The sequence below is a fragment of the Vibrio sp. 10N.261.54.E10 genome (genome assembly GCF_002877735.2).
GTDB lineage: Bacteria > Pseudomonadota > Gammaproteobacteria > Enterobacterales > Vibrionaceae > Vibrio > Vibrio crassostreae_C.
Map to the genome: position 1 here is coordinate 1,614,347 of NZ_MCXE02000002.1, position 57,671 is coordinate 1,672,017.

Consider the following 57,671-nt stretch of genomic DNA (forward strand, 5'->3'; position numbering starts at 1 on the left):
AATTTAAATCTTAAAAACGGTTTAACGGTAAAGAGGGAAGCGTTTGCAAAGCTCTTTAACTTGCTTGCGAACACGTTGCTCAACTTCAGCGTTGCCTTCAGGGCTTTCAACTAAGCCGTCAAGAACATCGCCGATCCATTCACCGATAAGTTTGAATTCTTCAGTGCCAAAACCACGACTGGTTCCAGCTGGCGTACCTAAACGAATGCCAGAGGTAATCATAGGCTTCTCTGAGTCGAATGGTATGCCATTTTTGTTACATGTGATCCCTGCACGCTCTAATGCTTCTTCAGTTACGTTACCTTTCAAGCCCTTAGGACGAAGGTCAACCAGCATTAGGTGCGTGTCTGTTCCGCCAGTCACAATGTCACAACCGCGAGTTTGCAACACTTCAGCAAGAACTTTTGCGTTGTCGATCACTGAATCAATATAAGTATTAAATTCTGGGCCAAGTGCCTCGCCAAACGCCACTGCTTTAGCCGCGATAACGTGCATTAATGGGCCACCTTGAAGGCCAGGGAACACTGCAGAGTTGATCTTTTTGTTGATGTCTTCGTAGTTAGTCAGAATCATGCCGCCGCGTGGGCCACGAAGTGTTTTGTGCGTTGTTGTAGTCACAACGTGTGCGTGTGGTAGTGGGCTAGGGTGAGCACCTGTCGCGATAAGACCCGCGATGTGTGCCATATCGACCATTAGGATAGCGCCAACTTCGTCAGCGATTTCTCGGAACTTAGCGAAATCAATAACGCGTGGGATAGCACTACCACCAGCAATAATCATTTTAGGTTGGCTTTCAATTGCTAAAGCGCGAACCGCTTCGTAATCGATTTCAAGTGTGTCGCGGTCTACGCCATATTGAACTGCGTTGAACCACTTACCAGACATTGCAGGGCGCGCACCGTGTGTAAGGTGACCACCAGCGTCTAGAGACATACCTAGGATAGTGTCGCCAGGTTGAAGTAGGGCAAGTTTAACTGCGCCGTTCGCTTGAGCGCCAGAGTGAGGCTGTACGTTTACGTATTCACATTTGAACAGCTGCTTAGCGCGTTCGATTGCGATAGCTTCTACTGTATCTACGTGCTCACAACCACCGTAGTAACGACGGCCTGGGTAGCCTTCTGCGTATTTGTTGGTTAGGCAAGTGCCTTGAGCTTGCATTACTGCTTTAGAAACGATGTTCTCAGAAGCAATAAGTTCGATTTGTTCGTTTTGACGAGTGTTCTCTGCTTGGATTCCAGCAAATACTGCGTCGTCAGTCGCAGATAGGTTCGTAGAGAAAAAACTGTCTAAGCTATGGTTTTGGTAAGCGTTCATTGTCGAGACCTTTCATTAAGCTAATGGTGATTGTTTTTATAGTCCATTAGGTCTTACGTTGATTTCTGCATCGGTATCGTTTGCGCTATATAGGTATAGTTAAACGTGAATTGCGTTATAAATATACTCTTACAGCGTCTAAGCGATCGTTGTAGGGGCAATGCAGCACGAATTGTTTCCCAAAAAGTTCGGGTAAAAAACAGCTCTTACAAATGTTAAATCTATCATTTGCTGCAAGCTGAAGTAGCATCTCTTCATCTAACAAGTCGATAACATAGCTCCGATAAAATCAATTTTCAACAAAAATTTCCAATAGGAAACAGATTTTCTCGTTTTGCTACAGGGAGCACGCTTTATTTCCCTGTGTGCTCTTTAATCAACAAAGCGCTTCATGCAACAATGAAATCAATAGACAGGAAGTAAGAAATGAATGAGGGACCTATGTCAGAAGACATTTATGATGAGTACCCATCTTTAACGTTGGCGAAAGAGACGTTAGATCAGAATATCGAACCACTTAGGCTCGGCCAGCGTATTAAAGATATCCGCAGCAAGCTGGGCATTACGTTAGAAGAGGCGAGCCAACGTACTGGTTTGGCGCGCTCTACGCTGAGTAAAATCGAGAACGAACAAATCTCACCGACGTTCCAAGCGATGCAGAAATTGGCTATGGGTTTGCAAATTGATATGCCGCAACTCTTTGAGCCACCAAGAAAAAAGGTTGCCACAGGACGTCGTGACTTAACTAAAGCAGGTCAGGGCAAACCTCACCCAACTCCGACTTACGAGCATGAACTGCTCGCGACAGAACTTTCGAATAAGAAGATGATGCCGTTCAAGAGCCGAGTGAGAGCACGCACCTTTGAAGAGTATAACGATTGGGTTCGCCACGATGGTGAGGAGTTCTTGATGGTGATCTCTGGTGATGTGATGTTCTACTCAGAATTCTATGAGCCGGTACCCATGAGCGAAGGTGACAGCATGTATTACGATGCCAATATGGGTCACATGCTTATCTCGACTAGCGCAGAAGACGCGCTCATTTTGTGGGTGACAGCAAAATAAATTAACAAAGGTCGAATTTCTTATAGTGGATGCAAACGTTTGCTTTTGTTTCTAACGTTTGCTAAATGACGCGATATTGATGTGAAAATCATCAATATCGCGTTTTTGTATGCGACTGAAAGTTGTTTTTAAATTGTTAAATATCACATTTTGAGCTGTTTTAATCTTGTTAAGGGTGTAAAACTGACTCAGGCTTGTTTACTATAGTGAACACGGTTTACTCATGTTGATTGAAGTTTACTGAAGTGAATTCTTAGAAAGTGAGTCGTATAGCTTTTATACAGAAGCCTCTTTTTATATCGCTAGTAATAAAAGCCTATATAGAAGACATCACTTTTTACTATCTACTGTTTCTAACGTTAACCCATATCGTTAGAGGCGACTCTAAATAGAGATATAAGCGGCAGATTCGATTTGGAAAGCCTGCAACGCTTCATGGAGAATAAAATGACTCAAGAACACGCTAATCAAGACCTACTAAAAACACCTCTGCATGCACTTCACGTTGAAGTCGACGCAAAAATGGTTCCTTTTGCTGGCTACGACATGCCAGTTCAGTATCCACTAGGTGTAAAGAAAGAGCACTTACACACTCGTGACGCTGCTGGTCTTTTTGATGTTTCTCACATGGGGCAACTGCGTCTACACGGTGAAAATGCAGCCGCTGTTTTAGAATCTCTGGTTCCAGTAGATATTATTGACCTGCCTTCTGGTAAGCAGCGCTACGCCTTCTTTACTAATGAACAGGGCGGCATCATGGATGATCTTATGGTTGCTAACCTTGGCGATCACCTATTTGTTGTTGTGAACGCGGCGTGTAAAACACAAGATATCGACCACCTAACGGCTCACCTTCCTGCAGACGTAAAAATGGAAGTGATTGATGACCGCGCTCTATTAGCACTTCAAGGTCCGAAAGCGTCTGAAGTTCTGGCTCGTTTCCAACCAAGCGTTGCAGACATGCTGTTCATGGATGTTCAAAAAGTCGATATCGACGGCGTAGAGTGCATCGTAAGCCGCAGTGGTTATACCGGTGAAGATGGCTACGAAATCTCAGTACCGAACGATCACGCTGAAGCACTTGCTCGTAAACTAACATCAGAAGCAGAAGTAGAGTGGATTGGCCTTGGTGCTCGTGACTCACTTCGTCTTGAGTGTGGTCTATGTCTGTACGGTCACGATCTAGATACAACAACAACGCCGGTAGAAGCTAGCCTTTTATGGGGTATCCAAAAAGTGCGTCGTACTGACGGTGAACGTGCAGGCGGTTTCCCTGGCGCTGATATCATCCTTGAGCAAATCGCGACTAAAGACGTTCAACGCAAGCGTGTTGGTCTTGTTGGTCAGACTAAAGCACCAGTACGTGAAGGCGCTGAGCTGTTCGATGCTGAAGACAACAAGATTGGCGTTGTAACAAGTGGTACTGCGGGTCCTAACGCGGGCAAGCCTGTTTCTATGGCTTACGTTCGTACTGACCTAGCGGTTATTGGCACTGAAGTATTCGCTGAAGTTCGTGGCAAGAAGCTACCAATGACAGTAGAAAAAATGCCATTCGTACCTCAGCGTTATTATCGTGGCTAATCTCTTTTAAGAGAAACCACTAAGCTAAATGAAAGCCTATTGTTTGCTTCTCTTTATTGGGAAGCCTAACGGTAGGCTTTTTTGATTTTGGTAGCGTATGTCTTTGGTAACGTATTGCTTTTAACGTTACCCACTAACAACGGTTACTTAAAATTCGTTTATAAAATGAGATATGTGGCGATATCGTTACAAATACTTACTATAATCACGATTGTGACGTGTTATGGTGACGATTCATCATTTTTGTAAATAAGTAGTAGGGGTTACAAGGAGTTAACTATGAACGTAAACCATACAATGAGTCCGGTTCGTAAAGCCGTTTTAGGGCTTTTAGCGCCATTAATTTACACATCAAGTGTTATGGCAACGGAAAACACGGACGAAAGTACTCCTGATTTGGGTGTAACACCCTATATTGTGAATGGTAGCGACGCTTCAGTCACGGAATTTCCTTCGATGGCAAGCTTGTTCATTGATCGTATTGATTATGACGGTGTTTACTCAACAGGCCCTTACTGTGGTGCGACAATTTTAGATAACTATCATGTACTGACTGCTGCACACTGTATTTATGGTGATGAGAATGCTCAGTTGTTTACTGTCGTCGTCCCTCAATTAGAAGACTCTTCCCAATTTCCAAATGGAAGCATTGAAAAGGTTCGAGTCTCTGAGGTGTTTTATCCTAGTAATTACTCAAATAGCTTGAACGATTTATTACGTAATGACGTAGCCATTTTAAAACTTGAAAGTGCGCTCAACATAGATTCCGTTAATGATATTGTGAAGCGACCAACTTCTGAGGGCTATCGTAGTTCTTTAGAGACGTTTACTGCTGTGGGTCACGGTGATACACGTTCTGAATTTGACGGCACTACCTTATTACAAAAAGCAGATCTTAATTATGTAGATAATGCGACTTGTGCAACGGCCGATTTTATTAATGAAGCAGCTTTAACTAACAACCAGATCTGCTTTAACGGCAACTACAGCTCATCTACCGGACTATTCAATGGCACATGCCAAGGTGATTCAGGTGGTCCAGTTTACTGGAGAGATGGTGTTGACTATAGGCAGGTTGGAATAACTAGCTTCGGTCCAGGTACATGTGGTGGCACCTCCACCATAACTTCTGTATTCACAGAAATCTATGACTATAAAGATTGGATCGACAGTGTTATGGCTGGAACTGAAACTGCTAAGTTTGTTTCAACAGACGCGAAACGTACTGCTTCTGCTGGTAGAAGCTCATCTGGCTCAGGAGGCAGTGTGTCATTTGGCTTACTAGGCGCGTTGATGTTACTCGGTAGGTTTAGAAGAGCGATGTCTTGTTAGATACCCACGTCTTCATGTTAGCTAAACAAACGGCCAGTCATTCAACTATGACTGGCCGTTTTTGTTTTGTTTGTTTAAGCCGTTCAGAGGATTAGGCACAGAATTCAGTAGACGCTTTTCTACTGTACCTTTCGACAATCACATCCATCTCTTTAACTGCGTCGTTGATGCTTTGAATACCGCCTTGAGCCACACCTTTTTCATTTTCGTTCAATGCAGAAAAAGCTTGCTTTAATTCCTTACCTTCCAACATGTTCCCGTGCAGCAACACCTCTTTGTACGTGAGTAGCTTATGTTGTATTGCAATAATTTCTGGGCGGGGATTGTCTGATTCTAATGCGTGACTAATGCAAGGAAATGCCAATGTATAGCGATTCGCAATTTCCAATTTGACGTCTTTCTTATTCGCAATATGCAATTTTTATTATTTCCCAACACTTGAATACTCAAGTTACCTAGCCTGTACGTTCACAACTGATATCAGTGTGAAGGTTTATGAAACGTAACGGTTTTATCAAGCGAATAATATGCCTTTGATGGCTTATGTAAACCATCACAAGTCAATATGGTCTGCTTCTTTCTGAATTTAGGACATAACTGTCTTTTGAGGATGAGCTTATGTCACAAGAACCCATAATATTGGCGCTGATTGAGCGTAGGAAACAAGCCAACTTGTCTCAAGAAAAGTTAGCCTCGAGTGCAGGAATGAGCTTAAAAACCTATCAAAGGATTGAACGCGGAGAGGCGGACATCAAGATGTCTCAGTATCGTTCAATCACTAGAACCTTAAAAGTGACGGATTTGGATGTGGTGCTTGATATTGTTGGCGCATCACAAGTAACAGCGGAAGATGTAGCTGCGGTCAGTCGTCTGCTGACCAGCGAAGAGCGCCTGTTGTTGATCAAGCTGATTTTGTCGGTCAAAAAGAAGCAGTAGTCTTTCTTTCAAATAAACAGCGTAATAGATCGATTCGTTAGTCAAATTGACAGATACTTCTAGGGTAATGTGTTCTCTGAGGGCATGAAGCCATCAGCTCACTCTTCCACGCAGCTGTTTGGTGGTGCTTCTTTGTTTTTTGCTTTCTAAACGTCTTTTCTGAGAGCCACGCGTCGGCTTAGTTGCTCGTCTTACTTTTTGAACCTTTGTCGCTTCCAAGATCAATTCTTTCAAGCGCACTAAAGCATCATCTCGGTTTTGTTCCTGAGTTCTATACTGTTGCGCTTTAATGATAATCACACCGTCTTTGGTGATGCGGCTATCTTTGTGTGCGAGGAGCTTTTCTTTATAGAAGTCAGGTAGGGTAGAGTGCTTGATATCAAAACGTAAATGTATCGCGCTCGATACTTTATTGACGTTCTGACCGCCGGCTCCTTGTGCTCTGATCGCTGTTAACTGGAGTTCCCAGTCTTGAATCGAAACAGAGTTAGATATTTGTAACATAAACATCCATTTTGAACGGTAATATGGCGCCATGATACTGAATATTGGTTATGGTATCAGTAACTTTATTTAAGAGTGGTAGTAGTGATGAAAATAGATTTAACGGCATATGAAGGATTAATCTTTGATATGGACGGTACGTTGATCGATACAATGCCTGCACATGTAAAGGCGTGGGAGCGAACGGCTGAAGAGTTTGGCTTTCATTTTGAAGCGTCTTGGCTGCATAGCTTAGGTGGCATGCCGAGTTATAAGATAGCCGGTGAGGTGAACAGCAAATACGGTTTATCGCTCGACCCACAAGCGGTTTCTACGTTTAAAATGGCGTCGTTTGCGGCTATCGAAGACAAAGGAGACGTTATCCCTTGTACTCACTCTCTGTTGTTAGAGCATCTGGGTAACAAGAAGATTGCAGTCGGAACGGGCAGTCAACGTAAAAGTGCCGAACAGTTACTGGATAAGACAGAGATCTTGAGTAAGCTCGATATTCTCGTGACAGCAACAGACGTTAAGAATCACAAACCAAATCCGGATACTTTCTTAGATGCGTGTTTTGGTATGGGTTTGCAGCCAAAGCAGTGTGTTGTGTTTGAAGATACGAACCTAGGTAAGCAGGCTGCTCATGCTGCGAACATGGATTGTATTCTAGTGGTAGAGGGGAACACACTAGAGTTCTATCCTGCACCAAGCTGATTGCAAGGATTGGGTTGTTAAACCGCCAAACTAATAGCCTAGCGGAACAATACTGATTTTCTGTTAGGCGATTTCGCTCATTTCGCTGTCTAGGAACAGGCACACACTGTTTCGACCTGCTGCTTTGGCTTCATAAAGTGCTAAATCGGCGCACTTGTAGCTAAGAGCAGGGTCGTTGGTCAGGTTGGTAATTCCACCACTGACCGTCACCACGTTATCGAGCTCAATACTGACTGCGATTCTCAATCTGTTAAGTACATACTCAGCTTCTTCTGTTGTGGTATGAGGCAGAATAACGCCAAACTCTTCGCCACCAATACGAGCCACAAAATCAGTTTCTCGGCACTCTCGTTGTAATACTTGAGCAACGGTTTGAATGACGCGGTCTCCATAATCGTGACCAAATCTGTCGTTGATGCGTTTGAAGTGGTCTATGTCCAAAATCGCTAAACAAGACTGTTCGCGAGTAGGGTAACGATTAACACGAGAGCACTCATCTCGCAGCTCAAGATCGAATTTACGGCGGTTCCAACACCCAGCTAAGGCATCTTTTTCACTCAGGTTTCTCAGTTTGTTTTCTAGCTCTTTGTGTTTACTTATATCCACAAATGAAGCGACATAAAACTGAATCACGTCTTTCGAGTCTTTAATGGTTTGGATTCGCAATATTTCCGTGATCAAAGACCCGTCTTTACGACGATTAACCACTTCGCCTTCCCACATGCCTTTCTCTTTGATGATGCTCCACATCTTGATGTAGAACTCTTCGTTGTAGCGACCAGAGGCGAACATGGACGGTTGGCGGCCTTTTACGTCTTCTAACTCGTAGCCACTCACACGGGTGAACTCTTGGTTTACTTTGATGATTCGGTTGTTTCTGTCGGTAATCACCAAGGCAGACATGCCATTCATTGCGGCCTTAGCAAGTTGGCTCTCGATACTGTTCTTCTTGTGGTTGCTGTTCCACAATACGAAGCCAGCGGAGATCATCGAAATCAAGAAAGACAAGGTGATGATCTGAACGACGATCGCTTGTTTTTCTTCTCGGTATTGACTGCTGAACTGCTGATTTTCAATGTGAAGAACCATGTAAATAGGGCCTTCAAACTGTTTGATTTTAGGGCTGATGTCGGAATGAAAATACCAGTTCTCACCATCGAAATAGCTCGAAGATGTCTTGTCTTGAATCGCAGTCCAAAGCTCAGGGTATAACTTTGCGTAAGTCTGCTCTGAACGTGATTCAATTACATGTCCGAAAGATTCCGTAGGATCCGGCCCCATGATTATGTGTCCGGTTTTGTTGAGAATAATAGGAACAGCAGAAGATGCACCAATTTGATAGTGAAGGCGCTTATAAATCTCAAGCATGTTCAGGTTTGCGATGAAGTAACCAATAATGCGGTTGTTTTCAGCGACTGGCGTCATAATGCGTAGTGCTGGAATCAAAGGGCGAACGATCTCTCCGTTTTCGACTTCAAGATCAATACCGCGAGAGCTAATCTCACCAATCTTTAATTGCTGTAGTACCTCATAGTAATCACGCGAAGACTTGTTCTGCAGTTCACTATCTGGAACCACGATTGCTTGATTGTCTTTATAATTAACGCGAAACACTTCGTTGCCAGCTAGATCGAGGTAACGAAGCTGGGAATAGTATTTTTGGCCACGAGCTAACATCACCCAAAGATCTTGCAGGGTTTCTTTATGGATAATAGAAGGTTCTCGAATCGCTCGGAGTAGTGTTTGAGAGTCGGCGATTGAAGGAACAGAGTTAGATATTTGCTCAACAATAACAGCGAGTTCATGAAAGCTGTATTCGATTTGATTTTGGCTAGACTGCTTAATATTTAGAGTGTGCTGAGCATCAATTCTGTCAAGTTCAGAATTGATGTAGAGGGCAGGGACTAGTCCTAGGGCAAAGATGGTACATAGAAATTGGCTGACTAGTTTTTTTATACTTGTATTCATCACTGTCCTCAAAGAATCAGCGCAATACTATATATTTTATAGGGTTTTTAATGTGATCTTGACCCAGAAGTTAAGACAAGATTCGCATATAACTACGATTTAAGTGCAACTTTTTGCAGTTAAGCTTGATTGTTGAGCAATCACTTCGTTAGTAAATGATTGCTCAATATAGAACACTGCTCCGAAACCTAAGCTAAATTAATCGCGATTAATTGCCGATTATCTAACTAAGGGCAGCTAGCTTAGGCCGACGATATTTCCATTACTATCAATATCTAACGACATGAACGCCGGTTTGTCAGGCAAGCCTGGCATGGTCATTACATTGCCGCACAACGCGTAAATAAAGCCAGCACCAGCACACAATTTTAGTTCTCTAACAGGCACGTCAAATTGGGTTGGTGCACCTTTTACGTGTGCTTCTGTCGAGATCGATAGTGGTGTTTTTGCCAAACAAACTGATAGGTCGCTATAGCCATGCAGTTTGAATTCAGCCAGTTGTTTTTTAGCCAGTGGAGATAGCGAAATACTTGCCGCGCCATAACCAACTTCAGCAACTGCCATCAGCTTTTCTTCTAGGCTTTGCTCTGAGTGATACAAAGGCTTAAATTCACTCTGTTTTTGGCAAGCTTTGACTACAGCGTGAGCCAGTTGAGTCGCGCCTTCGCCACCTTGACCAAATGCTTCGCTTACTTCAACGTTAACGCTTGAGTCGAAGTCGGTGATCATCTGTTTCAAAGCATCGAGCTCTTGAGCTGAGTCTTGTGGGAATCGGTTAATCGCAACAACTGTAGGCACTTGGTATTGCTTAACGTTGTTGATGTGCCATTTTAGGTTCTCAAAGCCTGCAATTAGCGCGTCTTGGTCATCATTAAAAATTGAATCTGGTAATGGAGTGCCGGGTCTCAAATCGTATAAACCAGAGTTGGCCTTTAATCCACGTAATGTTGCAACAACCACAGCGCAATCGGGCTTTTTGTTCGACGCTTTTGCTTTTATGTTGCACGCTTTTTCAAAGCCCATATCTGAGCCGAAACCACCTTCGGTCACGACAAAGTCACTCAGTTTTAACGCTATCTTATCGGCAATAATTGAAGAGTTACCATGTGCGATGTTCGCGAAAGGCCCGGCGTGAATTAGGGTAGGAACGCCTTCAAGGGTTTGCATCAATGTTGGTTCAATAGAATCCTTCATGGTTACGGTCATTGCGCCTGCAACGTTGAAGTCATCTGCGGTCAACGGCAAGCCTTGTTTGTTGTAGGCAAGTACCACTCGTCCGATGCGCTTTCTCAAATCTTGAAGGTCATTGGCTAGAGCAAGAATGGCCATTAGCTCTGAAGCAGCTGAGATATCAAATCCATCTTCTCGCTCAAAGCCGTTAATTGTTTTGTCTGCTTCGTTCTTGCCAACCGTGATCATGCGTAGTGCGCGATCATTGTGGTCAAGTACACGTCGCCAAACGATTCTGCTTGGGTCAATATCCAAGGCTTTTAAGCCAGAACGCGCTTCAAACGCCTCTAAGCCTTCCCGTTGTTCATGATACAAACGTGCATCAATGGCGGCAGAGGCGAGGTTGTGAGCGGCCGTAACAGCATGAATATCGCCCGTCAGGTGCAGGTTTAATTGTTCCATAGGGGCAACTTGAGAGTAACCACCACCCGCAGCGCCACCTTTTACACCAAATACCGGACCCATTGAAGGCTGGCGAATGCAGGCCATTGCAGATTGGTTAATCTCTGCGAGGCCTTGTGCTAATCCGATAGTAGTGACGGTTTTGCCTTCACCAAGAGGTGTCGGTGTGATCGCCGTGACTACGACTAATTTACCATCTTGTTGGTTGGCGAGGCGTTCAAGTGACGTGAGAGACACTTTAGATTTGAATTGCCCTAATGGCTGATGTTCGTTGTGGTGCAGGCCAGCTTGCTTGGCAACCTCACTGATGTTTTTAAGGGGAGTAGAGCGACAAATATCAATATCAGACAGCATATTTGATCCTTATATCAGAACCGAAAGGCGGTACGTAAACGTTTGCGTGGCGATAGTACTGTATAAATTTGCCAAGTAAAGGCAAACCACACGAATTATGTGCTGGAAGATAACAGATCTAAAGAGTCATTGCGCGAGATCAAATCTTAAACGAGCAAAATATTCGTTCTGATTACCTTCAGTTGCAATTATATTGGCGTTGAATACAAAAAGGGCTGCATATAGCAGCCCTTCAAGGAATGGGTAATCTCACTTGGCGTTAACCTCTAAGAGGTAACTACCTAATATGGTCGATTAACGATCCCAGTATGTTTCTTCTAAGCTATCTTCGCGTTCAGGCAGTGCACGAGAAAGGCGAGGAGAGTGCTGAGTCAACACTTCGTAGCTTACACGGTTTGCGTACTTACAAATTTGAGACAGTGAAGAGTACGTCAGACAAGCGTGCTCGTGTTTCTCTGAGTTTGGTACATTCACGTGGTGGTAGCTGTTTGCTGCCATGTCGTGAAGTAGTGCTGAAAGTGCACCATCGCCAGCGCCATTGGTATTCTTAATCTCAAGTGGGCCGCCTAGGTAAGGGCCAATGTGAGAGTACACTTTTACTGGGTCTTTACAGTCTTGCTTACGCATCGCACGGCTGAATTCGTATTTATTGAACTCAGGGATGTTACCCGGTAACAATGGCAGTGTGGTTTCGCGTTTCGCTGGTTCGTCAGTGTAACCTGCCATGTATAGACCAATAGGACCTGCAGTACATAGAACTAGGTCAACCCACTCAAGTGCCTTGTTAGCAGCCAATAGAGGATCTTTTTCACCCGTTAGCGCTTCACCTTCATCTTCGTTCATCGCGACAATGGTTACGTTTTCTTTCAGGTATTCTTGCCACCATTCAGCGTTGCCTTCGATCACATACTTAGTACCAAGTGTTAGTACAACAGGCACATTGTGCGCTTTCGCGTATTCAATCGCTTTTTGTACCGCTTTTGGCATCGGATCTTCAGGTTTGCCACGCATTAGGTATGACGACACAACCAATGCAGAAGCTTTCTCGAAGACTTTTTCAGGAATGCTTTCTGGAAGAAGTTGGTTCATGTGGCCTTCGTTGATTGCAAACGTACGTTCGCCATCTTCAGAAATCAGCGTGTAACAACGACCAATTGGACCATCAACAGTTTGAAGGTGGTTTAGATTCATACGAGAAGAAGTGCGGCAAAGGTAACGATAACCAAATGAGCCAACTTCAATCTTCTTAGACATTACGCCAAGCAGGACAGATTTGCTGTCCGCAAGTACGGAATAGTTGTGCAGTGTGTTGCCGATAGTATCGCCAGGATATTGATGCGTGATCAAACCGCGCTCAACTAACTCTTCATACAGCGCATCTGCTTTACTTTCTTCCAATACCAGTGAGTGACCTTTACTCAGCTCGTATTTTTCTAGGAACTCGTTGTCAACACGGGCTTCGATATCAACAATCGTTTGGCCAACACCCACAATCGTTGCGCGGTGAAGCTTAGGCGTTTGTTGAATTTGGTTGACCAACGGATCACGTGCGTGAGTTGGAAAGTAGTGCTTAGATTTACGCTGTCCAGGAAACTTCATATGAAAAATACAGTGAAAAAATTTTGCCGCATGATATCACATTTTGTTTCTGTTTCTTTCATTTTTATTACATTTTGAATCACCTGCACAATGTCTGTACAGGTGATTCAACTAACTATATGTTTGAAACTACTCGGTTGGCTGTACTAACGTCGCTGGATCAACGTAAGCCTCTGTACCCCATAGTGGAACAGTTGAAAGGCTGTGTTTGAAGCTACCTTCTGTTTCTTTGGTGGTGTAAGACAAGTAAAGCAGCGACTGATTCTCTGCATCGTAGATACGACGAACCTTCATTGTTTTAAAGAAGATACTTTTCGATTGCTTGAATACCACTTCGCCAGACTTACTCTTGTCTATTTGAGCAATCATTTCTGGTGTAATTTCACCTGTTTGACGACAAGATATAGAGCTATCACTTGGATCAGAAAGGCTAAGGTTTGCTTCGATTGATGCGATATGACAGGTAACACCCGCGATCTTATCGTCATCTAATGAAGACATCTTGATATCCTTCATTGTGAAGAAACCCAGTGAGACGTCGCCAACCTCGTTGTCCGAACAGCCAGCTAACATTGTCACGATACCTGCTGCTATTAAGGCTTTTTTCATAAGAAGTCCTTTTTATTTATATAGTTCTGTTTACTATAAGGATATTGAAAGCTTGGATACGAGTGTAGAGCTTTTCGTTAAGTTCTTAAAGGATGTTGTTGGATAATGAAAAATATGAAGCATTTAAAGTACTTGTTGGCCTTGGTCATGCTCTGTATGCTCTCTGCTTGTAGCTCGGCACCTCAGCCGACCGTATGTCTTCCAAATAACTGCGATATTTGGGGATACTAACCGTAGGTACTAAAAGAATGAATAACGAAATACCTGAAATTGCACACAAGAAAAACCAATGGCTATTTAGTCAGCTCGATATTGCTTACCCCGCAAAAGAGAGCCTCCTCGGCCGTGAACTTTATCAAAGCAAACTTCCATCCAAGACATACCAACTCCTAGCACAAGATCAAACTCCTTCCCAAATTGATGAACTGCATAAAGTCGATTTCCATAAATTGACCGTGCTATTTTCACTCAACCAAGCAAGCGTTTACCAAGATGAAATCGAAAGGGCACACATGCTTGAGTTCTTGAGCCAAATTATGCTTTCTGACGATCATGTATTATATATTGGTACTCAAAACGGTGAAGTTGTGGTGAGCGCTATCGTCACAGAAGCGGATGGTTCCCTATTGATCTCGGATGTCGTTGCTGAAAATGGTCAAAGTATCAACAACTTTGCTAAGCAGTTACACGATTTTTGGGCACAAGATCATGCTTCTTGCGATAAAGTATGGATCGAGAACTAAAGATTCTTTGACAAAGCGTTAATCTAAGTACAATACCCCGTCTTATTTAAAGGGTATTGTATGTACAAGCTATTGATATCAATCGCTGTATTATGTGTTAGCGCTTATTCTTCACTCAGTTTTGCTAACGACTGGGATATTAAACGCATCCTAGTTTTACACTCATACGAACCTTCTTATCAATGGACTGCTGACTTCCAAAAAGGGATAGACAGTGCGTTCAGCCAGTCTCAAACCGAAGTTAAACTCTCAATAGAGTATTTGGATTCAAAGCGTGTCCACAGCCCAGAGTATTACGACTCTCTCGCGAACTACTTACGTGCGAAGTATGCAGGTTATAAATTTGATGGCGTAATTGCGACGGACGATAACGCAGCCAATTTTCTTGAATCTCTGCCTAATTTGATTGATCGCTCCACACCTGTCGTTGCAGCCGGCATCAATGATTTCAGCACCGACATGTACGCGGTGTCTGACAGAGCAACTGTGCTTTACGAGAACGATCAGATAGACGTTAATATTAAGCTGATCTCCAAATTAAGACCTAATCTAAAGAATCTCTATTTTGTAAATGATTACAGTGTCACGTCTGAATTGATTCATAAAGAAATGAACAAAATGATGGCTGAATTTTCAAATATCAATCTCGTAGAAATTCGCGACTTGTCGCTGGAGCATACGAGCCAATTTTTGGAAGGGATCTCTGCGGACGATGCGGTATTGCTCAGTCATTACAACACCGAGTTAAAGCAAGGGGTTTATCACACTTACCAAGAGATTGCGGATACGTTGTCAAAATCGAGTGCTGCTCCGGTGTTTGCTTTATGGCAGTTCTATATTTCGGGTGATGTACTCGGTGGTTACGTTAATCACTCACAAAGCATGGGTGAAGAGGCTGTCGATGCATTAGATAAATACCTTCCTCTTGGTTTTACGACACCGTTAACTCCGGGAGACAACAAACGTTTTGTATTCAATTACCCTGCAATGAAGCGATACGGGATTAGTGCAAACGCGTTACCTGACGAAGCAGTTTTCATTAACGAGCCTTCATCCTTTATTCGCAAAAACTTCCAGTTGTTATTGGGGCTGTCGATGGTGATTGCGGGTTTAAGCCTGATCATCTTGATGCAATTCGTTACTCTGCGCCAAAAGAAAGAGTTGGCGAATAAGAACAAACGAATCTTAAAGCTTCAGAAACAGACCTTGAATATCCAAAAGGATATGATTCATGTTCTCGGAGAAGCAATTGAAACCCGCTCTGGCGAAACAGGTAATCACGTTAAGCGTGTAGCCAAGCTGTCTGCATTGCTAGCGAAGTATCGTGGCTTGAGCCATCGTGAGGTCGAGATGATTGAGATCATCAGCCCAATGCACGATGTGGGTAAGATTTCTGTCCCTGAATCGATCTTGGATAAACCTGGGAAATTAACCGACCAAGAGTGGGAGGTGATGAAGCTTCATACTACGGCTGGCTATAACTTACTGAAGAGCGGAGCGGGTGATATTACCAACCTCGCAGCAATCATTGCTAACGAACATCACGAGCGTTGGGATGGTGCTGGATACCCGAATGGCAAAGTGGGGGATGAAATACACTTGTTTGCTCGTATCACAGCTGTAGCCGATGTATTTGATGCGCTCCTTAGTGCACGTTGCTACAAAGAACCGTGGCCATTAGATATGGTGGTCGATTTGTTCGAGCGAGAGTGTGGCTACCAGTTTGATCCTCAGCTAACTAAATTGCTACTGAAACACTTACCCGAGTTTGTCGCTATCCGAGATTCGTATCCCGATACTGGAACTATAGAATATGCGTCTGCACCTACTATTGAAGCAAAGGTATTAGAAGAGTCGGTTGTTAGCTAACCGTTGCTTTATCTGAGTAGCCTATAAGTCTTATTTTTTATCTATTCACCACGATCCGGCTAGGAAGTAGTGATTTATATTTCCCCTGAAATTGAGTCACTTATGTAAACCTCGCAGTCTTTGATTTCGTAGAATCTGGGGTCATTTGATGAAAACTGTTGCTTATGTCGAGCGATAAAGTGATCAACTCCATATTTCGCGAAGAGAAATAAGCCTGTATCTGCAAACTGTTACCTCAATCATCTCGCGCATTGAAAGAACACTATAGGATAAAACTTGGATTCAATCTGAGTGAGATACCTATGCGGTTAGAACAGACTAAATGTGTGATTTTCGATTGTGACGGAACACTTATCGATAGTGAAAAGCTGTGCTGCCAAGCTTTGGTGAACGTTTTCACTGGCTTTGGAGCGGAGCTAAACGTCAACGACTGCTATGCGCACTTTCAAGGCGGGAAGCTAGCCGACATCTTAATGGATACACAAGAACGTCTTGGGTTATCTATCTCGATTGATACACTTGAGCCGTTATATCGCAATGAATTACAAGCACTGTTCCAGCGTCATTTAAAACCGATGGATGGCGCTATCGAACTTATTGAATTCCTCAAACAACAAGACATCGAGTTTTGTATTGCTTCCAATGCACCGAAATCTAGGGTTGAATCTTCATTGGCGATGACAGGCATGCTAGACGACTTCAAAGGCAAAGTGTTCTCAGCTTTTGATGCTAACAGCTGGAAGCCAGAGCCTGATCTAATCATGTACACGGCCATGAACATGGGCTTTCTGCCAAATGAGTGCATCTACGTGGATGATACGTTGAAAGGGATTGAGGCTGGTGTTCGCGCGGGTATCCAATCGTTTCGATTACGCCCGAGTATTGATGAAGCAATCGTAGATCCCGAAGCCGACTCAGCAGAACTCGCGGCTCAGGATATCTACAGTTTAGAAGAAATTTCAGTTTGGATTAATGGCAAGCACTGCTCAAATGGTGGTATATCGAATTCTGCAGCTTTGGTGGGGTAGAGCTTAATTGAAGGCTGACTACCTTACTAAATTGTTTGGTGTGGAAACCGCAAGATGCACAAGTAAACTTTTCTCCACTTTCTGAAAGCAGATACTCGTCGTGTTGGCATAAAGGGCATGTAATGTCGTCGGTGTTTGGTGTTTCTGTTTTATTCATTATGTGTCACCTGCAGCAAGAGGGTAAGCGAAAAAAGACCCGTTCAATTAGATTACTCCTAAGCTCGAATATTAGACAGTTCTGACACTTCTTAATCTCTCCTTTGCGACTTGCTTCATGGTAATTGATAATGTCATCGTTATTGACCATGGTTCTTGTAATGTTATTAAACAAAAGCCAAAAAGAAAGGACCCATTACGAGTCCTCATTAGTTTGTTTTCAATTCACGCCGCTAGTTCACCAGTTGATCCTTAAGTTCGGTAGCGTGCCAATGTCTGAGATAGAGAAACCGACGCTTCTGTTAGCCTAGATACGCCATTTGAAGAATTCTGAGCCACGTCTTTAATCACATCGGATTGGCTTCGAATATCGTTAAGCTCTGCTGCAATCGTATTGGCAACGTTACTTTGCTCATCGGCTGATGTTGCGATTTGGATACTCATGTCCATTAGTGCTTGAGCTGAATCTGCAATCGAGTTTACGTCGTGACCAATGTTTGAAATCAACTGGCTACTGGTTTGCGCTTGGTCAACCGTCTGTTCGGTGATCTTCGCGATATTTTGGCTCTCTTGCTGTAAGCGTTCAATCATCGCTTGGATTTCTACAGTAGCCGACTGAGTGCGGCTTGCCAGTGTTCTTACTTCATCAGCAACAACAGCGAAACCTCGGCCTTGCTCGCCCGCACGAGCGGCTTCAATCGCGGCATTTAAAGCAAGTAAGTTAGTTTGCTCTGAAATAGCATTGATCGTCGTGATGACCTCGTTAATTTGGCTCGTATTCACATTCAAGCTAGTAACAGAAGATGAGGTTTGCTCAATCAAAGAAGAAAGGGTGGTGATTTCCGAGATTGCCTGTTGAACCTTCGCGTGGCTATCGTTGATTTGCTGCGCGTCTTGTTCTGTTTGTTCAGTTGAGCGTGCAGAGATGTTAGAGACTTCATTTGCCGAAGCTGTCATCTGATCCATTGCTGTCGCTACAGAGTCTAGAGAGGCATTTTGGCTTATGATTTGTGTTTCGCTGCGCTTCATCTCAGTTTCGAAAGAAGCCGATGTTTCGCTTAGCGTTGCTGCACTGTGGTTTACGTTGTTGACTAACTCACTAAGCGTGTCCATTGAACGGTCAAGCGCACAACCAATCGTGCCGAACTCATCACGGCCAGGGTGGAAGCCAAGGCGTGATGTTAAGTCACCATCACCAATCTTTTGAGTCGTTGAATAAAGAACCCAAAGTGCGCCGCCTAGGAAAGTCGCTACCCAGTAACAGAAAAGACCAAAAGGCACACACCACAAGAAGCTCAGTAATAAAGTGTACAGTGCTTGCTGCTTTTGATTCTGTATATCGTTAGTTGAAACGGTAAGTGAGTAGTAGTTGCCATCTTGTGCGAGTGCTGTGGCAGTCACAGAACCATTATTTGAAATAGTGGTTTGTTGAGCGCGAGTTTGCTGGCTAACAGAGCGAACAGATGCCGGGGAATCTGATGCTGATAAAATGCCTTGCAGTTGATACTCGACCTGCTGTTTTGCAGTTACGTCAATGTGTTCCATTTTGTTGACGTAGTTCAGTCCAGCTAGGCTTGCCAGAGCGGCAAAAAAGATTAAGAAAATGACCCAAAACTTGTCGTTGATCGACATCTTAATAAACAGTTTGTCTATCGTTCGAAATTGTACTTCTTTCATAAAAACTCCACGGTAAATCCTTTACCGTGGACTCTAAATAACCGACCTCAATAAAAATGTGACTTCAATCGACTAATTGTGAAAATTAATGACAGTGATATGTCATTTATGAGATCTGAATCAAGTAAATTAGTTCTGTATAGGTTTATTAGCCTAAAGAAGGCAGTAACCCTACTGAAATAAGAACTTGAATCGCAATGATAAATACGCCAACGCTACCTGCTAAAAACAACGCTTTGCTACCGCCTAACACTTGGTAACTGGCTTCTGAAGATTGTGGTTTGACAGAGAAATCAGTGTAACGAACCTTGTAGACCATCACTGTTGGTAACAGAATCGCGAGCACTGAAAGTGCAATGGCTGCGTAGCCTAAAGCCATGATGAAGCCTTGTGGGTAAAATAAGGCAAACCCCAGTGGCGGTAAGAAGGTGATAGCAGCTGTCTTAACACGTTTTGCGTTACCTAGTTTCTTGTTCAGTGAGTCGCCCATGAATTCAAATAAGCCCAAGCTCACACCAATAAAAGATGTCAGCAGTGCAAGGTCTGCAAACACACCGACGATTACGCTTAGGTTGGATTGATGAACCGTTTGCGATAGCGAGACTAATAGCGCGCCCAAGCTTGTGTCAGACAACAACTGCTCTTGGCTAATCACGCCCAAAGTAACACTTTGCCAGAAAACGTAGATAACCAGAGGCAGTGCCGAGCCAATAATCATTACCTTACGTAAAGAACGAACGTCACCATCTAGGTATCGAACAATTGATGGGATGCTGCCGTGGAAACCAAAAGAGGTAAACACAACCGGAATAGCCGCAACAATCAGGCCTTGCTGTAAAGGCATGCTCATTAAGTATTGAGAGGTAATGTTTGGCGCTAGGAAGCTGAGTACCAAAACCATCGCGATAAGCTTTAAGCCAAACAAAACGCGGTTAACTTTATCAACACTGTGTGTACCAATCGTAACAACGCCGGCAACTAATAGGGTAAATAGAAGCGTGGTGATTTGAGCATTAAGTTCGATACCCGCGATATCCGAAATTCGTTGGTTAAATTGCGCACCGCCGCCAGCTATGTATGCCGCACACAGAGCGTAGAAAAGAAACATCACCGCGAAGCTCGCAATCCACTTTCCTTTTGTCCCCAAAATGGTATGAGCTAACGTGTGTAGGGTAGCGTCAGATTCTGCGAATTGGTGAAGCTCTACCATTAATAGCGCAGTAAAAGCCATTAACGCCCATAAACCCAGCATCAAGAAAAGTGAAGTTGAAAAGCCAATACCTGCAGAAGCAAGTGGAAGAGCGAGCATGCCAGCACCAATGGTTGTGCCTGCAATGATCAAAGTACTACCAAAAACCTTTGATTTATTCATTGTATATAATTCTTTACGTTAGGGTGTGTTTTCATTGTAATTCTTCTAGCTTAAGCGCATAAACCCAAAGAATATCTCGATTTTGAAGTATTTTGATTGAATTTAATTCCAAATGCAATTCTTATTGTAATTAAAAACATCCACTGTAAATTAATATTTACACAAAGGGCGTGTCAGCATTCAAATGAGCAAAGCAAACGTTTGACCATGATCGGTTTCAAAATTTATAGAGTAATTTGTTGTACTTGGTGTAAGGTGGCAGTACATATGTCGTTCGCGTATACCCCTTTAACGCAAAAAAGCGTTAATGATCGCGAGTAGCTTTAAGCTATGAATATGGAATGGGTAGAGTAGAGTGCGTTCATCAAAGTGACATAATATAAGTCCAAGATGGTGCACTAGTTAACCGGACATCATGTCCACATCAAGGAATAGAGGGGGCACAATGAGTGACCAATCTTATAATGACGAAAGTCTAGAGTTGTTAGATGCTATGGAAATTGGCATTGATTTGTCTGACTATGAGCAGACAGTGAAACAGTTAGCAGAAGAGCTTTTCAAGTCTTCGAACTAAGCTTTTAAGATCTTTAATTCAGTTTCAACTGAAACGTTTTAAAGCTAAAAGTTTTCTTAGCTAAAGCTTCTCAAAGCAAACAATTCTAAACTGAGCAAATCGTATTCGCTCACACGTCATACCAAAACTATCCTCATTAAAGTTCGCGAAGATAAACGAGTACGTTTACCATGTTACTTAGTTCTCGATACTTTAATGAGGTTCAATGAACTTTCTCGCACACCTTCACATCGCCAAGCGCTGTAACAGCAACTTAGCAGGTAACCTGTTAGGTGATTTTGTTAAAGGCGACCCTAATAAACACTATTCTGATTCCCTTTCTGACGGTATTAGGCTTCATCGATTTGTTGATAGCTATACTGATCGTCATGATGTATCTCGTTCTGCAAAATCACTTTTCTCAGACCAAACACGACGCTTTGCGCCTATCGCACTCGATGTATTTTGGGATCACTGCTTAGCCAATCATTGGGATCAGTTTTCACAGCAGACATTAGAGCGTTTTTGTTTAGATAGCCATGAGCAGATCTTTGAACATCAAGAGCCACACTGGCCTGAAAATTTCGTTATGGTTCATCAGAAAATGGCTGAGCATAGATGGTTAGAGAGCTATCAAGACATGTCATCTATAGAGGTGGTGTTGCAGCGAATGGCGTTGAGAAGGCCTAAGCTCGGTATGCTCGAGGCATGTTACGATGACCTCGAACGTCACTATGATACGTTGCAGTGTCACTTTAATGAGCTTTATCCCAACGTTTTAGAGGAAGCTAAGCAGTTTAATGCGCTTCAAATGAAGAAAAATCAAAAGGAAAGGTAAACAGCGTAATGCAGGTTTGCTACAATCCGCGCCTATTTAATCTTTGAGCATCATACTATGTCTGAATCTACAAAATCTTTTAACCAACTAGGATTATCTGAGCATCTTCTTGCCACGTTGTCTGAGCTTAATTTTACGGCTCCTACCAGTGTTCAAGAACAAGCAATTCCATTGGTATTAGAAGGCAAAGATGTACTGGCTGGTGCTCAAACGGGTACAGGTAAAACGGCTGCGTTTGGTTTACCGATTATTCAAAGATTAATCGAGACAAAAGACAACGTTATTCCGAACCCTAAGCTCGTTCGTGCGCTTGTATTAGTGCCAACTCGTGAATTGGCACAACAGGTTTTCGATAACTTAACTAGCTACGCAAAGGGCACCGACATTAAAGTCGTGGTGGCTTACGGCGGCGTTAGCATGAAGGTGCAAACTGATAACTTACGCGGTGGCGCAGATATTCTTGTCGCGACGCCTGGTCGTCTTATTGATCACATGTTCACTAGAAACATCATGTTGAGCCAAACGGAAGTACTGGTACTGGATGAAGCTGACCGTATGTTAGATATGGGCTTCATGCCTGACATCAAGCGTATTCTTTCTCGCATGAACGAAGTGCGTCAAACTCTGTTCTTCTCTGCAACGTTTGATAACAAAATCAAAGCGATTGCACACCGTATGATGCAGAAGCCAAGTGAAATCCAAGTTACGCCAAAAAACAGCACCGCTGAAACCGTAACACAGATGGTTTACCCGGTAGATAAGTCGCGTAAAAGTGAGCTATTAGCGTATTTGATTGGTTCAAAAAACTGGCAACAAGTGTTGGTGTTCACAAAGACTAAGCAGGGCACTGATGCTCTCGTTAAAGAGCTTAAGTTAGACGGCATTAAAGCGGCATCAATCAATGGCGATAAGAGCCAAGGTGCGCGTCAAAAAGCCCTAGACGATTTCAAGTCAGGCAGAGTTCGTGCGTTGATCGCAACCGACGTGGCAGCTCGTGGTATTGATATTCAGCAGCTAGAACAAGTTGTGAACTATGACATGCCATTTAAAGCAGAAGATTATGTTCACCGCATCGGACGTACTGGCCGTGCGGGTAACAGCGGCTTAGCGATCTCTTTGATGAGTCAGGATGAAGCTTACCTATTGGGTGATATTGAGCGATTACTTGATACTCGCTTGCCTCAAGAGTGGCTAGAGGGCTTTGAACCAAGCCTTGAAAAAGATCTAGCGCCCGATCGTGGTGGTCGCAGCAAAAGCCGTTCATCAGAAAAACGTAAGATGAAAGCGAAGCTTAAGATTCACCAAAACCGCGGTAAAGCACGTCGCTAATAAGCTGTACAAAGCTCCAGTTTAAAGATCTATACATATAAAAACGCGCCGTTACAGTGACTTCTGTAACGGCGCGTTTTTGTATCTTATAAGCTCATCATGGGTATGAACCCGATTAAGCTTTATGTTCCTGGTTACACTTCCATTCACATGGCACTTCATAAATCAGCTCTTCAATCGAGGTTGGATTTAGAGCCCACTCTTCATCAATATTGAACTTGCTGACCATCTGCGTGTTGAAAAGCTGCCAATGCTTAAGTAGGGCGTCTTCGGGTGAGGTGACCATATCACCTTCATTCCAAGTGCTTTCCATAAAGGGAGTGAGGCATACAGCGCCGTTTGCGTACATGATCATTTGCCATTTAACTTCGTAAATGTTGATCATTTTGTCTGGGTTAGCTGCATTGTACTCAGCGGCAAGCCCGTTAATCTCTTTTTCAACATCGCCGACATTGTCGATGAAGTAATCAACTAGGTTGTCTTCTTGGCGAACAGAGTCTGAAATAAGCTGCATTGGCCTACGTGAGTGAATCATGTTGGTGAACAGACGCATGCTAAACAGGTAGATAGAGATATTTGGCGCAACATCTTTTGGCAGCTCTTCCATAATCTTACTGATGTAAGACTGAAAATAATCGTGTAAACAATCACTTATTGCATGCCAAATCTTTTCTTTGCTACCAAAGTGGTGGCGGATAAGGCTATGCGAGACGCCTGCCTTTTCACTGATGTTTCGCAGTGATACACGATCGTAGCCAAAGTCACAGAACATGTCTGCGGCAACGCTCATGATCAAAAAACGCGTCTCTTCGGCGTCTTTTGCACTTCTTCTACCTTGCTTCTTTTCGGTCATCTTCATTTCACACAATTACCTGATTACAACATTCTACACTGTTTTTACTGAAATAAAAAATACTGCACAAGTGGAAAGTAAATCTTGAGAATTATTTAATATTAAATATACTGCCCACCTGTGTAATAAGTCATAATAATTAGACGGAGAGGCATCATGCAGTTCAATTTGTCGATCAATGCCATATCGAGCAAGCGCATGGGAGCTGTTATTGCAGCACTATTGCTCGCAGGCTCTCTAACTGGATGTGACAAAGTTCAGTCAGAGGAAAATGTGCAGGTAATCAAGCCAGTCAAGCTGTTCGAAATCCCACAACAGACTGATATTGATCTCGATAGCTTCATTGCAAAGGTTGATGCGACCGACCGTGCGGCACTTTCTTTCCAAGTGGGTGGAGATATAGAAACCTTCGATGTTCGTATGGGACAAGAAGTGAAGAAAGGTCAGGTGTTAGCCGTATTAGACGCGACGGATTACCGTATTGCCGTTGACGCAGCCCAAGCTAAATTTGATCTGGCGAACAGCCAATACAAACAAACTTCTGAGTTGTATGCGAAAAAACTGGTCAGTACCGATTACTACGACCAAGCCGTAAACACCTTTACTGCCGCTGAAGTTGAGTTGGACCAAGCAAAAACAAACCTTGGCTACACTACCTTAGTTGCTCCATTCGATGGCGTGGTATCGATGGTGTTTGGAAAGCAATATCAATTGATCGCAGAAAAGCAGCCTGTACTGAATATTTTGAATCACAGTGAAATGGATGTGACGTTTTCAATTCCAGTATCAAAGCTTGAAGACCGTTCTATTCAAGACCTAACGAGCTCAAACATGTGGGTTGTGATGGACAGCCACCGCGGCATTCGTATCCCGACTCGCTTTAAAGAAATCTCAACGCAACCAGATGAAGATACCAACAGCTACCAAGCGGTTGTGTCTATCGAAAAGCCAGAAGGCATCAATCTACTTTCTGGTATGACAGCGCAAGTTGAAGTTCAGAAAAGTAAATCTGACTACGGCATTGGTATTGTGGATTCAGCTTGGTTAAACAAAGACGTAGGCCATGGTGAACTATGGCGTTATAACCCTGACTCTCAACTGATTTCTAAAGTACAAGTCCTTCTTGATGAGCAAGGCAAGGTTATCGACGGATTGTCGTCTGGTGACCTTATCGTTGAAGCGGGTGTGGATGTGTTATCAGACGGACAACAAGTAAAAGCTTGGCTTCGTGAGGGCGGTATTTAATGAACCTTTCAAAATTATCAGTTGTTGTCGCGTCGGTTCTGTTACTTCAAGCCTGTAACAATGAAGCTGTACACCGTGAACAACCACCTTTGTTGGTTTCTACCTTTGAAGTTGGCGCACCGCTTACTAATCAGTTCAGAAGTTTTAATGGACAGGTGATGCCAGCTGAATTGACTCCCTTGGCATTTAAGCTAGCAGGCGAGATTCAACAAGTATTAGTAGAAGCGGGCGACAATGTCGAAAAAGGGCAGTTATTAGCCACCTTAGATAACGCAACGTACGTACAAGATCTGACTGATGCTCAATCTCAATTCAAACTGGCAAGCAAACAGTTGGCCCGTGGAACGGAGATGTTTGGCAGCGAAATGTTATCGCAATCAGAACACGACCAACTGACGGCTAACTATAAGCTCGCATCGGCGAATTTGGCGGCGGCGAAACGCAAGCTGAGTTACACAGAACTTTTAGCGCCGTTCTCAGGAACAGTTTCAACTTTCGATAAGCAACGATTCGAAAATACGACGCCTGGAGAAACACTACTGAGTGTGTACCAGAGCGACAAGGTGTATGTGCGAATTCAAGTATCAGATTCGATCTTGGCGTCAATTAGCCCAGACATGCGTTCAAATAGCTATCGTCCTGAGGCGACCTTTGGCGGTCACACAGGCCAATATCCACTGACGTATCTAGAACACACCAGTGAACTGCACCCACAATCCCGTACCTACGAATTTTGGATGCAGATGCAGCAGCCTGAAAGTGAAATCCTGCCAGGCACGAGCGTTACGGTCAATGTAGATATGGCGAAAGCGGGCCTGAGCGATGTTCAAGGCTACCAATTACCAATGACAACGCTAGAAGCGGGCTCTGAAGCGAATCAGTTCTATGTGTGGAAAATGGAAGACGGACAAGCATTCAAAAGCGAAGTAGAAGTCGACAAGATCAGTGGCCAAGGCGCACTCATCGCTCATGGTGTTGAGCAAGGTGAGCTACTCGTAAATTCGAATTTAAGAAAACTCCGTGACGGAATCCAATTGTCAGGAAAAGCAGAATGAACATCGCAGAATATTCAATAAAGAACAAAGTAATCAGCTGGCTGTTTCTAGTCATTTTGGCCATTGGCGGTGTGACGTCTTTTGGTAATCTATCCCGTTTAGAAGACCCAGCTTTTACCATTAAAGATGCAATGATTATTTCAACTTACCCTGGCGCTACGTCAATGGAAGTTGAAGAAGAGCTGACTTACCCACTAGAAAAAGAGATAAGACAGCTTCCGTACATCGACAAGATTACCTCGACATCATCGAACGGTATGTCCCAAATTATGGTCAGTATGAAGATGGACTACGGTCCAGACGAGCTGCCTCAGATCTGGGATGAAATGCGCCGTAAGATCAACGATCTACAACCAACACTGCCAAGTGGTGTAAATTCCGTTCAGATCATCGATGATTTTGGTGATGTGTTTGGTGTGATGATCATGCTGACCGGTGATGGTTACGATTACGTTGAGCTCAAACAGTACGCAGATTACCTAACGCGTGAAATCGAACTGGTCGACGGTGTCGGTAAAGTTAGCATTGCAGGTGACCAACAAGAACAACTGTTTGTTGAGATGTCACTGGAACGCTTAGCCGCATTGAACCTAGATATGTCGACGGTGACAGCATTGCTAGCACAGCAAAACAGTGTGGTATCGGCAGGCGAGGTGATGCTGAATGGTCAAAGCCTTACGATCAAGCCAAACGGCACCTTAAGCACGGTTGAAGAACTAGAAAACCTGATCATTCATGGTCGCGATACAGGTAACCTGATTCGCTTGAAAGATGTCGCTGAAGTAACTCGTGGTATTCAAGAAAAGCCGGGCAATGTATTAACGTACAACGGTAAACCAGCAATCAACTTGGGTATTGCGTTCTCTTCTGGTGTAAACGTGGTTGAGATTGGTAAAGCACTGGATGCGGAACTGGATCGCCTAGAAAGCATTAAGCCAGCGGGTGTAGAACTGAATTACTTCTACAACCAAGCGCAAGAAGTAGACAAATCTGTGGCTGACTTCTTAATCAGCCTAGTTGAAGCGGTAGCCATCGTTATCATTGTATTGTTGTTCGCAATGGGCTTACGCAGTGGTTTGATCATCGGTTTGGTTCTTCTAATGACGGTATTCGGTACCTTCATCCTGATGGATTACAACGATGTTGAACTGCACCGCATCTCTCTGGGGGCACTGATCATCGCGCTGGGTATGCTGGTGGATAATGCGATTGTTGTCGTTGAAGGTATTTTGGTGGGCTTGAAGAAAGGCAAAACCAAGCTTCAAGCAGCGAAAGACATCGTCAAGCAAACACAATGGCCACTGTTAGGTGCGACCATTATCGCTATCACAGCGTTTGCACCGATTGGTTTGTCGAAGGATGCGACAGGCGAATTCATGGGTTCACTGTTTTGGGTACTGTGTTTCTCACTGTTTTTGAGTTGGGTAACTGCACTAACACTAACGCCATTCCTTGCCGAGATGTTGCTTAAAGAAGAAGACAAGGTTGATGAGAACGAAGACCCATACAAAGGCATCCTGTTTGTGGTATTCGGTGCGTGTCTGAAAGTAGCACTTCGATTTAGATGGCTTACTGTAGTTAGTATGGTCGCTCTATTAGCAGTTTCTGTCGTCGGTTTTGGTATGGTGAAGCAGCAGTTCTTCCCGCCGTCAAATACCCCAATGTTTTACGTAGACATGTGGATGCCAGAAGGCACCGATGTTCGTGAAACGATCAAGCAGACAGAAAAAGTTGAAAGCTACATTCGCCAGCAAGACGACGTGGAGTTTGTAACGACAACGGTTGGGCAGGGCATGCAACGTTTCGCACTGACTTACCAACCAGAGAAAAGCTACGAAGCGTACGCCCAGTTACAAGTAAGAACCACTGACCGCGACACTATGTTTAAGGCTCTAGCGGCGCTAGACAAAGACTTAGCAAACGAATTTGAACAACCGACGTTCCAGTTCAAGTTGATTGAATTTGGTCCGTCACCCGCTTCAAAAATTGAAGCGCGTATTATCGGTGCCGATCCACAAGTACTGCGTAACATTGCAGTTGAAGTCGAAGACATCTTGCTTGCCGATCCAGGCTCTCGAAATGTTCGTCATGACTGGCGTGAACGCACTAAAGAACTTGTACCACTGTTCAACGAATCTAAGGCTCGTCGCCTAGGCATTTCAAAAACTGACTTGTCTGAGACATTACAGATGGCGTTTGGCGGTTACAACATCGGCCTACTGCGTGATGGTACTCATATGTTACCTATCGTGGCGCGTTTACCGGAAGAAGAGCGTTTTGATTTCGAATCGCTAAACAATGTGAAGATTTGGAGCCCATCACTACAAACTTACATCCCAGTTGAGCAAGTGATTGATGGCGTAGAGCTTCAATGGTCTGAGCCACTGATTCAGCGTCGCGACAGAAAACGTACGCTAACAGTATTGGCTGACCACGATGTTCTTGGTGATGAAACGCCAGCGAGTCTGTTTGCTCGTGTGAAACCAAAGGTAGAAGCATTAGATTTACCAGAAGGCTACAGCATTAGCTGGGGTGGTGAGTACGAAAGCTCTAAAGATGCGCAAGAATCTCTGTTTGGCTCACTGCCAATGGGTTACTTGCTGATGTTTATCATCACGATGCTTCTGTTTAACTCGGTTCGTAAGCCGCTTGTGATTTGGTTTACGGTTCCACTCTCTATCATTGGTGTTTCAATTGGTCTGTTAGGTACCAATATGCCATTCAGCTTCACAGCGTTCCTTGGCTTATTGAGTCTAAGCGGCATGATTTTGAAGAACGGCATTGTACTGCTTGACCAAATCAACAGTGAGCTATCAACAGGTAAAGACCCATATTTAGCGGTTGTCGACAGTGCGATTAGTCGTGTACGACCGGTATCTATGGCAGCACTGACGACTATCTTGGGGATGATTCCCTTGGTATTCGATGCATTTTTCGGCTCAATGGCGATTACCATCATGGCAGGCTTAGGCTTTGCTACCGTACTAACGCTAATAGTAGTACCAGTGATGTTCGCTATTCTATATAGAATCAAACCGTCCACTGCGGGTTATTAGGGATTGATATAAAACAGATTCTTTTAAGCCAGCCCAGTCAATTTTGACTGGGCTTTTTTATGGGTGTGACTTGGCGATACAAGATCGTGCTAAGAGACTATAGCGTCAGCGAGCGTTGCGTTAAGAAAGAGATAGGTATCAAAAAGCCGCTAACCAATGGTAAAGCGGCTTCCTGTAGAATAGAGAATAGAGGGCACTTCTAGATTGCGAGGCGAATATCCAACTCAATCGGCTTTGGCATAGCTAAGTGATAACCTTGATACATATCGAAGCCTAAATTTTGCATCGCTGCGAGTTGTTGTTGGGTTTCTATCCCTTCGATTACTGTCTTCGCACCGATTTGGGTAGCAAGCTTTAGGGCCAATTCCATTTCACATGTGTCGCCTTGTTCAAAGTCCAACATAACCGAGCGGTCTATCTTGATGATATGAGGGTTAATGTGACGAACGCGCTGTTCGGTTGATGCTTGTGTACCAAAATCATCGACAGCGATTTGAAAACCATTCTCCGCTAGTGAATGTGCCGCGTCTTTCAAACGTTCTTCACTCTCTACGTTAAGTTCGACCAACTCCATCACAATTTGTTCGCACGATAAGTTAAGCTCATGCAGGCGCTTAGCTAACAAGCTATCGCTCACTTTCTCTGCAGCAAATAACTCGCCAACATTAGGAAGAACATTCAAAAATAGGTGTAAATGACGGATAGTCGACTGTGCGAAGTTGCGTATATGAATGGCTCGGCTCAGCCTCTCGACATTAATTTTGTCTGTGCATGAGGTTTCGTCGGAATGAAAGAAGTGATCAGGGCGAACAATGGCACCTTTTCTGTTCGAAATTCGAACTAAAGCCTCTACACCTATCTGAGTCATAGAAGAATCAAATATAGGTTGGTAGACACTTCTAAGTGTTAGGTCTTGATATTTCGCAATAAACTGCATATCGGCGTCCACAGATATACAGCTAACAAATTCACTTCTGTCTGATAAAATCATAGTCGCTAATAAAGGTGTTTATTTAATGACGAGAATATACGTCACGGCTGTCACAATATTGACAGGTGTTACTAAATTGTCAATTAATAAAAATTCATTTGTAACGCCAATATTTAAATTAATATAACTAACGAAAAATCAGCATGATAAATGACATTAACCATTAAATTTACTTATCACTGACTGCATTTGATAGCTTAAGTGAATCTAATGGCTGAGTAACGCCTCACATATTAATCCCAACCAATATAAGGCTAGAACGCTGATACACCAGAGAAAAGTAGGGTTAATAGCTTAAATTATGGGGGAGTGTCAAAGTTATAAAATAGATTGACTAAGCGAGTTACACAGAAATGATATCTATCTCTCAAAATCGAGACTGTGAGTCGATCGGCTATTAATAATTAAAACAGGAAGTTCGAATAATTAATGAACAGGGAATGAGTTGTCTTTTATAAAATACTGGGATGGAGGTCTAACTATTTACTTTCAAGACTGATTAAAAATGTTGACCCGTATTCTTACTGCCATTGAAGTACTGCGTAAAGTTGCAGGTATTTACGAACCAGTTGTTGATTTCCTGACCGCTTTAAAGGGTGTCCAAATTTAATGAAGCAAGGGCTGATTTTAAAATTATTATTTAAGTCAGTAGCGAATTGAGAATCACTCTCTCTTAGCGTGATACCTTGTTGGCTATATTCCGTGATCTCGTCTGGGAGTTCACCCATCCACCAATGCAATAATTCACCACTGTTTTTACTTCGGCTAATCCAATGGTCGGAGACAATGATCAAAACGTCATTGGGTTGAATGGAAAATCCATACTCTTGTTGCCAATTATGGATGTCCAACATTAACTTTCTACGACAGGTTTTCCCGGCGCTCACCATATGATGACTGATCATCCAAACGGTACCAATTTCGGAAGATATTCGGAAGTGTCGAGGCGTTTCTCTAGAGGAAAGCATTTCAAGTGGGCTGATGTTGCTTGCATGATTAAAGCTAACGAAGGTGTGCTCCATTCGGCGAGCAAATGCCTTTCCTATATGGTGCTCACTGATCCCTTGATTGTGCACCGTAGGGTAGTGGCGTTCACAGAGCTTTAGGCAATCGTCTTGAAATTGATTAACGCTTTTAATCACTAGATCTAATAACAATGAAGTCCCTTATACACAGCTACTATCTTATTGATGGGCAATAGTACGGTAATTGCGGTTCCGTTACCTATCGTCAAAGTGCGAGTTCTTGATCTCTCTATCAAAATTAACCATTGCTGAGTGATTTTATGGATAGCACTGGCGCTCTACAGGTCTGTATTCTAAATTATGAGGAATTCTAGCTAGTTACCTCGACTATAGTCTAGTCAGCAAATCACAATTGATCTACTTACTCTTTATTTGGAAACATTCATGACCATTCAATTAGATTCGAAACAAAAATCTGAGCTTACTCATACGCTCCAAAAGTACCTGCAGGATGAACTTGATGTGGAGCTTGGTCAGTTCGACACGGAATTCTTGGTCGACTTCATCAGCAAAAAATTTGGCGCAGTGTATTACAACAAGGGGATAGAAGACGCTCAGAAAGTGATGGAACGCAAAATGTTAGACATCTCAGATGAGCTCTACGAAATCGAGCAAATTGTTGAAATTTAACGTTTAGCCCAAACTTGTTCAAATAATTTGAATAACTCGTTTAATTTGCAATGATGTAACTATTGTAAAGCTTGGTAAATAATATGTTACACAAACTTAGTGTAGGGTACGCTTTTCAAAACTACACGATTCGTTAACATTCGGAAGAGATGCATGGACAACAACGTTAGAAATTACAACCCTTTAGCTAGAGCGATGCATTGGATTTCAGCTCTCGCAGTATTTGGCTTATTTGGTGTAGGCCTGTGGATGGTTGATCTTTCATATTACAGCGAGTGGTACAAAACAGCGCCAGACTATCACCGCTCGGTAGGCATTCTTTTGGCTACTGTTACTGTTATCCGCTTGGTTTGGAAACTAGTTACCGCGTCACCTAAAGTAGAAGGTAAAAGCTATGAAGTTGCAGCAGCGAAGATCGCTCACGGCTTTATGTACATTAACTTAGCGGTTTTATTTATTTCAGGTTATTTGATTTCAACATCAGATGGCCGCGGGATCGACGTATTCAATTGGTTCACTGTACCAAGTATGGGTGAACTGTTTGCAAACCAATCTGATCTCGCAGGAACGATTCACTACTATGCTGCATGGGTACTGATCATCATGGCATCAGTACACGCCTTAGCGGCGATAAAACACCACGTTATCGACAAAGACGATACGCTACGAAAAATGATAGGAGCTTCAAAATGAAAAAGTCAATTATCGCTACAGGATTAGCATTTGCAATGGCAATGCCTTTCGCTGCGAACGCCGCTGATTACGTGATTGATACAAAAGGTGCGCATGCTTCAGTTAACTTTAAAGTTAGCCACCTGGGTTACAGCTTTATCCAAGGTCGTTTTAACACATTCTCAGGTGACTTCTCATTTGATGAAAGCAACGTTGAAGCGTCTACAGTAAACGTAACGGTTGATACTACAAGCCTTGATTCAAACCACGCAGAACGTGATAAGCATATCCGTAGCGGCGATTTCATCGATGCTGGTAAGTTCTCTGATGCGACATTCAACAGCACGAAAGTTGTTGATAAAGGCGACGGCAAACTTGAAGTAATGGGTGACCTTAAACTTCACGGTGTAACTAAGCCTATCGTTATCGAAGCTGAATTCATCGGTGCTGGTCAAGACCCATGGGGCGGTGAGCGTGCAGGTTTCGTTGGTACAACTCGTCTAGAACTTGCTGACTTCAACATTCCAGTAATGGGCGCTTCAAGCTATGTAGATATGGATCTACACGTTGAAGGTGTAAAGAAGTAATCTAGCTATTGTTGATCGCTAACTAGTATCAATCTCTTATGTAACACCAAAAGTTAAATAGATACTTAGAAAGCAACAGTTAGAAATAGAGAAAGGCGCAAAGTTTTCACTTTGCGCCTTTTTTATTGAGATAAATGGCAACGCGTTTAGGTCTGTTTTGTGTCAAACCGTTTAGTACGTTAAAAGCCACCGTTTACCTCTAGCCAGTCAACGTTGCCATGACTGAGTTATCTAATTGAACTACTAATCCCTAATAGTTCAACTTAAGATTAGTTAAGCCGTTTCTAGTTCAGCTTGTGGAACCACGTTTAGTCGGTCACCGTAGATTGGACGTAGTGCTTGCATCACTTCAATGCGAGTCAACACACCTACCATTACGCCGTTTTCTAACACTGGAAGCATATGTGGTTGGCTTACTTTCATCGCTTTTGCACGCTCTTCTAGAGAAAGAGATGTCAGGCGAGTAGCGAAGCCCATGCTTGTCGTCGGGTACAGTTGCTCTTTGTCGATGCATAGGAACTCAGCAACGTCCACTAGCTTGTCGTTTGCGTCGATTGCCACAACGTCACGGCTCATTAGGTCTACAACTTTTTGGCCTTTAGTTGGGATGTAATCTTGGCACCAAAGGTCAACCATTACGTCATGAACAGAGAAGATACCCACTAGACGACCTTCAACATCGCAAACAGGAGCGCTAACAAGTTGCGCGTCTAAAAGTGTATCAATCGCGACTGATGTTGGCATTTCTACGCTCAGTGTAATTGGTTGAGTGTTCATGATTTGCTTGATAGTAGTTGCTGTGTTCATAGTAATTTCCTTAACTGACGTAATTTCTGTTGTTTGTGTAATAGCGGTAATTTTTGCTGCTTTAAGTTGTGGGCGACGGTAGATGCTCCAGTTCGCTAAGCCGACCAATACTGAACCACCTACGATGTTGCCGATTGTCACTGGTATTAAGTTTGCGGTGACAAATTGCATGACGTTTAGGTCTGCATACTGGGCTGGTGTTGCGCCGATTTGCATCCAGAAGCTTTCTGGTGCGAATGCTTGAATCGTGATGCCTAGCGGAACCATGAACATATTCGCCACACAGTGTTCAAAGCCTGAGCTTACGAACATTGCAACGGGTAACACGGTCATCATTGCTTTGGTCATTGCGTTAGCAGAGCTGAACGTTAACCAAATCGCTAAACACACCAACAAGTTACAAAGCACACCCAAAGCAAACGCTTGAACTGGGGTGTGGTGTAGCTTGTGTTGAGCAATGTTTAAAGCGTTTAAGCCCCATTGCCCGCCATCCAGTTGATACAAGCCTGCTGCGCTTACCAAAGCCAATAGGAACATGGCACCGATAAAGTTGCCGACATACACCTTGCCCCAGATAGACAGCATCTTCGTGAAGGTGATTTGCTTGTTAGCCCATGAGATGCTTGATAACACTGAGCTGGTAAATAGCTCACCACCGCAAATCACAATCAAGATCAAACCCATACTGAAGGCAAGACCGCCGGCTAAGCGACTCAGTCCCCATCCAGCATCAGCGCTGCCCGTGGTTACCGTGATGTAGAATAAAAAAGCAAGCCCGATGAATGCGCCAGCCATGATTGCCAAACTCAATGTCATGCTGCTGGTTTTATTTGCTTTACTTAATGCAAACTTCTCTGCTTCCGCCATCATTTCTGTTGGTGAGAACAGTTGATGATTTTCAGAAGTGCTGGTTGCCATATCCCCCCCTTGAACAATCCGTCATGTGTAATTCCTAGTGTTAATGACCTGGTTAATCCGTAATGGTTAATCAGTAATGTTTTGCAGGGCTCGTTGTGTCCTGCCATTCCAGATTAGGGCGTTGAGGGGTAGAGGTAAAATTGATAATTTTTAGAAACCACATCAAATTTATTGATATAGATTTGGTTACGCGTAGAATGAAATTGATTGCTCATTGGCTTTATAAAAAACGAGCATCAGGACACAAATAATTAAAAGCATTAAGGATGAATTTTGCGTTATTCATTAAAGCAACTCGCGGTATTTGATGCAGTAGCAGACTCCGGGAGCGTTAGTCAGGCAGCAGACAAATTGGCGTTGACTCAGTCGGCAACAAGTATGTCTCTTGCACAGTTGGAAAAAATGCTCGGCAGGCCTTTGTTTGAAAGGCAGGGCAAGCAAATGGCCCTGACTCATTGGGGCATGTGGTTAAGACCAAAAGCGAAGCGTTTACTGCAAGATGCGCAGCAAATTGAGATGGGTTTTTACGAGCAGCATTTGTTGAGTGGCGAACTCAAATTAGGTGCTAGCCAAACTCCAGCGGAACACCTCGTTCCTGATCTCATCAGTATTATTGATAACGACTTTCCTGAGATGCGAATCTCGCTTGGCGTGCAAAGTACCGATGCTGTCATTGATGGTGTATTAGATTATCAATATGACTTGGGCGTTATCGAAGGTCGTTGTGATGACAACCGAGTTCACCAAGAAGTGTGGTGTACCGACCATTTAACGGTGGTTGCATCGGCTCATCACCCGTTTGCGAAGCGTGAACGAGTCAGCTTGGCACAATTAGAACAAGCAAAGTGGGTATTACGCGAACATGGTTCGGGTACTCGCAAAGTTTTTGATAGCTCTATTCACCATTTAATTGGCGATCTCGATGTATGGCGAGAGTATGAACACGTTCCTGTTTTAAGAAGTTTGGTTGCAAACGGCCCATATTTAACGTGTTTACCTTATCTAGATGTCGAACAGTTTGTTGAGTCAGGGCAACTGGTGACGTTGAATGTTCCTGAGCTTGAAATGGAAAGAACCTTGTCCTTTATTTGGCGTGCTGACATGGCAGAGAACCCACTTGCTGAATGTATCAAGCGTGAAGGTAAGCGCATGATGAAAGGCAAACGGTCGATTCTTTAGTCGCTACTCAACACCAATTCTAATAACTAAATATGTTGAATAAGCGATTCCGGTCTCCATCTAGTGATAAATGCACAAGTGCATACATTATTAATGTGATCGTGATCGGCTAAATAAGGGCTATCTTCCCATAGTATGCTTACTTGATTTTAAGTGAGGCTAAATCCGGTTGCGTTCAATTACGTAATTAGGCTTTAGAAATAGTATGAGTACATTAGTCGCGATTTCATTAACAACAGGTATTTTGTCAGGTCTATGGGGATGGATTGCTATCTCTTTCGGCTTATTGTCATGGGCAGGTTTCTTAGGTTGCACCAGTTACTTTGCTTCGCCAACAGGCGGCGTTAAAGGACTAGCAGGTAGCTTATTGACCAACATGACTGGCGTATTCTGGGCAATGGTGATTATCGAAAGCTCAACCTTCGCAGGGTTAGAGATTTTAGGCTACATGATTACTGCTATTGTGGCTTTCTTTATGTGTATTCAAGCGAAACAAGCGTGGCTAGGTTATATCCCAGGCACCTTCATTGGTTGCTGTGCGACGTTTGCTGCAGGTGGTGATTGGCAACTTGTAGTGCCATCTTTACTGCTTGGTGGTGTATTTGGATACTTGATGAAAGCAACGGGGCTATGGCTTCACGAGAAATCGACTCAATCTTCGGAAGTTGTTGAACAACACGCTAAACAGGCAAAGGCTTAATTCGTTAACCTAACCTTAGTTAGTCACTGTGAACTCTTGCAAGATAACCCCCAATTAATTTGTATATCGATTTATACAGGCACACCGTTTGGTGTGCCTTTTTTGGTTGAGGTGACTAGCTAAATATTTCATCAGTAGAGCAACTGATAGCATCTATAAAACAAATTATGTTTAGGTATTTCCATTCGCCATGGTGATCACGCGTTTTAATGTCCACCTTAATAAAAGCGGAATGCATTCTTGTCCTTGATTCTCGCAATGAGAAACAATGGCGAGTGCAAGGTCGGGTTTTGCATGTTTCTTCAATACCTTGGCAACCACTTTCTTTGGAGGGATAGGGTGATCGTATGGAATCTTAACCATGTCACGGAAAAAGCTCTCAAATCCATTCATATATAGGTAATGCTCGATATCTTTATCTGGCAGTTCCGTGAGTCGATGTCTTTCCTGATCATTACCAAGCTTCGATAGCACCGTTGCTGCGTATTTTTTACCCGCCGCATCGCCGTCAGTTACCACATGCCAATCGATGCCAAACTCTTGCGCGACCTTAATCAGTGCCTTAAGTCCTGATTGGGCGAACTCAATAATCTGCACACCTTCTGCTGCTAGGTTATAGCCACATTGGTTGGCAAGTTCATTGAACAACCAAACCTCGGTTTCACCTTCTACTAATAGCCAACAGCGAGCAAATAGTGCCCCAGAGCGGTGGAAGCGGATATGAAAACCAATTCGTCGAAGTTCATCCTTACTGAAATGGTTCATGTTGAGTTGATTGGCGATGGTTTTGTCTGACTGACGAACCAAGCGACGAATCGATTGAAGTGGGACCGCCGCAAGTAGGTCGCCACTGTTGGTGGTCAGGATTTTCTGCATGGGCAATTTCTGCATCAAGCTCCAAGCCCTTGCCAAGTGTGTTGGGTGCAATCGACCTTCTGGATCTTCAAGGATCAACAGAGGGCGCGCACATCGCCTTAAGTCGTTTGGCCCTTTAGCTTGTAGATAAGCGTTAAGTAACCCCATGAATAATAAGCGAGTTTGTTTGTTCTTGGTCTCTTCGACGAGTTGATGAATACTCTGATCATTGGTACCCGCAGAATAAAGCAATCCGTCTCGCTGTTTTCTAGGGTTACGACGAGAAGTACTTTTGAAAGAAAAATAGTGCTCAATCAAACTTTGCATCGACTCTAGGCTACTGCGCATTTCACCTTTATTAACATGTCCGGGTATCGCCATAAGACGGCGGCAGGTGTTGTCTATTCGTTTTTCTATTCTTGCTTGTCGACCATTACCGTTATTGGCGCCGTTTCCATTTGTTGTGCCATTGCTCGTGTGATGGTTCCCGTTCCCGTTTGAATTTGCATTAGTTGCGTGAACATTAGTCGGCAGGTGAGCATTGTGGTTAAGGGACTTGCCGTTGAAAGGACGATCAAAGTGCCTTGCATCACGCAAACGGATAACGGGATGTAAGGTCATTAATTCTTGAGCAAGCTTTTCTGAATGATGAAGCTTGAGCGGATTACCGTCCAAACCAAGAAATGCATAGTGTGTTGTTGTCTCATACTGTTCTAACGTCGCGCTGATGCGATAGTAGATGCGAAATACGCCAAATTCATCTTGAACCCAAATAGGTTTGAGTTTGCGATAACGACCTGCGTTAAGTTCGCTCTTATCGTTAGCTTTTAAAGCGAGAACAATTTGAAGATGTTGAGACTGCGGGTGTGAAACAGAGTAATCGACATGAAAATCGGTCATTTCAAAGTGATATGGCACACCGTCTGAGGGCAGAATGACGGAAAGGGCATCCAATAATGAAGACTTACCCCAAGTATTTTCACCAATAAGCGTGGTTAGCTCGTCAAACGCGAGTGACATGCGCTTGATACCTCGAAAGCCAGAAATCTCGATTCTTTCTAGTTGCATAGGCTTACTCCTAACGGAAGGCTCTGCTAATTATTTGAAAGCTAACAGATATCTTTAATCATAATCGAAAAATCCAAATCCGGTATGCTCACCTGTCACAAAACCCGTTGTTTATTAATACGGTGCAAAATGAGATTTTTGATCTATCTCGAGTATTTTTTTGCAGTGCAGTTTCATAAAATTCACGATTCTGTCATGATTCTCGACCTAGTATGAAGGGACAAAGAGAGAAGAAAATATGACTAAAAAGAATAAGCCGACAAAAATAGTGTTGGCACACATCAACGACACCCACTCATACTTTGAACCAACCTCGTTACAGCTATCACTTAAAATGAACAACCACATCATTGAACCTTATGTCAGTGCTGGTGGCTTTGCTCGAATTTCAACACGCTTCAAACAAATAGAACAAGATGCCCAGCGTCAGAAGGTTGGAACCTTGTTCTTGCACGCTGGTGACTGCTTCCAGGGCACGTTGTACTTTTCCTTATTCAAGGGAAAAGCCAATGCCGATTTGTTGAATGCCCTTAATATAGATGCCATGACGCTCGGTAATCACGAGTTAGACATGGGTAATGAGCCCGTTGCGATTTTCGCGAAAAGAATCAAATTCCCGCTGTTGGCCGGTAACTGGAATCTATCGAATGAGGATATCAATAAAACTCATACGCTAGCGGACAACGACATTGTTAAGCCTTATCTGCCTGAAACACGAAGTGCTTCTTTTATAACGAAAGAGTTTGATGGCGAGAAGGTCGCAATATTCGGCTTAAGCATCGACAAGATGGCAGGCATCGCTAACCCAGATATCGATACACCGTTTGAAAATGCTTTGGAAACAGCAAAAGGGACCATTGAGCAAATCCATCAAGCAGGTATCAACAAGATTGTGTTACTTAGCCATCTTGGTTACGAAGCTGATTTAGAGTTAGCAGCCAACGTAACAGGTATTGGTGTCATCGTTGGTGGTCATAGTCATCGCTTACAAGGTGATTTCTCTGATATCGGCTTAGTTAAAGATGATGAATACGGTGTGAAAATTGGCGATACCTATGTTGTGCAAGCGGGTTTCCACGCCATGAGCTTAGGACACTGCGAAATCGAGTTCGATTCTCAAGGCAAAGTGACGCACTTCAATGGTAAAAACGAACTGTTATTAGGCCGTCGACTCTTTATAGACGCGAAACTGAGTGAAGTAGGGCAAGACGATGCCCACGATATGGCGTGTGAGTTTTTAAACAATCACCCTAATATTGCAGTGTGTAAGAAAGATCCTGAGCTGCAGAGCATTCTGACGGATAAATACCAGCCGCGAGTTCGAAAGCTTCAGCAACAAGTGATTGCTCATGCAGACACTAAACTTCGCCATGTACGTATTCCAGATGCTAAAGGCCCGAGTCAACTAGCCCCCTTGGTTGCTCAATCATTTCACCATCTAATGAACAAGAAAGGGCATCAGGTTGACTTTGCCATTCACAACGCCGGTGGTGTAAGAAATTCACTGAACAGCGGCGATGTCTCTGTTGCCGATATTGCCGGAAAACTACTACCGTTTGCCGTACCTATTGGTGTGTATGAAGTAAAAGGTGAAACGATCGCTGGCATGCTTGAAGGTGCAATCAATAACGCGATTGATAATGGTGTCGTGGGCACAGGTTCAGGTAGCTTTCCTTATACACATAATTTGAGGTTTTGTTACCACAAAGAAGCGCCTATAGGACACAGGATTCACCATCTAGAAATTCACTCTGATGATTCAGGTTGGCAAGCTGTTTCTCGCAACCGTATTTACCGGGGCGCGTCGTCAGCCTATACAATGAAAGGCAAAGAGGGCTATAACGCTGTGTTGGATATGATCGGTGATGGCACGGTCACCACTGACTCTATGGCAGACTGCTTCATCGAGTTTCTGCAAGACCACCCAGAGTCGCTTCAACTCAATGAACCGTTGAATTGCATGGAGTGTTTTAGATAACTAAAGCTGATACTGATATTTAACACTATTACTTTGGGTTATTTATAAAATTGGCATTGTTTATGCTTTATCTCTGCAGGTCGCCTTCTTGTGGAGATATGCATGGATAAGAAAGATTGGTTAGATGCGGTAGCGGTTGTCGGTTGGGTATCAGTTTGGTCAGCGTTAGTGTATTTAATACCTGCCGCAGGGCTGTAAATTGCTCTTTTTGCAACTTCATTACGCAGTGCAATAGTGTGTTTGACTTGCGAATTTATTCTTAGAATCAATTCGCGTGTCTATTTGACAAAGTGGCATCAATCAGAAAGGAGCGTTTGCTCCTTTTTTGCTTTTTCCGTGCAAATTTATATAGACGAAACACAACCAGAGGATTATTATCCACGCGTTTGGGGAGTAGTTAGCGCAAGTTTACATATCGTCATCTCGTTAGGCCAAGAGTCTATCCGGTATGTAAAAGTGAAATCCCATATTTCACTTCAACGAGACCAACGCAATCACAGTCAAGATCCGTAATGGAGCTTGATATGCTTTGTTTGCGGAAGGTCTTTGTACAGTTCTTCCGCCCGGAGGAATAATGAACTCAACTCAATCTCTATTATCTACAAATAGTGAATCCTTTTTTTCATCGCCAATCATGACGACTTATGCGGGCTTTTTCCTGCTAACGGTTATTCTCGTCTCTATTGATATCTATCAGACTCGTGGCGGTAACGTTACTATCAAGAAAGCGGCAATCTGGAGTGTTTTCTGGTTTGTACTTGCGTTTTTGTTTGCTGGCTCGATTTACCTATTTTGGGACATTTATGCGCCGAACAGTGACTACACAGCGCAAAAAGCAACCGTGTCATTCATTACGGGTTACTTGTTAGAAAAATCCCTTAGCGTAGACAACTTGTTTGTTTTTGCGATGATCTTTGCTCAATACCAAGTTCCTGAGCATCTAAGACCTCGTGCGCTTCTTTGGGGCGTAATTGGTGCATTGGTGCTTCGTGCAATTATGATCGCACTAGGCGCACAGCTATTGGCGGAATATCACTGGGTGCTTTACGTGTTCGCTGCGTTCTTGATTGGTACAGGTATTAAGCTGGCATTAGACAAGGGCGAAGAGGAGAGTGTGAATACTCTGCCTGAAAAGCTACTTCGTAAAGTGATGCCGGTAACAGAGGACTTCCATGGCCCTGCATTAATGGTTAAACAGGGTGCTAAATGGGCATTCACTCCAATGATGTTGGTCATCGGTGCGATCGCAGTCATGGACGTGATGTTTGCATTAGACTCTATCCCTGCGATTTTTGCGGTAACACAAGAACCGTTCTTGGTACTTGCGGCTAACGTGTTTGCGTTACTTGGTCTTCGCTCGTTGTATTTTGTACTGCAAGGTATGATGGACAAGTTCATCTATTTGAAACCCGCGCTTTCATTCATCATGGTGTTCATTGGTGTGAAAATGCTTCTGGTTGATAGCGAGTGGGCTATCCCAACTTACTGGTCATTGGCGGTATTGGTTTCTACGATGACGATTGCGGTTATAGCGTCGGTTTATGCGAAGAAGCCAGGCATTGAACAAGTAAATTAAAAACAAATATAACTTATCGAAAAGTCGATAATGAACACGTGGCTGATGAAGTGGAAAATTTATTTATGTAAATTTTCTGTGACATTGGCCACTGTTGTTTGCGGGGTATTTGTACTAAATGCATGATTTAAACACTATATTGAATTTGTACTCACATAATCTGCATATCTATTTTGTGGCATTGTTAATGGTTTGTTTTATTAGAAAAACTAATCCCAAAATCTAATTTTAGTCATTTTTTAACCTGCAAAAGATCACCTATTATTCTTGTCATCAGAACGAAACACATTAATAAATTTATAGAGAGGCAATCATGGCTCAAGCAGTACAAATGAATACTATCGCTGTTCCTAACTCTATGGATAAGAAAACCTACTCGGTTAACTTCAAAGGATTGATTGCACACATTTTCGATATTCTTTTCGTAGACAACTCTCCACGTAGTTACTACGCAAGCGACCTATCTGGTCACATGCAACGCGATATCGGTATTAACCGTTAATCTCAGCGTTAACATGTAAATATAGAATTTTAAGAAAACGCCAGCTTCTAAAGCTGGCGTTTTTGTATCTGAAATAAACTCAATCTCTTCGTAAACTAAGCACCTGAAAGAAAAACCTAGGCATAATGGTCTGTATTTGAGCGCCATTCAATTCGCTTTGTACAAGGATCTCGGTATGTCACACGCCAAACGCAATTCATCATTGATTAAACTTTGTTTATTTGCCTTACCGATCGGCTTCTATTCCTCAGTGTCGCTTGCACAAACCTGGAGTAATGAAGGCCAGCCCGCACAGGTTATCGAGCTCTTCACCTCTGAAGGTTGTTCAAGTTGTCCACCTGCTGATCAGTACCTCAGTACTTTTGAAGACCATCCAAAACTTTGGACACAAGTTATTCCGCTTGCCTATCACGTCGATTATTGGGATTACTTAGGTTGGGGCGACAAGTTCGCGAGTAAGGCGTTTAGTCAGAAGCAACGCTTGTACAAAGCTTATGGAGTAACAAGTGGGGTTTACACACCCGGCTTTGTTGTCGATGGAAAAGAGTGGCGCGGTTACTTTAACTGGTTAGACAGAACGTTGCCTTCGCTCAAACAACAAAATAACCCCAAGCTAATGGTCAACTATAAAGGCGATACGTTCAGCGTAAGTTACGAAGGCAAAGGGGATTATGTTGCTCATATAGCTTTGCTGGCGATGAACGAAGTCACCAGCGTTAAGGCGGGCGAGAACAGAGGTAAGAAGTTAGAGCATGATTTTGTCGTAGTGTACGATGGCTACCAACGTGGTGAATCTGAGTGGCAATTCAATGTGGACTTTGATCCGCTAGTCGCTTCGCCCGATGCCGTAGCTGTCTGGTTAACCGCACCTAATTCGTACGCACCTGAACAGACGGTAGCAGGGTGGTTGAATTAAACTCACGGTGCTCAACGCCAATTGTCCTTCAATTATCAAGTTAGCAATTGGGGCGACACCAAACCGGTACTGTGTCGCCTTCGTCCCGTTTTAGTTGGTCTAAATTGAAGTTACAGGCTGGAAAGGGGCGATTTAGTTACGTAATACAGCGGAAATACGTTAGTATAGCGCGCTATTATTTTAGCTTTGAGTTCCTGCAATTAATGACTAACACCACAGCACCAACCAACTTCTCTGATCTTGGCTTAATCTCTCCTTTGATGGCTCGTTTATCTGAGCTTGAATACCAACAGCCAACGCCTATCCAAGCGCAAGTTATTCCAAGTGTGTTAGCAGGACGCGATTTAATTGCAGGCGCAAATACCGGTTCAGGTAAAACCGCAGCATTTGCACTTCCACTGTTACAAAAGATTCATGAAGATGCCCCTCTGGACCGTCGTTCAGGCAAAGGTAACTTTGTTTCTGGCCTTATCTTGGTTCCTACTCGTGAACTTGCTAAGCAAGTGGCTGACAGCGTTAAATCTTACGCTGTGCATTTCAATGGCGCGATTAAAACGGTTTGTGTGTTTGGTGGTGTATCGGTAAACACTCAAATGCAGGCGCTACGTGGCGGCACTGATATCTTGGTGGCAACACCGGGTCGTCTGCTTGACCTTATTTCAAGCAACGCTATCAAGCTAGACAAAGTGAAAACGTTAGTGCTTGATGAAGCTGACCGAATGCTAAGCCTAGGTTTTACCGAAGAACTTGATGCAATCTTGAAGCTCTTGCCGAGCAAAAAACAAACCTTGTTGTTCTCTGCAACTTTCCCAGAGCAAGTTAAAACGCTGACTCACGAACTTCTAAGCGATCCAATTGAAGTTCAACTTCAAAGTGCCAATGCGAGCACACTGGTTCAACGTGTATTCGAAGTAGAAAAAGGTCGCAAGACAGCGTTACTCGCACACCTAATTCAACAACATGAATGGCGCCAAGCTCTGATCTTCGTTAATGCGAAGAACAGCTGTGAGCACCTAGCAGACAAGCTTTACAAGCGCGGTATCATCGCAGAAGTATTCCACGGCGATAAAGGGCAAGGTTCACGTACTCGTATCCTAGAAGATTTCAAATCTGGCGAGATTGACGTTCTGATCGCGACAGACATCGCGGCACGTGGTCTGGATATTGAGAAGCTTCCAGTGGTAATCAACTTTGACTTACCGCGTAGCCCGTCAGACTACATGCACCGTATCGGCCGAAGTGGTCGTGCAGGTGAAGTTGGTCTTGCGTTATCTCTGATCGATCACGAAGATTACCACCACTTCAAAATCATCGAGAAGAAGAACAAGATTCGTCTTGAGCGTGAGCAAATTGAAGGCTTTGAAGTGGATGAAGAAGCGACAGCTGAACTGATCGCAGCACTAAAACCTGTTGCGCCACCGGCCGGTACTGGCAAGAAGAAAAAGAAGAAGAAAGCTCCAAAAAACCAAGATGTGTGGCTGAACAACAACTGATCTTGAGTCAGCAAGCCATATAAATCAGCAAGCCATATAAATCAATAAGTAATAGACATTCAAAAGGTGCTTAATTGCGCCTTTTTTGTGTCTGTAGGGCTGGGATTTGAGTCGTTAATAAACGACTGTTGCAGTGTTAAACAACCCGATAAGCCGTTCGAAGGATAGCGTCCTCCATAAGAGATTCGGCGATTTAACGCTTTGCTCATAACCTGTTCGGGTTTTGAGCAATTGGGTAACCGCGTGAAGACCTCGATTAAACAATTAGTGCTGGCCACTTCATTTTTCCTGTTTACCCAACACTCTTCTAGTGCTGCTGAATTTGAGGTTAAAGGGGTTAATAAAACTCTCACCGAAAATGTAGAATTATATTTAGAACCTTTAGCCGATGTTCCTGCATCACAGCTATCGAAAACGAAGCTATCTAAACGTATTCAAGATGCACTCAACCCTTATGGTTATTATCACCCACAGCTCGATATCGACCTCAATGATTCTGATAACGTGATCATTAACATCGATTCTGGTCCTGTCATGCGCATCGCAGAATCGATAGTAAAAATAACAGGTGAAGCTAGCCTAGATGCGGAGTTCATCAATATACTCAATCAAAGCAAGTTAGGCTCAGGTTTAACTTTGTCTCACCAAGAATACGACCAAACTAAGCGTGCGATTTTCTCTTTAGCAAAGCGGAAAGGTTATTTTGACGGCAGGTTTATCGAGTCAAAGATTGAAGTTATTCCTAGCGAGAACATCGCGAATATACACTTGTATTTTGCAAGTGGTCCACGCTACAAGTTCGGTTCTATAAGTATTCCTGATGATGGGGTTGACCCTACTCGTATCGAGAAAATACCCACCTTTAAAAAAGGTGATGACTTTGACACCATCAAGTTAGGTGAACTGCAATCTGATTTGTCAGACACTCAATGGTTTCGAAGTGTCATCGTACATGGTGACTTTGACAAACTTGATGACAACCTAGAAGTTCCAATTGAAATCATTGCCGAGCCAAGTTCTCGAAATATCGTGCAGGTCGGTGGCGGCTATTCTACAGATCTCGGTTTACGCGCCTCTCTCAGTTGGTCAAAGCCTTGGTATAACCGGAGAGGCCACAGCTTTGAAACACAGACATATTTGTCTGAACAGGAGCAATCACTTCAGTTGGGGTACAAAATCCCCACAGAGAAAGTCACAACGGATTACTTTGGTATTCAGTTTGAATCGAAACGAATTGATCATCGAGACACCAATAGCTTTACAAACGATCTTAAGTTCGAACGTTACTGGCAATTAGACAGTGATTGGCAAAGCACCATTTATGTCAAATACTTGCACGAACAGTACCGTCAGGCGTCTGAGGAAGAGCAATCGCAATTGCTGTTACCTGGCATCAGTTTTTCTCAGGTTGATCGTAAAAATGATCAGTTGGAGCTCAATCATCGACACATCTATTCTGTCGAGTATTCTGACCCTAGTCTGTTCTCTGACTCAAGGCTGTTGCGGTTGGAAGGAAACAGTGTCCTTTCATGGGATATTAGTGACAGGCAGAAGCTCCATTTCCGCTCCAACGTAGGCATCAACATTGCCAAATCATTATCTGATGTGCCGTCGTCACTGCGGTATTTTGCTGGTGGCGATGGAAACCTGCGAGGTTATGGTTACGAATCTATCTCCCCTAGAGACGAGAATGGCGAACTAACGGGGGCACGTTATATGTTAACTGCTGGGCTCGAATATCAGCATCAAGTCTATCGTTCAATTTGGTTGGGCGCATTTCTTGATGTGGGTGATGCATTTGATCAACAAGCGGATTGGAAGCGTGGGACGGGCGTGAGTTTGATTTGGAACTCACAGTTAATGCCAGTTAAGCTCGATTTTGCTTACGGCTTAGATGCGCCTGAAGGCGACGAATTTCGTATTCATTTTTCCTTTGGTACTCAATTCTGATTTTTGTACGCTGTTTATGCACTCGCGAGGATGCGAACCATCTAATAGGATTCAAGTAAATCGAAAGAGCGTAATAACCTTTGTGCTTTAGCAAACACAAAGGTAAAAACAATGAAAAAGCTACGATTCGGTGTATTTGGTAATATGGGCCCTGAAGCAGATGCTCTGTTCCAAGATATCGTCGCCAAGAAAGAAATTGAACACGGCGCACTTAAAGACTAAGACCACATGGCCATGATAGTGGTGAAAAACTCAGATATCCCCGATCGATCTGAAGTGATTAACGAAGCGGTACCGATCCTGTGCCTGAACTGATTGAGTCAGCGTGCATTTTAAAACATGCCAATGTTCAGTTTGGCGTAATGACCTGTAACACCGCTCATTACTTTAGACCTGAGGTTCAAAAGCACACCAACGTTTATATCGTCGACATGCTTCAAACCACCGTTGATCAAATCAAAGAGCAGAACTCTGAATCTGTTGTTGGTATTTTATGTACCAACGGCACATACAATTCGGGAATCTATGATCGTTACCTAACGGACGCGAATCTGGTGTTCGTTAAGCCAGATTCCTTTGAGCAAGAGCATAACGTGCATAGTGCTATCTATGGTGAAGTAACCGGTGAGATGACAGAGTGTGGACAAGCAATCCGAGAAACCAACGGGATCAAAGCGGGCGAGTTTGAGCGTAATGCCGCACTGCTTGCTGTAGCGATTCAATCCATCGTAGAGAAGGGCGTTGATACGGTTATTTGGGGATGCACGGAACTTCCTTTGGTTAGAAAGCAACTTGAAACGGCATTTCCAACAGTCACTTTTATTGATCCTATGGAAGCGGTAGCTGAGCGTGTCGTTGATATTTACCGTCTCGCTGAGCAATATGTGGAGCGTGGACATGTGGATTACAACATTAATGATGTTAATTCGATCTTCACAACGCTTGATATGGTGAACTACGTAGCCCAAAGAGCGATGACCTACCGTCTATAAGCTCAGATACGTGTATTTGAAACATGAGAAAGCCGCGAATTACGCGGCTTTTTTACATTTGGACTGGAGAAAATTAAAAATTAAGATTCGAAGCTGAACACTTAAAGCTCGAACTCGCCATTCATTTTTCGAAATAACCAATCAGGTACCTTGTTCCATGAACTGTAGTTCGGGTTCTTAGTATGGATTTGTTCCTCTGAAGCCCAGATGGTGTCACCTGATTGTTCTCGCGACACAGCCCAGAACAACTCCTCTTTCTGACGTGTTAAGTAGTGTGTCACTTGCTTCGCAAACTCTTCACTGTCAACCAACACCCCAAACTCAACGTTGAGAAAGTCTGATCTTGGATCGAAGTTAGAAGAGCCAATATAGGTGACACGCTCATCTAAAATTACTGTCTTGTTGTGGTAGTAGGTATCAACATGAAAGTAGTGATCATCATTGATCGCTTGGCTTTTGTACTCATATATACTTACGCCCTTGTCGAGTAGAGTCTCACGGTGTTTTTCGTAATACGCAGGCACAAAGCCCGAATCATTAGAAGCCGATGAATTCGTCAGTAAGGTGACTTCGGCTTCGCTCTCTCTAAGTGCATCGACGAATACAAACTTGTTATCGCTTGGCACCATATAAGGCGTAGAAATAATAACCTTAGAAGGTGTCGGTACTTTTTGCTTCATCAAGTGTTCAATACGTTGGCGAAAGTAGGGCTTGTTGTCATTGAGTTTCTCCAGTGAGTCAAATACCGGCGTGACAGAGGCTGAAATGAACTTCGGTTGGTTTAAGCTCTTTATCTGCCTTTCGACTTCAGACGTGATCAATGCTTGATTCTTTTCACCTTTGTTCAACGCTTTGGTGAACGCTTGGTATTGCTCTTTCTCTTTGATTTTAATGCGTTCTTGAATTGGCACTACATGCTCACTGTTCCACAACGCTTGGTAGTTTCGGTCGAAAGCAGCAATCACGTCGCCTTTAAACAGCACATCCATATCAAAGAAGTTGGCACTTTCGCTGTAGCCAAAGTAGTCATCACCGATGTTGCGCCCACCGAGGATCATCGATTGGTGATCAACGTTAAAGTATTTCTCATGCAGTCGATTATCTAACTGTTTTTGATGAGTAGAGAAGTTGAGCGCACGACCAATCCAGCCAGCTTTACGTGACTCAAAAGGGTTGAACAGTCGAATCTCAATATTGGCGTGTGAGTCCAACTCCGCAAGCCATTTGTCATTGAATACCAACAAGTCATCCAGTGTGAGGCGCACGGCCACATCGCGGTCAGCGGCGTGTTTCAGCTCGTTTAACAGCATCAGACCCAGAGTGTCGTTTTCCCAAGAGAAGTAAGTCATATCAATCGAGTGTTTTGCTTGGCGAACCAGATCAATGCGGCGCGCAAAGGCTTCAGGCGCACTCGGGATCAAATAGACTTCGGCTTGATGTTCTGTGCTTTGCCAGTTAGCTTCGAAATCGGGGTCAACATCAGGGTAAGGTTGGGCGCAGCCCGCGAGTAAGGCAACGAAAAACATGGCACATAAAGTACGTAGGTTATTATTAAGCATAGGAATTCTCATGGAATTTTGGCCAATAAAAAGGCCAGCAAGCTGGCCTTTGTCGCAGTGAATCGTCAATCTATGTTAAATACAGATTATTCAGGCATGTAATTCAATAAGATTCCGAGATCTTCCAGACCCGTAAGGCGACCTTCGTTCAGGTTGGGATCGATGCCTTGGTTATGCGTTTTATCCCAGTTCGGAGCGGAAAGCGCCATGCCATCAGAATCAATCACTAACAGTTGGTCTTGACTCGCAATATATTGATTTTCATCTGAGAACAATGCTCCGTTAAACCATGAACGAGAGACTTCATTCATCAGTTGCTTGTCACTTGAATCAGGAGAAAGCTCCGTTCCATCCATTCTTATCGCTTTGTTAAATACCAATGGCAATTCAGAGCCCCCACAGGCATCTGAAACGCAGCTTAATGATTTTAAGAAGTCACCTAAGTCATCAGGTAAACCGTTCGAGATTCCATAGCCCCACACATTGAAGCTCGTTTTGTAATCGAAGTAGTAAAGTGCGGTATCTTGTGCACTTTCTGCTGCTTTCTTACGAGCAGGGCCTGCGAACAAGGTATCGTTCATGATCGTACGATATTTGCCCATGTTACCTATCGCATCAACAAGCTCTGTTTCAAGCTCTGGCTTGAAATCACGTAATGCCATCAGCTGACTTGCGGTAGTATTGTTGGTTCCATAGAACAATGTCGTTACGGCTTGGTACGCAGTTAATGACATTGTATTCACTAGTTCTTCTAGCTCAAGTTGCTTCGACAAATCAGCACTCTTTGCAAGTTCGTTGAGACGTGAAGTTACCTTCGCTTGGTTGTCATCACTTGCTAGCCATTCACTCATTCTCTGAGCTGTTAACTCGGGTTCATCATCAGCAAAGCACTGCAACTCATCACAAATAATGGCAATCAGAGAGGTTAGGTTTGGCAGCATGCTCATCGTGTTTGACTCTTCTGCATTGAAGCCAATGACTGTGGGAACCACAAAATCGCTTGCTACTGGTTGTTTTTGCCCGTAACCCTCTTCACATTGTGTACTAGGAAGCCCTAAGACAGGCTCTTTTAGTTGTAAACATTCCAAATATGGAGCGTATGGCATCAATGTTGACATTGGTGTGCTATTGGAATTAGTAAGGGCTGAAGCGGTAACCCATGATATCACTTTATTAAGTGGATCTAGTGTATCTGCTTGTTTTGCGACTATTTCGTCATACTCAGCATCATCTAAACCATCAGATAGGAGGGGACGTGCTGAATTGTAGCTATTAAATTCATAGCCATAAGGCATGCTTTGCATAATCGCGCGCTGGAAATAGTCGTCTTCTAGCTTGTTTTCTGCCACTTTTTGCTGCAACAAAGCAATCGACATTGCACCAGAGCCTTGACCCATTAATGTCACGTTACCCAGAGCACCACCAAATTCTTTAATATTTTCACGAACCCATTTTAGTAGGCTTTCTTGGTCGCCAATGCCGTAGTTACCGTCAACATTTTCACCTTTTATCCAGCGAGTACCAAACAAACCTAGGCGGTAGTTAAACGTCACCATTATAAACGGGTTACCTTCATCCGCGCCTTGCGCTACAACCGTATCACCATGAATCATTGGGTTCGCGCCAGTACCGTATTCAAAATCACCACCGTGAATGAATATATAAACAGGTAACTCGTCTTGTTCGGTCGTGCCTACTGGACGCCAGATGTTGAGGTTGAGGCAGTCTTGGCTTTGTGCAAGTTCAAGCTCTGAACCGAAGTCTGTCGATCTAGCTTGCGTACAAGCATCACCAAAGTTGGTGGCATCGATCATACCTTCTGAATTCATAACCTCAGTTAACGTAGCCGGGGTACTGTGCGTAAAATGCTCTGGCTCGTTCGCAAACTTAATGCCTTTAAAAGACTCAACAGAAGCCAGTTTATCGTCTTCGGTATTAGATGTAACAACCAGCTCTTCTTTGGTCGCAGTAATCATCACATCGCCGATTTGAGTGGTAAAGGTTTCTGAAGGTGCTGGAATTAAAGGTTCAGGTTTATCAGGGAAAGGAACCGTTGGTTGGCTATCGTCGCCACAGCCTATAAGGGCAGTAGCAATAGACAATGCGATAAGTGAGCGGTATGCAATATTCATATTTAATTTTCCACAATAATATTCGGTATAGTTACGATCAAACGCACTTGTATCGACAATCCTGCAGTTCCATTGGGTATTGCGCTCCATCTATGGAGCATCGACATGGCATATATTTGAGTTGTCATCTTGCTGGACGACTGAGCTTCAGAGGCTCGTATGAAAATATCGCTCTAACGAATCTATATTCACAATAGAGCGATGGTTTGACCGTTAGAATCGATAGCCAAGGTTCAATGTCACAGCCGAACGAGTTTCACCTTTGTTGTACAACAGGGTCATGTTGTAGTGCTTGCCAATCTGTTTGTTGACTCCGGTTAAAAATGCCCACTGGTTAATGTCGACACCAACGTCGTAATCAAACTCAATATCGTCTGTCTTTACAGTACCTTGCATACGTGAATCTAAACCTTGGTATTCAGCACCAACGAAGAATTGAGCGCGATAATCAACTAATTGGTAGCCCAACATTGGCTGAATCGTGACAATGCCGTCACCCCAATCATCCATCCCTTTCAGACGGGTTTGTGAATAGGTACCCGTCACTGAGGCAAAGAACTCTTTGTAACCAACAGATAGTGTTGTACCCGCACCGCGTAAGTCATATTCGAGATGGAGTGGTACATTTAAACGCCCACTGTTACACAGTGCTGATACGCCCTCGCACAGTTTGTCGCCTAGACCAGGTAATTTGTTATTGAGTTTATCTTGTAGATATTCTCCAGCAGCGCCGGTATAAGAGGCGTCAATATTCGCATCAACGTTTACCTTTCCTACGTACCCGAATACATTCCAGAATGGCAAGATATTTACGTCGCCGCGTATCGAAACACTTTCCGCTTTGACCGTCGCAACACTGTCTTCCGGGTCAAATAAATCATTCAAGCGCACTCCACCAATCACGTAATCTGTCATGGGTATATCCATATCTTGATTGCGATAAGCCACTGATACGCCGAATGGAAGGGGTAAATCGATACCTTGACGACGCACCATGTCACCCATTAAAGGGAATACTCGATCTAACTTAACACTCGCTTCTTGCATACGAGGATCTGAAACTTCTTTTAGACGCTCTTCATGCAGGACATTAACGCCGTTGTCGTCTTCATAAATTGCGACGGGTTCAGTTACAGCGCTCATGGTCATCGGTTTCGTTTTAGACGTACCCTCGATGTTAGTTGTCTTACGTTCAATAACGACTTTACCAGAGTCTAACGTTTGGAAATCAATCACTTGGTAATAGGTATCGACTTTTGACTTACCAAGATTAAATGGCTTGTCGTTGGTGATTACCATGCGTTTTGGTGTGCCGCCTACAAGTTCAATATCAACATTCAAGAAACGGAAATAGGCGATGTCTTGTGGTAAGCCGTATTTCGAATAGTTGAAGCTAATGGTCACGTCGCCGTTGTCTTTTTCATTGACTTTCACTGACGATGGATCGAAGCTTTCTGCATAATTTCTTAGTCGATACTCAGTGCGCGTAAACTCTTCAATTTCATCGATCAGTTTTTCGTTTTCATCCAGCTCTTGCGGGTTGTATTTGATGCGCAGGTCGATGTTGCCTTTGCTGTCTGTGTTTTTTATCAGATAGACGCTTGAGTCACGAACCTCATCGCCAATTTGTATGGTTCGATGTGCGTGTTCAACTAGGTGTTCGCCCTGTACGAGCGAACTGATTGCTAGCTTTGGTAAATCATGACTGATGCCATATTTGTCAAATAGTGCTCGACCTTTTTCCATAACTTCGCTGTAAGTCTTGGTTTCTGCCGCAGACGCAAAATTGGGGGTGGTAAGTAATAGGGCGCTCGCTAACACAGAAAGAGTATGGGTCTTACAGGCGCTGGTGCGTATTTCAAAAAAACTCATGACGGTTTCCACGCTGAGTGGCCTCAAACCTTCGAGACTCAAACAGTCGATGTAATACTGAACGTCGTGTTCAGTTGTTATGTATTTATCCGTTAGGATTGCTAGTGTGAATGTCGCGACTAAAAATGCATTGCGTCAATCAATGAGAGGATTTTAAGAGGAGGTGGCAGATCGCGTTAATCGCTTTTGATGGACGCTATCCTCACTTAGTAATAATTAGCGTTAATCAATTGATTTATAATGATTTTAAATAGATAAAAAAAGGCCTGTGAAGTAAAAATACTTGGCAGACCGTTTTGTTGTGAGTTGTTAAGCGCATTTAGTTCTAAGCAGTTACCCTCACTCTAAATAGATCAGTAAACAACTTCGCTATCATCAGAATAATCAAAATGTTTACGAGCATCAAAAGTGGCGTTTCAATTCCATAAACAGGTGTGAGGTTGAGCGCACCAGATGTGAGAACAACTAATAAGTTAATACCCAATATTCGGTGTACCATGAGCTTAGGTGTCGCGAACACTTTCCATATCACCATAATGTTAAGGAAGTAGAATAGTCCCAGCTCCCATAGTTCTGTCATTAATGGCATCACAAAGATGTATTGCAACAGAACCACCGACCCTGTACCCAACACACCATAAAAAGCGTCCTTAATAACGCTTGGTGGCATGGTCGGCACCATAGAAGAGAATACACCGGCTAACATAGGAAATATGAAACCACCTGGAACTGGAAGATAAATCCAAATCAACAGCGATGTGATAAACATCGACACGCCTTGCAGTACTTTGCGCCCATCTTCATTCAAATGTTCAACAAACGTGCGATGTGCATGATGCCAAGACACGTCTTTATGATCACCTATGACATTGAGTTCACCCTCAACAAGAGATTGTTCTGGTGTTAATACATCGAACGTCTTCAAGTTGTGAGTAAGAACTGCCCATTGGATATCTAAGTCTGATTCGCTGTTACTTTGTTTGAGTAATGTATCTTGGATATGTGCCATTTCATCGATACGCAAGCGCCATGTTTGGATGTTCTCTTTAAGGTGGTAGCTTCCGGTCAGTGGCAGATCTAAAAGTTGATACAGCTTATCAATATTCGCGGTGTTGCTTTCAAGTGCGGCAATGTCGATGTTGTCTGTTTTTTCCATCGCATCTAACAACGCTTGTTTACTGGTTTCGAAACGTTGTACAAAGTTGAGTTCAGTATTCACAGGCCACACGATGCGATACACAATAGAGAACACAACAACACCTAATAGTGTTTCTTGAAGTCTAAGTACAGCAAAGTGAAAGGTGGTTTGGTTATCAAACCCGCCCATACAAGCAACAATCGAACACACGGTAAATCCTATTGAAAAGATGTAGCCGTATTTCTCGTCACTAGACATGAAAATACAAGTGCCTAAGAACACGGTAAGAAATGTTAGAAACAAAAATCGATCTTGTGAAAACATCGCAATGAGGAAAAAGGCATAACCGGTCCCTAACAAGGTTCCCATTAGCCGGTTATGGCCTTTGTTTATTGAATGGGCGAAGCTCTCGTTCAATGCCATCACTGCGACGGCTATCGCAGCCCAATACGGTTTTTCCCAACCAAACCACAACGCTAGGCAGATTGCGATAACGATAGAGAGTGCGACTTTAATCGCGTCTTTAGTCGATGCAGTGAACATAAGAATCACCTAGCTATTTTTGATTATTTTGATCGAGGCAGTCATACCAACACGCAGTTGTACGTCTTCTGGTATTTTGTCTAACTTCACTTTGATAGGGATGCGTTGAGCTAGGCGTATCCATTGGAAGTTTGGATTCACGTTTGGCAATAAATCATTACCTGTGCTGCCGTCTTGCTTCGCGATACCAAAACCAATACTTTTGATATGTCCTTCTAGCTGAACATTGTTGTGCATCATTAAGGTCACATAAGCAGTGTCCTGAGCATCGACACCGACTAAATCAGTCTCTTTGAAATAACCTTCAATCCAGAAGCTATCTTCATCAATTAGCGCAACCACAGGTGAATTCGCGACAACTTGAGAGCCAACACGTAGGTTCAGATTGGTGATATAGCCGTTAGTAGGCGCATATACCTTGGTGTACTCAAGGTTGAGATGTGCTTCTTCTACGTTCGCTTTTGCCAGTTCGACATTTGCGGCGCTGGTTTCTACCGCGTTGTTCAAGTTGTTTAGTGTCAGCACGGGCACGGCACCGGGCGTTCTTTTCTCTAAATTCAACGCGCGTTGCTCTTCGTTTTTGGCTTTGGCGAGTAGGGCAAATGCTTGTTTTTGAGTCGCAAGTGCTTTTCTGTAGGTCGCCTTGTAAATACTCGGATCGATCTCAAAAAGAAGATCGCCTTTTTTTACCTTCGAGTTGTCTTCGACATGCACTTCAATGACTTGACCCGTGACTCGAGGTGTAATCGAGACGATATAAGCGCTGACTTGTCCGTCTCTGGTCCATGGGTTACTTGAGTACGACTGGTAATAGCTATAAACCACAGTTCCCGCAGCAGCCAATAATAAAAGTGTGATGAGATAACGTTTGATCACAGTAAGTGCCTCAAAAAATGGTAATAAAATGGCCGATAGCGCCAGTAAAAATCACGATCAAGCTCAGTTCTGCTATTGCAGGAAAGGCGACGTACTTATGAAGGCCAAACCGTGTCGCGATTGACCCTGTTAGCATTGTCAGTATGTAAGCCAGTGCGATAACCAATAACAGCGGTGGGAAGTAGACTTCATCCCACACAAGCTCATGCGGCATGGTATTCATGGTTCTGTTCTCTATTTGTTTGATGAATGCAACGATAACGGAGTTCGATTTATTGTGATAATCGCTTATAGAGGATCGTACCCATCAAAATCCAACTTTATTCGGTGATTATGCCAACTGCCTCTTTGTTGAGAGCCGTAAGCCAGTAAAACAACGGTAGGTAGGTTGTCGTTCTTGAAGTGGAAACACATAATTGAAATTAATTTCGAAAATCATCTACTTTTGCCGGTTTAAGATAAATATATTTAAAACAATCACTTAAGATGTAAATTGCACTTCAAAAACTATGCGAACAGTTAAAGTGATGATTTGATCCATCAAATGGGATTACATAATAAAACCTTTTGTTCTTAATATTCGGTTCGAAGCAACGAGATGCTTTATTTATTTTGAATAATCCAACAAATATCATTATTAAGTTATTCGTTAGATTATTTACTCCTTATATTTAGTAACAAGAGTAAATTTGTCATGGACATTATTTCTAATCTGTTTGACATGGCACCATTTGTCGCACTATTTATTACACTCTCATTGGGTTATATGGTTGGTAAAATTACTATCGGCCGATTTGTTTTAGGCGGTGTGGCCGGAACATTATTAATGGGCGTAATTATTGGGCAATTTGGTGTTCAGATTGATCCCGGCGTAAAAAGTATTTTCTTTGCGCTCTTTATTTATGCTGTGGGTTATCAAGGCGGCGCACAATTCTTTAAAGCGCTTAACTTTAGAACCATCAACATTCTGTTGTCTGCGGTTGTTATGACGGTTTCAGGCTTATTGTGTGTACTTGCTGCTGCGTGGTTGTTTGACTTAGATAGAGGTACTGCTGCGGGCCTAGCTGCCGGTGGTTTAACTCAGTCTGCGATCATTGGTACTGCAGGCGATGCGATCGCCCGTTTGGGTGGTGTGTCTGAAGAAGCCAAACATCTGATGCAAACTAACGTTGCTGTAGGTTACGCTGTAACATACATCTTTGGTTCATTAGGTCCAATCTTGATGGTGACTTGGGTATTCCCAACGTTGATGAAGTGGGACATTCGCTCTGAAGCAATTGCGTTAGAGGAGAAAAATTCTAACGGTAAACGTGATTTGGCAGATGGCGAATTTAACGCAGTCACAGCTCTA

47 protein-coding genes (1 of these 47 cut by a window edge) are annotated in these 57,671 nt (G+C 43.4%); 27 read left to right on the plus strand and 20 right to left on the minus strand.

Annotation, left to right across the window (positions count from 1 at the left end; all coding sequences use genetic code 11):
* Nucleotides 1–21: 21 nt before the first annotated feature.
* Nucleotides 22–1,314: a serine hydroxymethyltransferase gene (locus BCU07_RS18330; protein ID WP_102427965.1), complete on the minus strand. Its 1,293-nt coding sequence runs from the start codon at nt 1,312–1,314 to the stop codon at nt 22–24.
* 441 nt (nt 1,315–1,755) lie between these two features.
* Between BCU07_RS18330 and BCU07_RS18335 the strand changes: the two genes are divergently transcribed.
* The 3 genes from BCU07_RS18335 to BCU07_RS18345 all read left to right on the plus strand — a co-directional run bounded on the left by BCU07_RS18335 (nt 1,756) and on the right by BCU07_RS18345 (nt 5,292).
* Nucleotides 1,756–2,379: a helix-turn-helix domain-containing protein gene (locus BCU07_RS18335; protein WP_102427964.1), complete on the plus strand. Its 624-nt coding sequence runs from the start codon at nt 1,756–1,758 to the stop codon at nt 2,377–2,379.
* 447 nt (nt 2,380–2,826) lie between these two features.
* Nucleotides 2,827–3,960 carry a glycine cleavage system aminomethyltransferase GcvT gene (gene gcvT, locus BCU07_RS18340; protein WP_102427963.1) on the plus strand — a complete coding sequence of 378 codons (1,134 nt, stop codon included), beginning with the start codon at nt 2,827–2,829 and terminating at the stop codon, nt 3,958–3,960.
* A 279-nt stretch (nt 3,961–4,239) separates the two neighbouring features.
* Complete coding sequence (locus BCU07_RS18345; RefSeq protein WP_102427962.1) at nt 4,240–5,292, plus strand: S1 family peptidase; 1,053 nt, start codon at nt 4,240–4,242, stop codon at nt 5,290–5,292.
* Between the two features lie 91 nt (nt 5,293–5,383).
* Here BCU07_RS18345 and BCU07_RS18350 read toward each other — a convergent pair whose 3' ends face one another.
* Nucleotides 5,384–5,710, minus strand: a complete 327-nt coding sequence (locus BCU07_RS18350; RefSeq protein WP_102427961.1) for a hypothetical protein — start codon at nt 5,708–5,710, stop codon at nt 5,384–5,386.
* A gap of 200 nt (nt 5,711–5,910) precedes the next feature.
* Between BCU07_RS18350 and BCU07_RS18355 the strand changes: the two genes are divergently transcribed.
* Nucleotides 5,911–6,228: a helix-turn-helix transcriptional regulator gene (locus BCU07_RS18355; RefSeq protein ID WP_017059843.1), complete on the plus strand. Its 318-nt coding sequence runs from the start codon at nt 5,911–5,913 to the stop codon at nt 6,226–6,228.
* Between the two features lie 93 nt (nt 6,229–6,321).
* Here BCU07_RS18355 and arfB read toward each other — a convergent pair whose 3' ends face one another.
* Nucleotides 6,322–6,732 carry an alternative ribosome rescue aminoacyl-tRNA hydrolase ArfB gene (gene arfB, locus BCU07_RS18360; protein WP_017059842.1) on the minus strand — a complete coding sequence of 137 codons (411 nt, stop codon included), beginning with the start codon at nt 6,730–6,732 and terminating at the stop codon, nt 6,322–6,324.
* A gap of 87 nt (nt 6,733–6,819) precedes the next feature.
* Here arfB and BCU07_RS18365 point away from each other — a divergent pair, with 87 nt between their 5' ends.
* Nucleotides 6,820–7,425 carry a beta-phosphoglucomutase family hydrolase gene (locus tag BCU07_RS18365; RefSeq protein WP_102427960.1) on the plus strand — a complete coding sequence of 202 codons (606 nt, stop codon included), beginning with the start codon at nt 6,820–6,822 and terminating at the stop codon, nt 7,423–7,425.
* A gap of 63 nt (nt 7,426–7,488) precedes the next feature.
* Here the strand turns inward: BCU07_RS18365 and BCU07_RS18370 are convergent, their stop codons facing one another.
* The 4 genes from BCU07_RS18370 to BCU07_RS18385 form a co-directional block, all read right to left on the minus strand.
* Nucleotides 7,489–9,393, minus strand: coding sequence for a diguanylate cyclase (locus tag BCU07_RS18370; RefSeq protein WP_102427959.1), 1,905 nt, complete (start codon nt 9,391–9,393; stop codon nt 7,489–7,491).
* A gap of 237 nt (nt 9,394–9,630) precedes the next feature.
* A complete protein-coding gene (locus BCU07_RS18375; RefSeq protein ID WP_017059839.1) occupies nt 9,631–11,379 on the minus strand; it encodes a formate--tetrahydrofolate ligase in 1,749 nt (582 codons plus the stop codon).
* A gap of 294 nt (nt 11,380–11,673) precedes the next feature.
* Entirely contained in the window at nt 11,674–12,978 is a 1,305-nt protein-coding gene (locus BCU07_RS18380) for an inosine/guanosine kinase (RefSeq protein WP_017064646.1), read from the minus strand.
* A gap of 129 nt (nt 12,979–13,107) precedes the next feature.
* Entirely contained in the window at nt 13,108–13,587 is a 480-nt protein-coding gene (locus BCU07_RS18385) for a CreA family protein (RefSeq protein ID WP_017064645.1), read from the minus strand.
* A gap of 248 nt (nt 13,588–13,835) precedes the next feature.
* On the opposite strand from BCU07_RS18385, the gene BCU07_RS18390 reads away from it, so the two are divergent.
* The 3 genes from BCU07_RS18390 to BCU07_RS18400 all read left to right on the plus strand — a co-directional run bounded on the left by BCU07_RS18390 (nt 13,836) and on the right by BCU07_RS18400 (nt 17,227).
* Nucleotides 13,836–14,330 (plus strand): hypothetical protein, encoded by a 495-nt coding sequence (locus tag BCU07_RS18390; RefSeq protein ID WP_102427958.1) that lies wholly within the window; start codon nt 13,836–13,838, stop codon nt 14,328–14,330.
* A 60-nt stretch (nt 14,331–14,390) separates the two neighbouring features.
* Nucleotides 14,391–16,199 (plus strand): HD domain-containing phosphohydrolase, encoded by a 1,809-nt coding sequence (locus tag BCU07_RS18395; protein ID WP_102427957.1) that lies wholly within the window; start codon nt 14,391–14,393, stop codon nt 16,197–16,199.
* A gap of 302 nt (nt 16,200–16,501) precedes the next feature.
* Nucleotides 16,502–17,227, plus strand: a complete 726-nt coding sequence (locus BCU07_RS18400) for an HAD-IA family hydrolase (protein ID WP_017059834.1) — start codon at nt 16,502–16,504, stop codon at nt 17,225–17,227.
* A gap of 408 nt (nt 17,228–17,635) precedes the next feature.
* On the opposite strand, the gene BCU07_RS18405 is transcribed toward BCU07_RS18400, so the two are convergent.
* Nucleotides 17,636–19,060 (minus strand): methyl-accepting chemotaxis protein, encoded by a 1,425-nt coding sequence (locus BCU07_RS18405; RefSeq protein WP_102427956.1) that lies wholly within the window; start codon nt 19,058–19,060, stop codon nt 17,636–17,638.
* A 148-nt stretch (nt 19,061–19,208) separates the two neighbouring features.
* Nucleotides 19,209–20,432 carry an aromatic amino acid transport family protein gene (locus BCU07_RS18410; RefSeq protein WP_102393231.1) on the minus strand — a complete coding sequence of 408 codons (1,224 nt, stop codon included), beginning with the start codon at nt 20,430–20,432 and terminating at the stop codon, nt 19,209–19,211.
* Nucleotides 20,433–20,877: 445 nt separating this feature from the next.
* On the opposite strand from BCU07_RS18410, the gene BCU07_RS18415 reads away from it, so the two are divergent.
* The 3 genes from BCU07_RS18415 to BCU07_RS18425 all read left to right on the plus strand — a co-directional run bounded on the left by BCU07_RS18415 (nt 20,878) and on the right by BCU07_RS18425 (nt 23,152).
* Nucleotides 20,878–21,006, plus strand: coding sequence for a hypothetical protein (locus tag BCU07_RS18415; protein ID WP_017059831.1), 129 nt, complete (start codon nt 20,878–20,880; stop codon nt 21,004–21,006).
* A 205-nt stretch (nt 21,007–21,211) separates the two neighbouring features.
* A complete protein-coding gene (locus BCU07_RS18420) occupies nt 21,212–21,823 on the plus strand; it encodes an ACP phosphodiesterase (RefSeq protein ID WP_102427955.1) in 612 nt (203 codons plus the stop codon).
* A 57-nt stretch (nt 21,824–21,880) separates the two neighbouring features.
* A complete protein-coding gene (locus BCU07_RS18425) occupies nt 21,881–23,152 on the plus strand; it encodes a DEAD/DEAH box helicase (protein WP_102319709.1) in 1,272 nt (423 codons plus the stop codon).
* 115 nt (nt 23,153–23,267) lie between these two features.
* Here the strand turns inward: BCU07_RS18425 and BCU07_RS18430 are convergent, their stop codons facing one another.
* A complete protein-coding gene (locus BCU07_RS18430; RefSeq protein ID WP_102427954.1) occupies nt 23,268–24,011 on the minus strand; it encodes a TetR/AcrR family transcriptional regulator in 744 nt (247 codons plus the stop codon).
* A gap of 150 nt (nt 24,012–24,161) precedes the next feature.
* Here BCU07_RS18430 and BCU07_RS18435 point away from each other — a divergent pair, with 150 nt between their 5' ends.
* Genes BCU07_RS18435 through BCU07_RS18445 form a run of 3 tightly spaced genes read left to right on the plus strand, consistent with a single transcriptional unit; the run spans nt 24,162 to nt 29,361 of the window.
* Entirely contained in the window at nt 24,162–25,250 is a 1,089-nt protein-coding gene (locus tag BCU07_RS18435; RefSeq protein WP_102427953.1) for an efflux RND transporter periplasmic adaptor subunit, read from the plus strand.
* Nucleotides 25,250–26,305, plus strand: coding sequence for an efflux RND transporter periplasmic adaptor subunit (locus BCU07_RS18440; RefSeq protein WP_102427952.1), 1,056 nt, complete (start codon nt 25,250–25,252; stop codon nt 26,303–26,305). Before BCU07_RS18435 ends, BCU07_RS18440 begins: the two co-directional genes overlap by 1 nt.
* Nucleotides 26,302–29,361 (plus strand): efflux RND transporter permease subunit, encoded by a 3,060-nt coding sequence (locus BCU07_RS18445; RefSeq protein ID WP_102427951.1) that lies wholly within the window; start codon nt 26,302–26,304, stop codon nt 29,359–29,361. Before BCU07_RS18440 ends, BCU07_RS18445 begins: the two co-directional genes overlap by 4 nt.
* A gap of 199 nt (nt 29,362–29,560) precedes the next feature.
* On the opposite strand, the gene BCU07_RS18450 is transcribed toward BCU07_RS18445, so the two are convergent.
* Together BCU07_RS18450 and BCU07_RS18455 are read right to left on the minus strand one after the other, a co-directional pair.
* Nucleotides 29,561–30,298 carry an EAL domain-containing protein gene (locus tag BCU07_RS18450; protein ID WP_017067364.1) on the minus strand — a complete coding sequence of 246 codons (738 nt, stop codon included), beginning with the start codon at nt 30,296–30,298 and terminating at the stop codon, nt 29,561–29,563.
* Nucleotides 30,299–30,873: 575 nt separating this feature from the next.
* On the minus strand, nt 30,874–31,509 hold the full coding sequence (locus BCU07_RS18455) for a hypothetical protein (protein ID WP_017067365.1): 636 nt from the start codon (nt 31,507–31,509) through the stop codon (nt 30,874–30,876).
* A gap of 252 nt (nt 31,510–31,761) precedes the next feature.
* On the opposite strand from BCU07_RS18455, the gene BCU07_RS18460 reads away from it, so the two are divergent.
* The 3 genes from BCU07_RS18460 (at nt 31,762) to BCU07_RS18470 (ending at nt 33,266) form a co-directional block, all read left to right on the plus strand.
* Nucleotides 31,762–32,007: a DUF2164 domain-containing protein gene (locus BCU07_RS18460; RefSeq protein ID WP_017059821.1), complete on the plus strand. Its 246-nt coding sequence runs from the start codon at nt 31,762–31,764 to the stop codon at nt 32,005–32,007.
* Nucleotides 32,008–32,160: 153 nt separating this feature from the next.
* A complete protein-coding gene (locus BCU07_RS18465) occupies nt 32,161–32,700 on the plus strand; it encodes a cytochrome b (RefSeq protein ID WP_017059820.1) in 540 nt (179 codons plus the stop codon).
* Nucleotides 32,697–33,266 (plus strand): YceI family protein, encoded by a 570-nt coding sequence (locus tag BCU07_RS18470; protein ID WP_017059819.1) that lies wholly within the window; start codon nt 32,697–32,699, stop codon nt 33,264–33,266. Before BCU07_RS18465 ends, BCU07_RS18470 begins: the two co-directional genes overlap by 4 nt.
* Before the next feature lie 273 nt (nt 33,267–33,539).
* Here BCU07_RS18470 and focA read toward each other — a convergent pair whose 3' ends face one another.
* A complete protein-coding gene (focA, locus tag BCU07_RS18475; protein ID WP_050650436.1) occupies nt 33,540–34,991 on the minus strand; it encodes a formate transporter FocA in 1,452 nt (483 codons plus the stop codon).
* A 273-nt stretch (nt 34,992–35,264) separates the two neighbouring features.
* On the opposite strand from focA, the gene BCU07_RS18480 reads away from it, so the two are divergent.
* Together BCU07_RS18480 and BCU07_RS18485 are read left to right on the plus strand one after the other, a co-directional pair.
* Nucleotides 35,265–36,170, plus strand: coding sequence for a LysR substrate-binding domain-containing protein (locus BCU07_RS18480; RefSeq protein ID WP_065584985.1), 906 nt, complete (start codon nt 35,265–35,267; stop codon nt 36,168–36,170).
* Between the two features lie 205 nt (nt 36,171–36,375).
* The gene (locus BCU07_RS18485) at nt 36,376–36,870 is read left to right on the plus strand and encodes a DUF1097 domain-containing protein (protein WP_017059817.1); all 495 of its coding nucleotides are present in this window, start codon (nt 36,376–36,378) and stop codon (nt 36,868–36,870) included.
* A 171-nt stretch (nt 36,871–37,041) separates the two neighbouring features.
* Here the strand turns inward: BCU07_RS18485 and BCU07_RS18490 are convergent, their stop codons facing one another.
* Nucleotides 37,042–38,793, minus strand: coding sequence for an ATP-dependent endonuclease (locus BCU07_RS18490; protein ID WP_017059816.1), 1,752 nt, complete (start codon nt 38,791–38,793; stop codon nt 37,042–37,044).
* A 238-nt stretch (nt 38,794–39,031) separates the two neighbouring features.
* Here BCU07_RS18490 and BCU07_RS18495 point away from each other — a divergent pair, with 238 nt between their 5' ends.
* The 7 genes from BCU07_RS18495 (at nt 39,032) to BCU07_RS18525 (ending at nt 48,200) form a co-directional block, all read left to right on the plus strand.
* Nucleotides 39,032–40,771, plus strand: a complete 1,740-nt coding sequence (locus tag BCU07_RS18495) for a bifunctional metallophosphatase/5'-nucleotidase (protein ID WP_102333460.1) — start codon at nt 39,032–39,034, stop codon at nt 40,769–40,771.
* A 574-nt stretch (nt 40,772–41,345) separates the two neighbouring features.
* Nucleotides 41,346–42,347: a TerC/Alx family metal homeostasis membrane protein gene (locus BCU07_RS18500; protein WP_017059813.1), complete on the plus strand. Its 1,002-nt coding sequence runs from the start codon at nt 41,346–41,348 to the stop codon at nt 42,345–42,347.
* Nucleotides 42,348–42,660: 313 nt separating this feature from the next.
* Nucleotides 42,661–42,849, plus strand: a complete 189-nt coding sequence (locus tag BCU07_RS18505; RefSeq protein ID WP_017059812.1) for a hypothetical protein — start codon at nt 42,661–42,663, stop codon at nt 42,847–42,849.
* A 175-nt stretch (nt 42,850–43,024) separates the two neighbouring features.
* Entirely contained in the window at nt 43,025–43,765 is a 741-nt protein-coding gene (locus tag BCU07_RS18510; RefSeq protein WP_102427950.1) for a DUF1223 domain-containing protein, read from the plus strand.
* A 203-nt stretch (nt 43,766–43,968) separates the two neighbouring features.
* Nucleotides 43,969–45,258, plus strand: coding sequence for a DEAD/DEAH box helicase (locus tag BCU07_RS18515; protein ID WP_017069930.1), 1,290 nt, complete (start codon nt 43,969–43,971; stop codon nt 45,256–45,258).
* A gap of 231 nt (nt 45,259–45,489) precedes the next feature.
* Nucleotides 45,490–47,208, plus strand: a complete 1,719-nt coding sequence (locus tag BCU07_RS18520; RefSeq protein WP_029235239.1) for an autotransporter assembly complex protein TamA — start codon at nt 45,490–45,492, stop codon at nt 47,206–47,208.
* Between the two features lie 302 nt (nt 47,209–47,510).
* On the plus strand, nt 47,511–48,200 hold the full coding sequence (locus BCU07_RS18525; protein ID WP_241910038.1) for an aspartate/glutamate racemase family protein: 690 nt from the start codon (nt 47,511–47,513) through the stop codon (nt 48,198–48,200).
* A gap of 101 nt (nt 48,201–48,301) precedes the next feature.
* Here the strand turns inward: BCU07_RS18525 and BCU07_RS18530 are convergent, their stop codons facing one another.
* The 6 genes from BCU07_RS18530 to BCU07_RS18555 all read right to left on the minus strand — a co-directional run bounded on the left by BCU07_RS18530 (nt 48,302) and on the right by BCU07_RS18555 (nt 56,543).
* Entirely contained in the window at nt 48,302–49,759 is a 1,458-nt protein-coding gene (locus tag BCU07_RS18530; RefSeq protein ID WP_102427949.1) for a phospholipase D family protein, read from the minus strand.
* A gap of 86 nt (nt 49,760–49,845) precedes the next feature.
* A complete protein-coding gene (locus BCU07_RS18535) occupies nt 49,846–51,891 on the minus strand; it encodes a carboxylesterase family protein (protein WP_102427948.1) in 2,046 nt (681 codons plus the stop codon).
* Nucleotides 51,892–52,104: 213 nt separating this feature from the next.
* Nucleotides 52,105–53,763, minus strand: coding sequence for a hypothetical protein (locus BCU07_RS18540; RefSeq protein WP_102427947.1), 1,659 nt, complete (start codon nt 53,761–53,763; stop codon nt 52,105–52,107).
* Nucleotides 53,764–54,088: 325 nt separating this feature from the next.
* Nucleotides 54,089–55,444: an FUSC family protein gene (locus BCU07_RS18545; RefSeq protein ID WP_102427946.1), complete on the minus strand. Its 1,356-nt coding sequence runs from the start codon at nt 55,442–55,444 to the stop codon at nt 54,089–54,091.
* A gap of 9 nt (nt 55,445–55,453) precedes the next feature.
* A complete protein-coding gene (locus tag BCU07_RS18550) occupies nt 55,454–56,320 on the minus strand; it encodes an HlyD family secretion protein (protein ID WP_017059803.1) in 867 nt (288 codons plus the stop codon).
* A gap of 10 nt (nt 56,321–56,330) precedes the next feature.
* Nucleotides 56,331–56,543 (minus strand): DUF1656 domain-containing protein, encoded by a 213-nt coding sequence (locus BCU07_RS18555; protein ID WP_017059802.1) that lies wholly within the window; start codon nt 56,541–56,543, stop codon nt 56,331–56,333.
* Nucleotides 56,544–57,014: 471 nt separating this feature from the next.
* Between BCU07_RS18555 and aspT the strand changes: the two genes are divergently transcribed.
* On the plus strand, nt 57,015–57,671 hold the beginning of the coding sequence (aspT, locus tag BCU07_RS18560) for an aspartate-alanine antiporter (protein ID WP_102427945.1). The gene runs 1,059 nt beyond the window's last position; 657 of the gene's 1,716 nt are visible here — the first part of the coding sequence; it begins with the start codon at nt 57,015–57,017; its stop codon lies off the right edge, out of view.

Bases quoted from the DNA above. Each gene is read 5' to 3' on its own strand.
- BCU07_RS18535 (WP_102427948.1), bottom strand. From the start codon at position 51,891: ATGAATATTGCATACCGCTCACTTATCGCATTGTCTATTGCTACTGCC.
- BCU07_RS18530 (WP_102427949.1), bottom strand. From the start codon at position 49,759: ATGCTTAATAATAACCTACGTACTTTATGTGCCATGTTTTTCGTTGCC.
- focA (WP_050650436.1), bottom strand. From the start codon at position 34,991: ATGGCAACCAGCACTTCTGAAAATCATCAACTGTTCTCACCAACAGAA.
- BCU07_RS18395 (WP_102427957.1), top strand. From the start codon at position 14,391: ATGTACAAGCTATTGATATCAATCGCTGTATTATGTGTTAGCGCTTAT.
- BCU07_RS18400 (WP_017059834.1), top strand. From the start codon at position 16,502: ATGCGGTTAGAACAGACTAAATGTGTGATTTTCGATTGTGACGGAACA.
- BCU07_RS18430 (WP_102427954.1), bottom strand. From the start codon at position 24,011: ATGAAGATGACCGAAAAGAAGCAAGGTAGAAGAAGTGCAAAAGACGCC.
- BCU07_RS18500 (WP_017059813.1), top strand. From the start codon at position 41,346: ATGAACTCAACTCAATCTCTATTATCTACAAATAGTGAATCCTTTTTT.
- BCU07_RS18460 (WP_017059821.1), top strand. From the start codon at position 31,762: ATGACCATTCAATTAGATTCGAAACAAAAATCTGAGCTTACTCATACG.
- BCU07_RS18385 (WP_017064645.1), bottom strand. From the start codon at position 13,587: ATGAAAAAAGCCTTAATAGCAGCAGGTATCGTGACAATGTTAGCTGGC.
- BCU07_RS18335 (WP_102427964.1), top strand. From the start codon at position 1,756: ATGTCAGAAGACATTTATGATGAGTACCCATCTTTAACGTTGGCGAAA.
- BCU07_RS18490 (WP_017059816.1), bottom strand. From the start codon at position 38,793: ATGCAACTAGAAAGAATCGAGATTTCTGGCTTTCGAGGTATCAAGCGC.
- BCU07_RS18540 (WP_102427947.1), bottom strand. From the start codon at position 53,763: ATGAGTTTTTTTGAAATACGCACCAGCGCCTGTAAGACCCATACTCTT.
- BCU07_RS18415 (WP_017059831.1), top strand. From the start codon at position 20,878: ATGAGTGACCAATCTTATAATGACGAAAGTCTAGAGTTGTTAGATGCT.
- BCU07_RS18370 (WP_102427959.1), bottom strand. From the start codon at position 9,393: ATGAATACAAGTATAAAAAAACTAGTCAGCCAATTTCTATGTACCATC.
- gcvT (WP_102427963.1), top strand. From the start codon at position 2,827: ATGACTCAAGAACACGCTAATCAAGACCTACTAAAAACACCTCTGCAT.
- BCU07_RS18405 (WP_102427956.1), bottom strand. From the start codon at position 19,060: ATGAAAGAAGTACAATTTCGAACGATAGACAAACTGTTTATTAAGATG.
- BCU07_RS18505 (WP_017059812.1), top strand. From the start codon at position 42,661: ATGGCTCAAGCAGTACAAATGAATACTATCGCTGTTCCTAACTCTATG.
- BCU07_RS18420 (WP_102427955.1), top strand. From the start codon at position 21,212: ATGAACTTTCTCGCACACCTTCACATCGCCAAGCGCTGTAACAGCAAC.
- BCU07_RS18510 (WP_102427950.1), top strand. From the start codon at position 43,025: ATGTCACACGCCAAACGCAATTCATCATTGATTAAACTTTGTTTATTT.
- BCU07_RS18440 (WP_102427952.1), top strand. From the start codon at position 25,250: ATGAACCTTTCAAAATTATCAGTTGTTGTCGCGTCGGTTCTGTTACTT.
- BCU07_RS18345 (WP_102427962.1), top strand. From the start codon at position 4,240: ATGAACGTAAACCATACAATGAGTCCGGTTCGTAAAGCCGTTTTAGGG.
- BCU07_RS18445 (WP_102427951.1), top strand. From the start codon at position 26,302: ATGAACATCGCAGAATATTCAATAAAGAACAAAGTAATCAGCTGGCTG.
- BCU07_RS18390 (WP_102427958.1), top strand. From the start codon at position 13,836: ATGAATAACGAAATACCTGAAATTGCACACAAGAAAAACCAATGGCTA.
- BCU07_RS18485 (WP_017059817.1), top strand. From the start codon at position 36,376: ATGAGTACATTAGTCGCGATTTCATTAACAACAGGTATTTTGTCAGGT.
- BCU07_RS18555 (WP_017059802.1), bottom strand. From the start codon at position 56,543: ATGAATACCATGCCGCATGAGCTTGTGTGGGATGAAGTCTACTTCCCA.
- BCU07_RS18380 (WP_017064646.1), bottom strand. From the start codon at position 12,978: ATGAAGTTTCCTGGACAGCGTAAATCTAAGCACTACTTTCCAACTCAC.
- BCU07_RS18450 (WP_017067364.1), bottom strand. From the start codon at position 30,298: ATGCAGTTTATTGCGAAATATCAAGACCTAACACTTAGAAGTGTCTAC.
- BCU07_RS18355 (WP_017059843.1), top strand. From the start codon at position 5,911: ATGTCACAAGAACCCATAATATTGGCGCTGATTGAGCGTAGGAAACAA.
- BCU07_RS18435 (WP_102427953.1), top strand. From the start codon at position 24,162: ATGCAGTTCAATTTGTCGATCAATGCCATATCGAGCAAGCGCATGGGA.
- BCU07_RS18365 (WP_102427960.1), top strand. From the start codon at position 6,820: ATGAAAATAGATTTAACGGCATATGAAGGATTAATCTTTGATATGGAC.
- BCU07_RS18470 (WP_017059819.1), top strand. From the start codon at position 32,697: ATGAAAAAGTCAATTATCGCTACAGGATTAGCATTTGCAATGGCAATG.
- BCU07_RS18545 (WP_102427946.1), bottom strand. From the start codon at position 55,444: ATGTTCACTGCATCGACTAAAGACGCGATTAAAGTCGCACTCTCTATC.
- BCU07_RS18375 (WP_017059839.1), bottom strand. From the start codon at position 11,379: ATGCTGTCTGATATTGATATTTGTCGCTCTACTCCCCTTAAAAACATC.
- BCU07_RS18410 (WP_102393231.1), bottom strand. From the start codon at position 20,432: ATGAATAAATCAAAGGTTTTTGGTAGTACTTTGATCATTGCAGGCACA.
- BCU07_RS18495 (WP_102333460.1), top strand. From the start codon at position 39,032: ATGACTAAAAAGAATAAGCCGACAAAAATAGTGTTGGCACACATCAAC.
- BCU07_RS18330 (WP_102427965.1), bottom strand. From the start codon at position 1,314: ATGAACGCTTACCAAAACCATAGCTTAGACAGTTTTTTCTCTACGAAC.
- BCU07_RS18425 (WP_102319709.1), top strand. From the start codon at position 21,881: ATGTCTGAATCTACAAAATCTTTTAACCAACTAGGATTATCTGAGCAT.
- BCU07_RS18515 (WP_017069930.1), top strand. From the start codon at position 43,969: ATGACTAACACCACAGCACCAACCAACTTCTCTGATCTTGGCTTAATC.
- BCU07_RS18465 (WP_017059820.1), top strand. From the start codon at position 32,161: ATGGACAACAACGTTAGAAATTACAACCCTTTAGCTAGAGCGATGCAT.
- arfB (WP_017059842.1), bottom strand. From the start codon at position 6,732: ATGTTACAAATATCTAACTCTGTTTCGATTCAAGACTGGGAACTCCAG.